Annotated in this window: 21 protein-coding genes and 1 pseudogene; 17 read left to right on the forward strand and 5 right to left on the reverse strand. The window is 39.8% G+C overall.

Annotated features, from left to right (window positions below):
• Positions 1-451: 451 nt before the first annotated feature.
• Positions 452-634 carry a hypothetical protein gene (locus HWQ37_RS19460; protein ID WP_292749818.1) on the reverse strand — a complete coding sequence of 61 codons (183 nt, stop codon included), beginning with the start codon at positions 632-634 and terminating at the stop codon, positions 452-454.
• A gap of 18 nt (positions 635-652) precedes the next feature.
• Here HWQ37_RS19460 and HWQ37_RS19465 point away from each other — a divergent pair, with 18 nt between their 5' ends.
• From HWQ37_RS19465 to HWQ37_RS19540, 16 genes and pseudogenes are all read left to right on the forward strand, one after another.
• Positions 653-4099, forward strand: a complete 3447-nt coding sequence (locus HWQ37_RS19465; protein ID WP_292749820.1) for a condensation domain-containing protein — start codon at positions 653-655, stop codon at positions 4097-4099.
• Between the two features lie 149 nt (positions 4100-4248).
• The gene (locus tag HWQ37_RS19470) at positions 4249-5163 is read left to right on the forward strand and encodes a hypothetical protein (RefSeq protein WP_292749822.1); all 915 of its coding nucleotides are present in this window, start codon (positions 4249-4251) and stop codon (positions 5161-5163) included.
• 9 nt (positions 5164-5172) lie between these two features.
• Positions 5173-6237: a TauD/TfdA family dioxygenase gene (locus HWQ37_RS19475; RefSeq protein ID WP_292749824.1), complete on the forward strand. Its 1065-nt coding sequence runs from the start codon at positions 5173-5175 to the stop codon at positions 6235-6237.
• 212 nt (positions 6238-6449) lie between these two features.
• Positions 6450-15185, forward strand: a complete 8736-nt coding sequence (locus HWQ37_RS19480) for a non-ribosomal peptide synthetase (RefSeq protein ID WP_292749826.1) — start codon at positions 6450-6452, stop codon at positions 15183-15185.
• A gap of 43 nt (positions 15186-15228) precedes the next feature.
• Positions 15229-15987 (forward strand): class I SAM-dependent DNA methyltransferase, encoded by a 759-nt coding sequence (locus HWQ37_RS19485; protein ID WP_292749828.1) that lies wholly within the window; start codon positions 15229-15231, stop codon positions 15985-15987.
• A 49-nt stretch (positions 15988-16036) separates the two neighbouring features.
• Positions 16037-19237 (forward strand): non-ribosomal peptide synthetase, encoded by a 3201-nt coding sequence (locus tag HWQ37_RS19490; RefSeq protein ID WP_292749830.1) that lies wholly within the window; start codon positions 16037-16039, stop codon positions 19235-19237.
• Positions 19238-19273: 36 nt separating this feature from the next.
• A pseudogene (locus HWQ37_RS19495) lies at positions 19274-21934 on the forward strand (type I polyketide synthase); the annotation flags it as partial.
• A 414-nt stretch (positions 21935-22348) separates the two neighbouring features.
• Complete coding sequence (locus HWQ37_RS19500; protein WP_292749832.1) at positions 22349-28903, forward strand: non-ribosomal peptide synthetase; 6555 nt, start codon at positions 22349-22351, stop codon at positions 28901-28903.
• Between the two features lie 56 nt (positions 28904-28959).
• Positions 28960-30012: a TauD/TfdA family dioxygenase gene (locus HWQ37_RS19505; RefSeq protein ID WP_292749834.1), complete on the forward strand. Its 1053-nt coding sequence runs from the start codon at positions 28960-28962 to the stop codon at positions 30010-30012.
• Positions 30013-30169: 157 nt separating this feature from the next.
• Positions 30170-34519, forward strand: a complete 4350-nt coding sequence (locus tag HWQ37_RS19510; protein WP_292749836.1) for a non-ribosomal peptide synthetase family protein — start codon at positions 30170-30172, stop codon at positions 34517-34519.
• 35 nt (positions 34520-34554) lie between these two features.
• Complete coding sequence (locus HWQ37_RS19515; protein ID WP_292749838.1) at positions 34555-36009, forward strand: aspartate aminotransferase family protein; 1455 nt, start codon at positions 34555-34557, stop codon at positions 36007-36009.
• 38 nt (positions 36010-36047) lie between these two features.
• A complete protein-coding gene (locus HWQ37_RS19520; RefSeq protein WP_292749840.1) occupies positions 36048-36275 on the forward strand; it encodes an MbtH family protein in 228 nt (75 codons plus the stop codon).
• 700 nt (positions 36276-36975) lie between these two features.
• Positions 36976-39216, forward strand: coding sequence for a family 2 encapsulin nanocompartment cargo protein terpene cyclase (locus HWQ37_RS19525; RefSeq protein WP_292749842.1), 2241 nt, complete (start codon positions 36976-36978; stop codon positions 39214-39216).
• Between the two features lie 176 nt (positions 39217-39392).
• Positions 39393-40796: a family 2B encapsulin nanocompartment shell protein gene (locus HWQ37_RS19530; RefSeq protein ID WP_292749844.1), complete on the forward strand. Its 1404-nt coding sequence runs from the start codon at positions 39393-39395 to the stop codon at positions 40794-40796.
• Between the two features lie 280 nt (positions 40797-41076).
• The gene (locus HWQ37_RS19535) at positions 41077-42483 is read left to right on the forward strand and encodes a family 2B encapsulin nanocompartment shell protein (RefSeq protein WP_292749846.1); all 1407 of its coding nucleotides are present in this window, start codon (positions 41077-41079) and stop codon (positions 42481-42483) included.
• Positions 42484-42561: 78 nt separating this feature from the next.
• Complete coding sequence (locus tag HWQ37_RS19540) at positions 42562-44115, forward strand: NAD(P)H-hydrate dehydratase (protein ID WP_292749848.1); 1554 nt, start codon at positions 42562-42564, stop codon at positions 44113-44115.
• 66 nt (positions 44116-44181) lie between these two features.
• Here the strand turns inward: HWQ37_RS19540 and HWQ37_RS19545 are convergent, their stop codons facing one another.
• The 4 genes from HWQ37_RS19545 to HWQ37_RS19560 form a co-directional block, all read right to left on the reverse strand.
• Positions 44182-44547: a hypothetical protein gene (locus HWQ37_RS19545; protein WP_292749850.1), complete on the reverse strand. Its 366-nt coding sequence runs from the start codon at positions 44545-44547 to the stop codon at positions 44182-44184.
• Positions 44522-44872, reverse strand: coding sequence for a DUF5674 family protein (locus tag HWQ37_RS19550; RefSeq protein WP_292749852.1), 351 nt, complete (start codon positions 44870-44872; stop codon positions 44522-44524). The genes HWQ37_RS19545 and HWQ37_RS19550 overlap by 26 nt, the downstream gene beginning before the upstream one ends.
• A gap of 89 nt (positions 44873-44961) precedes the next feature.
• Positions 44962-46248, reverse strand: coding sequence for a nickel pincer cofactor biosynthesis protein LarC (gene larC, locus HWQ37_RS19555; protein WP_292749857.1), 1287 nt, complete (start codon positions 46246-46248; stop codon positions 44962-44964).
• A 34-nt stretch (positions 46249-46282) separates the two neighbouring features.
• Positions 46283-46438, reverse strand: coding sequence for a hypothetical protein (locus tag HWQ37_RS19560; RefSeq protein WP_292749854.1), 156 nt, complete (start codon positions 46436-46438; stop codon positions 46283-46285).
• Here HWQ37_RS19560 and HWQ37_RS19565 point away from each other — a divergent pair.
• Positions 46415-47074, forward strand: a complete 660-nt coding sequence (locus tag HWQ37_RS19565) for an L-threonylcarbamoyladenylate synthase (RefSeq protein WP_292749856.1) — start codon at positions 46415-46417, stop codon at positions 47072-47074. The two genes, HWQ37_RS19560 and HWQ37_RS19565, sit on opposite strands and share 24 nt — an antisense overlap.
• Positions 47075-47080: the final 6 nt, after the last annotated feature.

The raw sequence follows: 47080 nt of genomic DNA on the forward strand, positions 1-47080 counted from the left end.
GATTACGACTGAGCAAGCACTTATCAAAACTTAGGAATTTTAGAAGTTTGACTAGTATTATGCGATAAGCCCTTGTAAATAAGTCTTTTTAAGGTATCGATACAGCAGTAATCAAGTTATTTTTTAACTATTATGAATTTTATCATCTATCTTTAGATAGAATTTTGATAAATTATTTTTTGAGTAAAAGGTAATAATAGTTTTTAATTAAAATTTGCTTGCTATCTTAGCTAAGTTGCTTTAAAGTCTTAAGAGTAATTGCAAATTACTAGCAATAATCTTGCTGGATTCTAAAAATGGCGTTGCTGATTGAGAGACGTGTCTCTGCATCCAGATTCATACCTTGATTCAGCAACAGCCAAAAATAACGCTGTACGCAAATAGAACACGGTTAAAGTTTGGAATGGCACTAAGAAAAGCCCAAAGGCTTGTGTCACCTCGTTCCCAGCCTCTAGGCTGGGAATGTATGCAAAGAGGCTCTACCTCTCGTCAAGAAAGAGGAGGCGGAGCCTCCCAGAATCGGTTCCCAGCCTAGAGGCTGGGAACCAGTCAGGGCAAGGGCTATATCTTTTCTTAGTGCCATTCGTTTGTCATTCTTTTGCAACGGCTTGATATCCGAAAATTCTTTGTGCATCAGGATTTTGAAAGTGCAATGACTGAATGTGTCAATGATTTAGAAGAAATGGTCTGTAAGTTTTCTACAGTTGTAGAGCTACTGCGTTATCGGTCGGTAGAGCAAGCAAACACTGAGGCTTTTACCTTTCTGCATGATGGAGAAGCACAAGCAGAGACTCTAAATTATGGAGAGTTAGATCGATATAGTAGAGCGATCGCATCTCAACTGCAAATTTTAGAATTAACTGGAGAGCGAGCGTTACTACTTTACCCACCTGGCATAGATTACTTACCGGCCTTTTTTGGGTGTCTATATGCTGGTGTGGTAGCAGTTCCAGCTTATCCACCACGCAATCAGCGCAATACTCCCAGAATCTTGGCAATTTTAAAAGATGTACAAACGGCGGTAATTCTGACAACAACGGCCATCTTGTCTCAGTTGAAGTCTTTACTTACCGATAAATTTGATATAGATAGCATTCGCTGGCTAACTACCGATAACCTCGCACCTGGAATCGAAGAGGCTTGGCAAGAGCCTTTGATTGATAGAAAAACTCTGGCATTTTTACAATACACTTCCGGTTCTACTGGTACACCCAAAGGTGTGATGCTCAATCATGGCAATCTACTACACAATGCTGCGGTGACGCGCCAGTATATGGAACATTCTGCCAGTAGTAAATTTGTAACTTGGCTACCTGTTTATCATGATATGGGACTGATTGGTGGCGTACTACAACCTTTGTATGGGGGTTTTCCTTGTATCATGATGCCGCCAGCAGCCTTTCTCCAGCGTCCTTACCGTTGGTTACAAGCAATTTCTCGTTACAAAGGAACTACTAGTGGCGCTCCCAACTTTGCTTATGAACTTTGTATTGAAAAAATTACTCCTGAACAACGCTCAACCTTAGATTTAAGCAGTTGGAGTATAGCTTTTAACGGCGCTGAACCAATTCGCCAGCAAACTTTGGAACGTTTTGCAGCGACCTTTGCTGAGTGTGGTTTTCGTCCAGAAGCTTTTTATCCTTGTTACGGCATGGCAGAGGCGACTTTGATGGTATCTGGTAGCGTCAAGTCTGCGTTAGTTAGATGCAAAAACGTAAATAAAAGCGCTTTAGAACGCAGTTATGTAATTGATGCAGTTGCTAACGACGATAATTCAATAGCATTAGTCAGTTGTGGCCGGAGTGTGCCACAACAACAGATTGTAATTGCCAATCCAGAGACTTTGACTCGCTGTCAGGATGGAGAAGTGGGGGAAATATGGGTATCTGGCCCCAGTGTTGGAAAAGGTTATTGGAATCGCCAAATAGAGACAGAGCAGAGTTTTTACGCATTTTTGCAAGATACAGATGAAGGACAATTTCTCCGCACCGGCGACTTAGGATTTTTAGATAAGGGAGAAGTCTTTATTACCGGTAGAGTCAAAGATTTAATTATTATTCGGGGTCGCAATCTTTATCCACAAGATATCGAACTCACCTGTGAAGGCTCTCACCCGGCTTTGCGTTTGGGTAGTAGTGCTGCATTTGTAGTTGAGGTAGAAAAAGAAGAAAAGTTAGTAGTAGTGCAGGAGTTGGAATTCCGCGCCAAACCAAATCTAGAGGAAGTTACTGCTGCGATTCGTCGGGCGGTTTCTCAAGAATTCGAGATGCAAGTTTATGCGGTGGTGTTAATTAAACCTGGTAGTATTCCTAAAACCTCTAGTGGGAAAATTCAACGTCGCGCTACCAAAGCAGAGTTTTTAGCAGGGACTCTCAATGTTGTTCAAAGTAGTATTTGGGATAGTTCAGATGTAAGTTTTCCTAAAGAGCAACCGACAAATATAGAAACTTACTTACAACAGTTGGTAGCTCAAGTATTATCAGTACCTTTAGAGCAGGTAAATACTCAAAAACCTTTGAGCAATTTGGGTATAGATTCCTTACAGACGTTTGATTTGAAAAATCGCATTCAGCAAGATGTGGGGATATCTATTTCGGCTGTAGATTTATTTGAAGCGAGTATTGCTGAGATAGTTAAACTGGTATTGACTACAAAAATAACCACCACGAATCACAAACTTCAACCTGTTCCCCGCGATGGTGAATTACCCTTGTGTTTAGCACAAGAGCGTTTATGGTTTCTTGACCAGTTAGAGCCGGGAAATCCTTTTTATAATGTTGCGATCGCTATTCGATTAACTGGTAAACTCAATCTAGCGATCGTCGAACAAAGTCTGAATGAAATCATCAAGCGTCATGAAAGTTTACGGACAACTTTTACTCCTATAGACGGAAGACCTATTCAGGTTATCCATGAGAGTGTAAAATTAAAATTATCAATTCTGCAAAATTCAGACTCTGATATTCAAAGTTTCATTTTGCAAGAAAGCCAAAAACCATTTGACCTCTCCCAACTACCGTTATTAAGAGCAACACTTCTACATCTCAAAGAAGATGAGCATTTGTTGCTAATTACTATCCATCACATTATCTCTGATGGTTGGTCAATTGGTCTGCTTATTCAAGAACTAGCAACAATTTATGCTGCGTTCTCTCTTGGTAAACCTTCACCTTTAGCTGAATTGAGCATCCAATATGCAGATTATGCTTATTGGCAAAGACAATGGTTACAAACAGATATTCTCCAACCTCAATTAGATTATTGGAAACAGCAGCTAAGTGGTAGCGCACCTTTACTTCAACTTCCCACCGATAGACCTAGACCAGCAATTCAAACATTCAAAGGTAAAAAAGAGTTTTTCACCATTGCAGGAGAAATCAAGGAAGCAGTAAAAAACTTAAATAAACAAGAAGGTGTAACTTTATTCATGACACTTTTAGCAGTGTTCAAAACATTGCTTTACTGTTATGATAAACAAGATAATATTTTAGTTGGTTCACCTATATTAGGTCGTAACTGGCAAGAAACGGAAAACTTAATTGGCTTCTTTATCAATACCTTAGTTTTCCGCACAGACTTTAGTGGAAATCCCAGTTTTCGAGAAGTTCTGCAACGTTTACGTGCTTGTGCATTAGATGCTTACGCCCATCAAGACTTACCTTTTGAGAAACTGGTAGAAGAGTTACAACCAGAACGCAACCTGAGTTATAACCCCTTGTTTCAGGTAATGTTTATTTTGCAAAATGCGCCGATACCTGATATAGAAATTAACAACTTAAATATCCATCCTGAAGAGGTAGATGTTGGTACTTCTAAATTTGATTTGAAGTTTAGTATTTGGGAAGGTTCAGAAGGATTTCAGGGATCTTTAGAGTACAAAACAGATTTGTTTAAATCTACAACTATTATTCGTACAATCGAACATTTTGAAATTCTTCTTAAGCTGGTTGTTGATAACCCTAATATACAAGTCAGTGAGTTAGGTAAACTACTTAACATAAACGATCAGAAGCAACAGTTAATCGAAGCGAAAGAACTAGAATCTACTTCTTTACAAAAGCTGAAGCTAACCAAGCGTAAGTCTATCCATAATCATTAGATTTCTGGCTTAAATTGCTAGATTAAAAACCGCAGAGACGCTGAGGGCGCAGAGGAAGAGGAATAATTTTGATACAAACGGATTTGATATTACTTATTTCTTGTGCGCCTCTGCATCCACTTTAAAAATATTTCATAGGAGACATAACAATGGTTTTGTTAAATGAAGTCTGGCAAAAATTACAAAAACAATTAATGGTATTCCTAAATCCTGATGATTTAACAAAAGTCTCAACTCTTTATGCCCATAATAGATGGCCTAAATTACGGTTTGCTCATCGTTATCAAAGCCATTTTGCACCATTAAGGAATAAAAAAATCAAGATTTTGGCGATTGGTATCGGCGGTTATGAAGACCACACTTTTGGTGGAGAAGCTTTAAAAACTTGGAAAAAATATTTTCCTAATAGTACGATTTATGGTCTTGATATTGTAGATAAGAGATATTTAGAAGAAGACCGAATTAAAATATTTCATGGCGATCAAAATGATAAAGCTTTCATCAAGACTGTTTTAGATGAAATTGGTGAATTAGATATCGTTATCGAAGATGGTAGTGCTGCCAATGAACACCATATAAAAGCCTTTCATACTTTCTTTCCCATACTAAAAGATGGCGGGATTTATGCCGCAGAAAATATTCACCACTCTTATTGGCCTAGTCTGACTGGTGAAAGATGGAAAGAGTTTGCTCAAGACAGTGTTTTTTTGCAAAACTGTATCAGTGTTGGGGGTAGCCTAGACTTAAACGATCCAAAAACTGTCATGAATATGTTTAAAACAATGGTGGATGGACTCAACTATGAGGAGTTTTTGCATCCAGATTACACTCCTAATTACTTTGATAAGAATATCGTCTCTATGCATTTTTACCATAACTTAGTAATTTTGTATAAAGGGCTAAATAATGAAGGTAGCAGTTTCATTGAAAACAATACTTTATCTCCAGAAATTTTAGAATTATTTGGTGTTAAAACCTTGGATGAACTAGGGCTAGAATTTCCTAAAAACAATATTGTCAAGCCTGAAGTTCAGCCACTTGAATTTTTGCAAAAATCAAATTAATTTTTATCTATGGCAGTTACCCAATCACAAAAACTCAGCCTCAACCAGTTACAGTCTGTTAAACGACAAGCTGTCAATCTTTCTCAAGCAGAATTAATTAAAGTAACACCTTTGGTGTCAAATAGTTTTTTACCTCTGCTGATTCAACCTGCGGTAGAGGGGATAAATTTAATCTCTTGGGCAGCAAATAATCGAGAGTTAATTGAAGCTTATTTGCTCAAATATGGAGGTATCTTATTTCGCAACTTTCATATTTTAGACTTAGTTGAGTTTGAGAAATTTATTCAGACAGTTTCTGGGGAACTGTTGGAATATGTCGATCGATCTTCACCTCGGAGCGCAATTCAAGGTAAAATCTACACATCGACTGACTATCCTGCTGACCAAAGCATCTTTCTCCATAGCGAGAATTCCTATGCTGCTAGCTGGCCTTTAAAAATTTTCTTTCACTGCGTCACACCAGCACAGCAAGGCGGGGAAACTCCTATTGCTGATACGCGGAGATTATTGCAACAGATTAACCCAAAAATTAGCGATCGCTTCATCGAAACAGGCGTGATCTATGTGCGTAACTTTGGCGATGGTTTTGGCTTACCTTGGCAAACAGTATTTCAAACCACCAACCCAGCCGAAGTGGAAGAATTTTGCCGTAGCAATCATATTGAGTTCGAGTGGAAGCCAGGAAACCGCTTACGAACCCGTACTCATAGACAAGCGATCGCTACACATCCTAAAACGGGTGAAACTGTTTGGTTTAATCATGCCGCTTTCTTTCATGTCACAACTTTAGATGCAAAGATTCGCACTGCATTGTTAGCAGAATTTCCAGAAGAAGATTTACCACATAATACCTATTACGGTAATGGTTCACCAATTGAACCTGAAGTTTTAGATGCAATTCGTACCATCTATCAACAAGAAACTGTAATTTTTCCCTGGCAGACGGGAGATATTTTAATGCTGGATAATATGCTGACAGCACATGGAAGACAGCCATTTATAGGGGAAAGAAAAGTGGTGGTTGGGATGTCAGAAGTATTCACCAGTCAAGAGATTTATACCAATTCTGTATGAAGATGCGCCAAACTATATGAGGAACGAACCGCAAAGGGCGCATTCGCGCAGCGTCTCGTCAGAGAAGGACACAAAGAAAGAAAGAAAGAAAGAAAGAAAGAAAGAAAATTTGGCGCAGCCTCACAAAGAAATGGTATCAGCGTCTCTGCGGTTTTTTTAATCATTCAGATGCTACCGGATTTGATATTAGTGCGAAGTACGGAGAATTAATCATGTTAGAAGAAATGCAAGGTTTTCGCCTCTCGCCTCAGCAAAAACATTTGTGGCAATTACAAGGAATTAATAGCCTTCCCTATCATTCTCAATGTGCTGTTTTAATTGAAGGCGTTATAGATATCAACATCTTGAAGCAAGCCTTAGAACAGGTTGTTAATCGTCATGAAATACTTCGGACTAACTTTCATTGTTTGCCAGGGATGTCTATCCCATTGCAAGTAATTACAAATACAAATATTACTTGGGGTGAAAACTACGACTTCAGTTGTTGCAATCATCAACAACAAGAAGAATTATTATCAAGTTTATTTGAACAATTTAACCAAGAAGTATTTGATCTGCAACATGGTTGTCTGTTGCGCTTATCTTTAGTTACTTTATCTTCCGAAAAATATATTCTACTTATCTGCTTACATGCCCTTTGTGCGGATGCGGAATCACTAAATATTTTGGTGCGAGAAATCAGCCAATGTTATGCAGCTTTTTTCAATGGAAAAGAACTAGACAATGAACCGCTACAATATGCGGATTTAGCTGAATGGCAAAATGAATTGTTAGAGGGAGAAGATACAGAAGCAGGGAGAGATTATTGGCGTAAACAAAATATTGCTGCATTGGCAACCTTAAAGCTACCTTGGGAACAACAAACTACCTTAAAATCAATATTTCAGCCGCAAATACAATCTATTACTTTTACTCCCGAATTAGTGACACAGCTAGAAATACTAGTTCAGCAGTATAATACTTCTGTCTCTAATGTTTTATTAACTTGCTGGCAGATTTTGATCTGGCGTATTACCCAGCAATCAAATGTAATTATTGGAATTGGTTCTGATGGACGTAATTATCAAGAGTTGGAAGATGCGATAGGTTTATTTTCTAAACATTTACCTATTAGTATTGAGCTATACAAAGAAAGTACATTTATCGAAATTCTATCTAAAAATAACCTGGCTGATAGCTTCAAATATCATCCTTATTTTAGTTGGGAAAATATAGCAGATTTAGCGTCGATTAATTTACGTTATTCACCTTTATGCTTTGAATTTTTAGAGCAATCACCTAAATATGTAAATGCTGATACTAAATTTTCGATTTATCAGCAATCCTCTTGTGTTGAAAAATTTAATATTAAACTGAGCTGTATTGCTAAAAACAACCAATTAATCGCAGAATTTTACTATAACTCAAACTTATTTAATTCAGACTATATTGAAATTTTAGCTGGGCAATTTAAAAGTATATTAGTTAGTGCGATCGCTCATCCAGAGTTACCAATTATTCAGTTAGAAATTATCAGCTATCTTGAAAGCAAACAGTTACTATACGACAACAACATCCAAAAGGAATATCCCAACAATCTCTTAATTCACCAAATATTTGAGGCACAAGTCAAAAAAACACCCGATCAAATTGCCGTAGTTTTTGAAGAAGAAAAACTGACATATCAACAACTGAATCAACGGGCAAATCAATTAGCTCACTATTTGCAAGAACAAGGAGTTGGGGCAGAGGTGCTGGTGGGAATTTGCCTAGAGCGTTCTATTAATATGATTGTTGGTATTTTAGGCATTCTCAAAGCTAGTGGAGCATACATACCCTTAGATTCAAAACTACCAGCCAAGAGTTTAGCATCACGTTTAAAAGATATCAAAGCCTTATTTTTAGTTACTAATACTTGTGTGGCAAATAGATTAACAGAAGTTGCTAATCAAGGACAACTGCAAGTTATTTGTTTAGATAAAAATTGGCGAACAATTTCTAATGAAACTGATATTAATCCTAACTGCCAGGTAAACAATAATCATCTAGCCTATATATTATTTACCTCTGGTTCCACAGGCAAACCCAAAGGAGTTGCCATAGAACATCAACAAATTCTTAATTATGTCTATGCCATTATTGATAGTTTAAAACTACCTAGCAATTCCGCCTACAACTTTGCATTAGTTTCAACTCTAGCCGCAGACTTAGGTAACACCGTTCTCTTCCCTGCTATTTGTACAGGAGGATGTCTACATATCATCTCCTACGATCGCGCTACCGATCCAGTTGCCTTAACAGAATATTGTCACAAATATCCTATAGATTGTCTCAAAATTGTTCCTTCTCATCTTAGTTCCCTTCTGCTATCTCCTACACCCCAATCTATCCTGCCTCGTCAACGACTAATTTTAGGTGGTGAAGCTGCTAACTGGCAGTTAATTGAGCAAATTCGCCAGTTAGCACCCAATTGCCAGATATTTAATCATTATGGGCCTACAGAAAGCACTGTTGGTGTACTCACTCATTTAATTACAGAGGTAAATTTAACAACTAAAACAGTTCCTCTTGGTAAATCAATTGCTAATACACAAGTTTATATTCTGGACAATAACTTACAGTTGACTCCTATTGGAATTAAAGGGGAAATATATATTAGTGGTGCAGGTTTAGCCCGATGCTATATGCAACATCCTGAACTAACTGCTGATAAATTCATTCCTAATGATTTTAGCCGCCAACCAGGATCAAGGCTATATAAAACAGGTGATTTAGGACGTTACTTACCAGATGGCACAATCGAATTTTTGGGACGTAAAGATAATCAAGTAAAAATTCGTGGTTTCCGTATTGAATTAGCAGAAATAGAAGCGATATTAACTCAGCTTAGGCAAGTAAGAGATGCGGTAGTAATAATGCGAGAAAAGGAAAATGGGGATAAGCAATTAATAGCTTATTTAGTTTCTAATAACTCAGAAGCTATAAATTTGAATGAGCTAAATAACTTTTTGCGGGAACACTTACCCGATTATATGTTGCCCTCTAACTTTGCTATTTTAGACGCTTTACCTTTAACTCCTAATGGTAAGGTAAATCGTCAAGCATTACCTGCACCAGAAGAATTATCACAACAAATAAAAAGTGCTATTACTGCACCACGTAACCCTGTAGAAGAAGTCTTAACGGGGATATGGGCAAAAATTCTCAGTGTTAAACAAGTGGGAATTGAAGAAAACTTTTTTGAATTAGGTGGACATTCGCTGTTAGCTACACAAGTTATGTCTCAGATACGAGAAGCTTTTCAGGTTGAATTACCCCTACGCCGTTTGTTTGAGTCGCCAACAGTAGCGGAACTGGCGCAATGTGTTGAAGCGGCACTGAGAGAAGGGCAACAACTAGCTATTTTACCTATAGAGAAAGTCACGCTAGAAAATAATTTACCATTATCCTTTGCTCAACAAAGACTGTGGTTTTTAGACCAATTACAACCCGGAAGTTGTGCTTACAATCTATCGAGGGCGGTACAACTACAAGGACAACTTAATATTGCAGCATTAGAACAAAGTTTCAACGAAATTATCCGCCGCCATGAAGCTTTACGTACTACCTTTGTAAGTGGAGATGGCGAACCACAGCAGATAATTAACCCAGAAGTTAGTATTACATTACCTGTGGTAAGTTTACAGAATTTAACACCAGAACATCGGGAATTAGAAACTAAACGCAGGGCTATAATTCAAGCGCAGTATTCTTTTGATTTAACTAGCACCCCATTATTAAATCTTGTCCTATTGCAGTTAGCAGAACAGGAATATATTTTACTGTTCACAATACACCACATAGTTGCTGATGGTTGGTCAGCAGGAATAATTATTAAAGAGCTAGCTGCCTTTTATGAATCTTTCTGCACAGGTGAATCTTGTGAATTAGCCAGTTTACCTATTCAATATGTAGATTTTGCAGTTTGGCAAAGAACATGGTTACAGAAAGAAGTTTTGGCATCTCAGATGGAATATTGGAAGCAACAATTAAGTGGTGATTTGCCAGTATTAGAACTTCCTATTTCTAAACCACGCCCCAAACAGCAAACCTTTGCTGGTAAAAAGCAGACATTTACACTTTCTCTAGCTTTGACAAACGAACTAAAAGCTTTGAGTCAAAAGCAAGGTGTAACTCTATTTATGACTTTATTAGCAGCATTTCAAACTCTGCTTTATCGCTACTCTGGACAAACAGATATTTTAGTCGGTTCGCCTATCGCTAACCGTAATCGTAGCGAAATTGAGGGATTAGTTGGCTTCTTTGTAAATACTGTAGTCTTGCGAACTCAACTAGAGGAAAATTCTAGTTTTATCAACTTGCTTAAACAAGTAAGAGAAATTACTCTCGGAGCATACACTCATCAAGATTTACCATTTGAATTATTAGTAGAAGAATTACAACCACAGCGTAGTCTCAGTCATACGCCAGTATTTCAGGTAATGTTTGCGCTGCAAAATATGCCTGGAGATGGATTGAAGCTATCAGGTTTGAATTTGGAATATTTGCCGATAGAAAATGATACGGCTAGGTTTGATTTGAGTTTGTCTTTTACTGATAATGTTGAGGGTTTAGTTGGGGAATTAGAGTATAACAGTGATTTATTTGATGCTGAGAGCATTAAATCTATGCTGAAGCATTTAACAACTTTGTTAATAGATATCGTTGAACATCCAGATAAGTCTATATCGGAATTATCTATACTTACATCAGCAGAACAGCAGCAAATTTTAAGAGAATGGAATGATACAGAAGCTGATTATCCTGATGTCTGCGTGCATGAGTTGTTTAGCGCCCAGGTAGCGAAGACACCGGATGCGATCGCTGTGGTAGCTGGTTCACAACATTTGACTTATAAAGAACTGGATAATAAAGCAAACCAGCTAGCACACTATTTAAGCAGAATAGGTGTAGGTAAAGAAGTGTTAGTGGGGATTTGTTGCGATCGCTCTTTACCCGCGATCGTTGCCCTCCTCGCCATTCTCAAAGCAGGTGGCGCATACATACCTCTAGATCCAACATTTCCTCAAGAGCGTTTGGCGTATATGCTTCAAGACTCCCAAACCTCAATCTTATTAACCCAGCAACATTTATTACCAAATCTTCCACCCCACCACGCCCAAGTTATCTGTTTAGATAGCAACTGGGAAAGCGTCGCCGCCCAAAAAATCAACACTTCCAACAGCAAAATCGAGCCGGATGATTTGATGTATACAATCTATACCTCCGGCTCCACTGGCAAACCCAAAGGTGTACAAATTACCCATAGAAATGTAGTAAATTTTCTTACTGCCATGCAGCAGGAATTACACTTAAGCCATCAAGATAGTTTGCTCTCCGTCACTACCCTATCTTTTGATATTGCAGTTTTAGAAATCTTCCTTCCTCTAACAGTGGGAGCCAAAGTAATTCTTGTTAGTCGAGAAATTGCAACCGATGGCGCACAATTATTACAACAACTGAATAATTCTGCTGCAACTGTTATGCAAGCTACCCCTGCAACTTGGCGAATATTATTAGATGTGGGCTGGGAAGGAAATTCACAACTTAAAATTCTCTGTGGTGGCGAAGCCTTACCCCAAAATTTAGCTCGCCAATTATGTCAAAAATGTTCTAAAATTTGGAATTTATACGGACCGACAGAAACAACTATTTGGTCTACAATTTATCAAATAAATGATAGTGAAAAACCAGTTACTATTGGTCGTCCTATCGCTAATACCCAAATATATATTTTAGATAAGTATTTGCAACCAGTACCCATAGGTATTGCAGGAGAAATATATATTGGTGGTTTAGGATTAGCACGGGGTTACTTTAATCAGCCAGAATTAACTCAAGAAAAATTTATTACTAATCCATTTAATCCCAAAGCATTAATCTACAAAACTGGTGATTTAGCCCGTTACTTATACAATGGAGAAATTGAATATTTAGGACGTGTTGATTATCAAGTAAAACTCCGAGGTTTCCGCATTGAGTTAGGGGAAATTGAAGCGGTCTTAGAACAACACCCCGCAGTACATCAATGTGTATTGATGGTGCGAGAAGATATATCTGAAAACCAGCGTTTAGTTGCTTATTTAGTTGCTGAAAACATCACTACTGATGAACTGCGGCAGTATTTACGGCAAAAACTGCCTGAATACATGATACCGAATGCTTTTATGTTCTTGGCAGAAATCCCATTAACACCCAATGGAAAAGTTAACCGTCGGGCTTTACCTACACCAGAAAATATTGATTTAGAGACAAGTAATTTTGTTGCTCCATGCCATCCAGTAGAAGAAGTATTAGCCGGAATTTGGACTCAAGTTTTGGGTGTAAAACAGGTAGGAATTTATGACAATTTCTTTGAACTAGGCGGACATTCTTTATTAGCAACTCAAGTTATTTCTCGCATTACGAAAGCTCTGGGAGTGAATATACCGCTTCAGTCTTTATTTGAATTTCCCACCATTGCAGAACTAGCTAAAAATATTCAAGAAGCCAGTCATCAGGGTGTTTCTGCTATTATACCTGTTCCCCGCGATGCTTGCGGCGGGCGTAGCCATCGCAATTTACCTCTATCCTTCGCCCAAGCTAGATTATGGTTACTCGAACAAATTAACCCTGATAGCGGTATTTATAATATGCCAGCAGCAGTTTATCTTGTAGGTGAGTTGAATATAGCGGTGTTAGAGAAAAGCATTAACAAAATTATTCGTCGTCACGAAGTTTTACGCACTACCTTTACTTTGGTAGATGGGGAACCATTACAGATAATTGTCCCCAACGTACAGCTAAAAATACCTGTAGTAAACTTACAGAAATTGACGGACGCTGAACGAAAAGCGGAAATTCACCGTTTGAGTGTTGAGGAATTTCAATATCCCTTTGATTTTACTAAAGCACCGTTGCTCAGATGCACACTTTTACAACTAGGCGAACAAGAATACATCTTACTGTTCACTATCCACCATATCGTTTTTGATGGCTGGTCAACGGGTGTATTCATTCGGGAGTTAGCAGCACTTTATACCGCTTTTGCTGCGGGAGAAGCCTCTCCTTTACCACAATTACCCATCCAGTATGGAGACTTTGCAGCTTGGCAACGTCAACATTTGCAAGGTGAAAGGTTAGAAGCTTTACTCACCTACTGGAAACAGCAATTAGCAAACCTACCTGTTCTGCAACTACCCACAACCCGTCCCCGTGCAGAAGTGAAAACTAATCGGGGTGCTAGTCATAGTTTTGTGATACCTGCGTCAGTTGTACAAGAAGTGCGACAGCTTGCCCAACAAGAAGGTGTAACCTTATTTATGACACTGTTAGCAAGCTTTAAAATTTTACTGCAACGCTACACCGGTCAAGATAATATTGTTGTCGGCACTGATGTTGCTAACCGCAACCAAGCAGAAATTGAACCATTAATTGGCTTTTTCATTAACTTATTAGTTTTACGCACTGACTTAAGTGCTAACCCCACTTTCCTAGAGTTATTGCAACGTGTTCGCACTCAGACACTATCAGCTTACACTCATCAAGATTTACCCTTTGACGAATTAGTTAGAGAATTACAACCTGAACGCCATTTAAGCAACATAGTTCCATTATTCCAGGTATTGTTTGTCCTACAAAATACACCGATATCAACCTTAGAATTACCAGGTATTACCTTAAAAACACTAGAATTAGAAACCAGAAATTCTAGATTCGATTTAGCCTTGTTTCTCACAGAAACTGAGCAAGGTATAGTAGGTAAATGGCAATATAATGCTGATTTATTTGCCGCAGAGACTATCACTCTATTTACAAATAGTTGGCAAACATTAATTAATAGTATTATCAGTCAACCTCAAAGCCAGATCAATACATTAGAAATGCTGACAGAAACAGAGAAGGCACAACAAACTACGCAACAACAGGAGCGTAAAGCTGCTAAAAGACAAAAATTCATGAGCATTGTTCCAAAAGCCGTTAGTTTAAAAGCAGAGCAATTAATAAAAACATCTTACCTACAATCAGGACAAAATTTTCCTCTTGTAATTCAACCAAATAGTACAGAAGTTGATTTACTATCTTGGGTAGAGAATAATCGAGAATATCTCGAAACAGAGTTATTAAAACACGGAGCGATTTTATTTAGAGATTTTAATCTAAGATCGGTTTCAGAGTTTGAAAATTTCGCTCAAACAATTTGTCCGAATTTATTTGCTGAATATGGCGACTTACCCCGCACTGGTGAAGGTGGTAAAGTTTATGGTTCCACTCCTTATCCACCTGATAAAGCAATCCTTTTTCATAATGAAAGCTCTCATTTACATCAGTGGCCTCTGAAAATTTGGTTTTTCTGCGTGCAACCAGCAGAACAAGGTGGAGAAACACCAATTATTCACTGTCGGAAAGCTTACAATATCATCAATCCCAAGCTACGAGAAAGATTAGATAAAAAACAATTAATGTATGTCCGTCACTACACTAATGGTCTAGATGTAAGCTGGCAAAATTTCTTTCGTACCAATGAAAAATCTACCGTAGAAAATTATTGTCATCATGCTAATATTGATTTTGAATGGTATGATAATAACAGTCTAATTACGCGCCAAGTTCGTCCAGCTTTAGCAGTACATCCAAAAACGAACGAGCCTGTATTTTTTAATCAAATTCAGTTACACCATATAGCGTATTTAGATGCAGAAGTTCGAGAATCTTTATTGTCTACATTTGGAGATAACAAGCTACCGCGTAATGTTTATTACGGAGACTGTACTCCTATAGAAGACTCAGCTATTGCAGAAATAAATCAAGTTTATCAGCAGTCTCGGACTAGCTTTCTTTGGCAAAAGAGCGATATTTTGATGTTAGATAATATGCTGACTGCCCACGGGAGAAACCCTTATATAGGCTATCGCAAAATTGTTGTAGCAATGGCAGAAATGACTAAATAAGTTTGAACTTATTAACCCCTATAAAATCAGGATGAGCATTATCATGTCTTTAAAAGAACGCAACACAAATCATGATGCGATCGCTTCTATGTATGACTTGAAAGGCATGGAGCGCCACGACATTGTATTGGATTGTCTAGATAGATTAATCCTCAAAAATCTTCCAGAAGGATCGCATATTTTTGATCTCGGTTGCGGTACTGGGCAAATCGCCAAACGGCTACTAAAAAGAGGTTATCAAGTAACTGGGCTTGATAGCTCTGAAGGAATGCTTAATATTGCTCGAGAGAACGCGCCAGATGCTAAATTTATTCTGGATGATGCTCGCTTTTTTAAATTACCGCCAACTTTTAATGCAGCTATTTCTACAGATGGTGTTCTGAACTATTTTCTCAAATCTGAAGAACTACAGGAGGTATTACAAAATGTTTATAATGCCTTGTTGGAAAACGGTATTTTTGTCTTTGAATTATATTTAGATGAATTTTGTGAATCAAACTGGAAAAATAGTGATTTTGGTGGAGGTGTCAAAGATGATAATGTCTGGCTTGATGTTTGGAGCTACAATATAGAAAACAAAATAGGTCGCAAAGACACTACAAGATTTCAATTGATAAATGGCAACTGGCAACGTTTAGATAAAAGCTTTTTTTTAAAAGCTTATTCAGCAAAAGAGATAAAAATTATTTTAGAAAAAGTAGGATTTACAGAAGTCAGCATCTATGATATAAACCGCGATTTGGAAGTAAATAAAGCCTGTGAAACTGCCTGTTTTATCTGTCGTAAACCGCTAAATAAGTAGCATCACTCAGGTAGATTGTATTTTATCGATCGAGAGTAATGATAAATATATGTCAAATCAAATAACTCAGGGGTTTCAGCTTTCCACTCAACAAAAGCGTCTTTGGTTATTACAGCAGTCTAGTTCAGCTTATTTAGCTCAATGTGCCTTTCTTCTAGAAGGGAATCTCAAACCAGAGATATTAAAAGCTGCTTTAGAGCAAGTTGTTATTCGACATGGAATTTTGAATACAACTTTTGATTGTTTAGCTGGAATGAAAATTCCTGTAATGGTTTTAAGAAATAGCAGCATTTTGTCGTGGCGCGAGATCGATCTAAGTCACTGGGAACCGAAAGAAATTGCAATCAAAAATGCATATTTTTGTCAGGAAGCGCGTAGTTTTAATTTTGACTTTGAGCAAGGGTCGCTTTTACATATATTTCTCCTGAAACTTGATGTACATAAGTACAGTTTAATTATCACTTTGCCTTCGCTTTGTGCCGATACTTGGACACTTAAGAATCTGGTAACTGAAATCAGCAATTCATATTCTGCTTGTTTGCAAGGTGAGAGAATATCAGAAGAAGTTATCCAATATTTGCAATTCTCAGAATGGCAGAATCAATTACTCACAGATGAAGATGCAGAAGTAGCTAAAAAATACTGGCATGAGCAAAATCTTTCTTCACTCTCTGACTTGAAGTTACCTTTTGAGAAGCAGCCATTACAGCCATCAAAGTTTGAGGTAAACTGCTGTCGATTAGATATTAACCCTGATGTGACAGCCAAGATTACCAACTTAGCTCAAAAATATGATACTTCCACTGCTGTCATATTACTAGCTTGCTGGCAAACGCTGATTTTGCGACTTACAGGACAGCCAGATATTATTATTGGTATGGCTAGCGATCGCAGAGACTATGAAGAACTATACAACTTATTAGGACTTGTTGGGACTTGGTTGCCAATTAATAGCCATTTGACACCAAATTTACGCTTTCAAGAAGTTGTAGAATTAGCTAATCAAACTATAGAAGCTGGTGCAGAATGGCAAGATTATTTTGTGCCGGAACCCTTAGAAAATCACGAGCAACTAGCTTTTACCATCGGTTTCGAGTTTGAGCAACTACCAGAAAAAATCGTTGCTGGCGACGTATCATTTTCTCTTGAGCAATATTACAGTTGTATTGAACAATTTAAAGTAAAATTCACTTGTACTCAACGCGAGGATTGTTTAACTACAGAATTCTACTACGATATCAATTACTTTGCAGCTGATAGTATTGAACGTCTAGCCAGACAATTTCAAACTTTATTAACGAGTGTAACGGTTAATCCCGAAGAGAAAATTAGCCAATTAGAAATTCTCAGCCCTAGCGATCGCCAACAATTACTAGTAGAATTTAACCAAACAAATCTTGACAATTTACAAGACAAATGCATTCACCAACTATTTGAAGCCCAAGTACAAAAAACACCTGATAAAATTGCCGTTGTTTTTGAAGATTGCCAACTAACTTATGCAGAGTTGAACCGCAAAGCCAATCAACTTGCTAATTATTTGCAGCAGCGCGGAGTTAAACCAGAAGTTTTAGTAGGACTTTGCACAGAGCGATCGCTCTTGATGATTATTGGACTTTTAGGTATCCTGAAAGCTGGTGGAGCCTATCTACCGCTAGATCCAACCTTACCCAAGGAAGGTTTTACTAGCCGATTGCAGGATATCGAAATACCAGTAATATTGACACAACGGCGATTAGTCGATAATCTGCCAACAGATGTAGCTGAAATAATTTGCTTAGATACAGATTGGGATCGGATTGGCGATCGCAAAGATGAAAATCCCATCAGTGAAGTCACAACCCAGAATTTAGTTTATGTCTTGTTCACCTCTGGCTCTACCGGTAAACCGAAGGGAGTTGCGATCGAACATCGGCAATTGCTGAATTACCTTCACGGAATTACACAGAGGTTAGATTTTTCAACCACAACTAACTTCGCCACTGTTTCTACCTTAGCTGCTGACTTGGGTAACACCGGAATCTTCGCTGCTCTTTGCACTGGCGGATGTCTGCATATATTATCTATCGAGTGTGCTACCGACTCAGCAACCTTAGCAAAATACTGCCGCACCTATCCCATCGACTGTCTCAAAATTGTCCCCTCTCACCTCGCCACTCTTCTCGCCTCTGCACCATCCGATTCCATCTTGCCTCGCCAGCAGCTAATTTTGGGTGGCGAAGCTGCAAGCTGGCAACTTATTGAGCAGATTCGGCAGCAAGAGCCATCCAGCTTAATCTTCAATCACTACGGCCCTACAGAAGCCACAGTGGGGGTTACTACCTTCGCAGTTCAAAATCAGCAAATTGCTACGCAGACAGTACCCCTTGGTCGTCCACTTGCCAATACGCAGATTTATTTACTGGATGAGCAACTGCAACCAGTACCCATTGGTGTACCGGGTGAGTTATATATCGGTGGTGCAGGGTTAGCTAGAGGTTATCTGAATCGCCCTGATTTAACAGCAGCAAAGTTTATTCCTCATCCTTTTGCAGAGATGGGTTCGCGTTTATACAAAACTGGTGATATCGCTCGTTACTTACCTGATGGCAATATTGAATTTATTGGGCGAGTTGATCGCCAGGTAAAAATTAGGGGATTCCGCATTGAACTTGGAGAAATTGAAAGCGTATTGTGTCAACATCTGCAAGTGCAACAGGCTGTAGTTTCTGTTCGGGAAGAGAATGACAACAAACTCTTAATAGCCTACGTTGTTCCTAAACAAACACTCAATGTTAGCGAACTGCAAAGATTTCTCAGAGAGAAACTACCAGAATACATGATGCCCTCAAATTTTATCATGTTGAAGGTTTTGCCACTAACATCCAATGGTAAAGTTAACTATAGTGCGCTCCCAGAATCAAATAGCGATCGCCCAGAATTGGCAGCAACTTATGAACCACCGCAAACTGAGATAGAAAGAGCGATCGCTAATATTTGGCAACAGATGCTTCATGTTGAGAAGGTGGGCATTCATGATAATTTTTTTGATATCGGTGGTCATTCATTATTGCTTGTTACAATTCACGCCAAACTACGAGAAAATTTTACCACTAATATATCTGTAATTAATTTATTTGAACATCCAACCATCAACTCATTAGCTAAATATTTAACGCAAAAGCAGACGGAAATATCTTCTTTTGAAGAAAGCACTCAACGCGCCGAGAGCCGCACCGCTTCCAGGCAGTCAAGAGCGCAATTCAGATAAAAATATTTGACCCAAAAAATAGGATTACTGAAATTAATGAAAAATGAGGACTTTAATCAGAATCAAATAAGCGATTTAGACATAGCTATTATCGGTATGTCTGGACGATTCCCCAAAGCTTGTAATTTGGATACATTTTGGCAGAATCTCAAAAATGGTTTAGAAGCAATTTCATTTTTTTCAGACCAAGAACTAGAAGCTATTGGGATAGATGCAACTACACTGAATCAACCAAATTATGTAAAAGTAAATGCTGTATTAGAAGATATAGAATTATTTGATGCCGCATTCTTTGATTACTCACCCAAAACAGCAGAAATCATAGATCCACAGCATCGCCTATTTTTAGAAACAGCTTGGGAAGCTTTAGAAAATGCTGGCTATGATTCTAAAACTTATCAAGGTCGAATTGGTGTTTATGGTAGCGCCAGTATTAGTAGTTACTTTTTATTCAATCTTTTTTCTAATCCAGAATTAATAAAATTAGTTGGTCTTGACCAAATTAGACATCATAATCGCACAGATAATCTGACTACACGAGTAGCTTATAAATTAGACTTAAAAGGGTCAGCTATCACTGTCCAAACGGGATGCTCTAGTTCCTTAGTTGCGATTCATTTAGCCAGCCAAAGCTTAATAGATCGGGAATGCGATTTAGTCTTAGCAGGTGGAGTTTCTATCACTAATATACAAAAGACTGGCTATGCTTATCAAGAGGGAGGAATTTTGTCACCCGATGGACACTGCCGCGCCTTTGATGCCAAAGCGCAAGGAACTGTTAACGGTGATGGTGTAGGTATAGTTATTTTAAAACGATTAGCAGATGCGATCGCAGATAAAGATTATATTCATGCTGTAATTAAAGGTTCAGCCATTAATAATGATGGTTCTGCCAAAATTGGCTATACCGCTCCTAGTATTGATGGTCAAGCTAAAGTGATTGCAGAGGCTCTTGCCATCAGCAGAATCGAACCCGATATGGTCAGTTATGTAGAGGCTCATGGCACCGGCACAGTGTTAGGAGATCCGATTGAAATTGCCGCGTTAACTAAATCTTTTCGCGCTAAAACTCAGAAAAAGAATTTCTGCGCCATTGGTTCGGTAAAAACGAATATCGGCCACCTAGATACTGCATCTGGTGTTGCAGGTTTAATCAAGACTGTCCTCGCGCTGAAACACAAGCAAATACCACCCAGTCTGCATTTTCAAGAGCCAAATCCTCAGATTGATTTTGCTAACAGTCCCTTTTACGTTAACAACAAGCTTTCCGAATGGAAGTCAAACGGACACCCTAGACGTGCAGGAGTCAGTTCTTTTGGTATTGGTGGCACCAACGCTCATGTAGTTCTAGAAGAAGCGCCGATATTGGAGCAAGAGAGGCAGGGGAGAAAACATCATCTGTTGGTTGTTTCTGCGAAAACGGAATCAGCGTTAGAGGCAGCTACGGCAAATTTGGCTAATCACCTCAAACAGCATCCCGATTTAAACTTAGCTGATGTTGCTTACACACTTAAAGTCGGTCGTCGAGCTTTTAATTATCGTCGGATGGTAGTTTGTCAAGATATTGATGATGCAATCAAAGTTTTAGAGACAAAAGACCCACAACGAGTTTTCACCTACTATCAAGAACCAGGTGAGTTAGAGGTTGTATTTATGTTTCCCGGACAGGGATCTCAGTATGTAAATATGGGTCGAGAGTTATACCAAACTGAGCCAATTTTCCGGGAAAAAGTTGATGATTGTTGTGAACAACTGAAACTTATTTTAGGGTTAGACTTACGTACTATTATCTATCCCAGTCAAGAACAAACTCAATGGGCGACACAGCAGTTAATACAAACTCATATTACTCAGCCGGCGTTGTTCGTAATTGAATATGCACTAGCACAATTGTGGATAGCTTGGGGAGTATGCCCTAGTGCAATGATTGGTCACAGTATAGGAGAATATGTGGCCGCTTGTTTAGCTGGGGTATTTTCTTTAGCAGATGCATTGATGCTAGTTGCTACCCGTGGGCAACTGATGCAGCAAGTACCTTCAGGTAAAATGCTGGCTGTAGCGCTCCCGGAGAAAAAAGTTATGCAGATGCTAGGTGATAAACTTTCCCTAGCGGCAATCAACGCACCAGAGCGCTGTGTAATTTCTGGCCCAACCGCAGAGATTGAAGATTTGCAAAACCGTTTAACCGAGCAAGGGATTGAGTGGCGTTTTCTGCATACCTCCCACGCCTTTCATTCTCAAATGATGGATTCTATTATTGAGCCATTTACCAAATTACTCGCAAAAGTCAATCTTAATCATCCCAAAATTCCTTTTTTATCTAATCTAACTGGCACTTGGATTACTCCAGAAGAGGCAACAGATAACAATTATTGGGCTAAACATTTGCGGTCATCAGTACGTTTTTCTGATGGCATTACTGAATTAGCCAAACAGCCAAATCGGATTTTTTTAGAAGTTGGCTCTGGTGGTAATTTAAGTACTTTAACTAGGCAACAAGTTCAAGAACAGTCGATATTTTGCTCCATACGGCATCCTCACGATCAACAATCTGATGTTGCATTTTTATTAAATACTCTGGGGCATTTATGGTTGTATGGGATACAACTTGATTGGTCAGGATTTTATGCTAATCAAAAACCTCATCGCCTTCCTTTACCGACTTACCCGTTTGAACGAAAAAAATACTGGGTTGAGTCTTATAGAGGTAATGAGCTAAATCGATTTAATGGAAAAAATACTCATAATAACCAAAGGTTTAAGAATCAACAAATTAATAGTCAACCAAATCATTTAGGAGATAAATCACAACATTTTTTTATTGAATCTCAGCAAAACAATATTCTCCGTTTGAGTAATACTAAAAAAATAATAAATCGTCAAATTTCTATTATGTTTCAGCAGTTAGAACTCTTAGAAAAAGATATGTAGTAGCGTGTCAAGCAAAAAAATTGTGCATTAGATGTAGGTTGGGTGGAGCGGAGCGCAACCCAACAAATATCAGGATGTTGGGTTACGCAAAGCCTCCACCCAACCTACAATTTTCTCTTCTTTGTCTTCCTTCGCGTCCTTGGCGGTTCGTTTAAAAAAAAATTCACTGTAAAAAATATTATGAATAAAGACTCTCAGGATAAAAAAATAGTATCAACGCTCAAATATATTGTTAGTGAGTCATTGGGAGTAAAATCATCAGAAATAGATATTCATACTCCTTTTCTGGCAATGGGTATTGACTCTCTAATTTTGTTGCAGATAAACCATGCTATTCAAAAAGACTTAGGTATTAATATTCCTTTTCGCTTATTACTTGAAAATTTATCAACAATTCATGCTTTAGCAACTCATATAACTCAAGAACTACCTCCAGAAAATACAATTTTAGAACCGGAATATCAGGAATTGACATTTAGTAAAATACTACTACAACCACATACTGAAACGATTTCATATACACCAAATTTCGAGCAAGAAGAGGAAAAATATGTAACAGCTACACTACTCGAACAGGTAATAGAACAGCAGCTTGACTTAATGTCCAAACAGCTAGACATTTTGCAAAAAGCAAGTTCATGGAAGAAGATATTACCAAAAGCAATCCCATCTATCCCTATTCAACATCAGGTAAGACAAGTTGATAATAACTCTGGTTTTCCAGAAAGTTCATCATCAATTCAGGCTGACCCGTCACAAAACGTAATTACGAATTATTTAACTCCCCGTCAACAAAAACATTTAGATGCTTTAATTGCACGTTTTGTCAAGCTTACTCCCGAATCTAAACGACTTACTCAAGCTTATCGTTCCTATCATGCCAATAGCAGAGCGATAACAGGCTTCTTACCCTCCATTAAAGAGATGTTGTATCCCATTCACGGACAGCGTGGAGAGGGAGCCAGACTCTGGGATGTTGATGGTCAAGAGTATGTAGACATTTCTATGGGGTTTGGTGCGCTTTTATTTGGTCATTCACCTTCGTTTGTCATCGAAGCTATTCAAGAACAAATAAAGCAAGGTATACTGCACGGGCCACAATCGCGTCTTGCCGGTCAGGTTGCGGAGTTAATTTGTGAGTTGACAGGCGCGGAACGGGCAGCTTTTTGTAACGATGGCACAGAAGCGGTAATGGGAGCAATCCGCCTAGCACGGGCTACCACAAGACGCTCTAAGATTGCTTTATTTACTGGTTCTTATCACGGTACTTATGATGGAGTCTTGGTGAGAGGAGTAACAACCACCGAAGAAACGCGGCGTTCCATCCCTAGAGCTATTGGTATTCCATCATACATTGCTGATGATGCGATCGCACTTGACTATGGCAAACCTGAATCCCTAGAAATTCTGAAAACTCATGCTCACGAATTGGCGGCAGTTTTGGTGGAACCGATACAAAGCAGTCGCCCAGATTTGCAACCTCAAGAGTTTCTGCTGCAACTCAGACAATTAACTCAAGCAACAGGAATTGTATTAATTTTTGACGAAGTGATTACCGGCTTTCGGATGCACCCAGGTGGAATTCAGGGGTTGTGGAATATTCAAGCAGATTTGACCACTTATGGTAAAGCCGTTGCTGCTGGGATGCCAATTGGCGTGATAGCTGGTAAGGCAGCTTTGATGGATACCCTTGACGGTGGAATGTGGAACTATGGAGATGAATCTTATCCTCAAGCGGAAACCACAGTATTCGCAGGTACTTTCTTCAAACATCCTTTAGTAATGGCTGCGGCTTGGGCTGCACTCAATCATATTAAGAACAGTGGCCCGAAATTACAGCAGGAGTTATCTGAAAAAACAACGAAATTAGCCCAGATTCTTAATAGTTACTTTGAACAAAGGCAAGTTCCAATTAAAGTAGTCCATTTTGGTTCGCTGTTTCGTTTTATAGCCTCATCACCGCTAAAATTTGGTCAGTTGTTTTTCTATCATCTGTTAGAAAAAGGTGTTTACGTCTGGGAAGGACGTACATTTTATCTGTCTACGGCGCATACTGATGCAGATATTGAACACGTAATTAAGGCAGTCAAACAAAGCATAGTAGAAATGCAACAAGGTGAATTATTACCACCTGCGCCGATTTCAACAACGATTAATATTCCTCTGACGGCAGCACAAAAAGAATTGTGGTTTTTAGCACAGATGGGAGATGAAGTTTCCCGCGCCTATAACGAATCTAGAATTATCCATCTGCGAGGAAGTGCGAATGTATTGGCAGTATGTAAGGCTGTTCAAGAGATTATCAATCGTCACGAAGCGCTGCGAACTACTTTTAGTTCAGAGGGGGATAATCAATTAATTCATTCCACTTTGACTATAGATATTCCTCTAAGTGATTTTTCAACTTTAGATAAAAGTCAACGAGAAACAGAGCTATCGCAGTTATTAACACGAGAAGCTCAACAAATTTTCGATTTAGAAAAAGGGCTATTACTTCGTTGCCATATAGTTAAGTTGCAGGAAGATCATCATCTTGTGGTTTTGACAAATCATCACATTGTTGCTGATGGTTGGTCAATTAGTATTTTGTTACGAGAACTAGCAGCAATTTATTCAGCAGAGTGTCAGGGAATTGTTAGCCAACTTCCGCAACCAATGAAATGGAGTGAGTATGCACTGTGGCAATTACAAATGCAACAGAGTCCAGAAATGGCTAAAGCTGAAGCTTATTGGCTGAGTCAATTTGCCAATTCAGTGCCTATATTGGAATTACCAATTGACCGTCCTCGACCAGCGATATTTACCTACACTGGAGCGCGAGAGCATATAATTCTTGATGCCAGCTTGTATAATTCTTTGAAAAGCTTAAGTCTACAACGTGGTTATACTTTATTTACGATTCTTTTAACAGCATTTATCACCTTATTACAACGATTGACGAATCAACAAGATATCGTTGTTGGGATTGCTTCGGCTGGACAATCTGCGATCGCAGATGAATATCTGGTTGGCCACTGTGTTAATCTATTACCCATACGCAGCCAAGTTGTTGGCAACCCAAGCTTTACAGACTATTTGAGTTCAATCCAGCAGGTATTATTAGATGCCTACGAGTATCAAATTTATCCTTTTATTAAACTAGTTGAAAATCTAAAGTTACCACGAGATCGTAGCCGTACCCCTCTTTTTAACACAGGATTTAATCTGGATAAAGCTCAATTTGAGTCTAAATCTTTAAAAGAAGAGTTTGAGGTAGCTAAAAATTCTCCCAGTGCTACGAAGCTGGATATTAATTTAAATATTCTTCAAACAGACAGCAAACTAGTAATAGAACTGGAATATAATACAGATTTATTTGATACTAAAACGATTCAGCGTTGGCTCGGAAATTACGTAACCTTGCTAGAAGGTGTTGTCACTAACCCAGAGCAACCCCTTGCAGAATTGCCTATATTGACACAAGCTCAACAGCATCAGTTGTTGGTGGAATGGAACAATACTCAAGTTGACTATCCTGGTGAGTATTGTATCCATGAGTTATTTGAGGCTCAAGTAGAGCGATCGCCTGATGCAATTGCTGTAGTCTTTGAAGATGAGCAGTTAACCTATCGAGAGCTAAATCACCGCGCAAATCAATTGGCGCATTATTTGCGATCGCTTGGAGTTAAACCAGAGGTATTGGTAGGGATTTGCGTGGAGCGATCGCTGGAAATGGCGATCGGACTATTAGGTATTCTAAAAGCTGGCGGCGCTTACTTACCATTAGAGCCAAACTGGCCTCAAGAGCGCTTAATTGATATCTTCAATAATTCTCATACCAATATTGTACTCACTCAAGAGCATCTCATCAAGATGCTTCCACTACAAACAACCAAAGTAGTTTGTTTAAATTCACATAATATTTCGCTGATTAAAAATAACCAGAAAAATCCTAATATTCAAGTTAAGGCTAACAACTTAGCTTATGTGATGTACACGTCTGGCTCTACCGGCAAACCTAAAGGGGTCAGCATCATACATCGTAATGTAGTCCGACTAGTTAAGGAAAATAACTATGCTTATTTGAATGCAGATCAAGTTTTTTTACAACTAGCTCCACTTGCTTTTGATGCCTCAATTTTTGAAATTTGGAGTAGTCTTCTTAATGGAGCTAAACTTGTCATTATGCCTTTGCAAAAGCCATCATTGCAAGAGTTAGGTCAAACAGTTAAACAACATCAAGTAACAATATTATGGTTAACTGCCAATTTATTTCATTTGATGGTAGACGAACAACTAGAAAATTTACAATCTGTGCGTCAACTCTTAGCAGGTGGCGATGTTTTATCTATTTATCATGTCAAAAAAGTACTTGCTAAACTTAAAGAATGTCAGTTAATTAATGGTTATGGCCCAACAGAAAATACCACATTTACTTGTTGTTATTCCCTGAACAAAAATAAAATTTTTGCAAGTTCCATACCCATTGGTCGCCCTATTGCTAATACACAAATATATATTCTTGATACTCATCTTCAACTAGTACCAATCGGAGTAGCTGGCGAATTATATACTAGCGGAGATGGTTTAGCTAGAGGTTATTTTAATAGTTCAGATTTGACAGCAGAAAAATTTATTCCCCATCCTTGGAGTAGCAAATCAGGTTCTCATCTTTATAAGACTGGAGACTTAGCACGCTACCTACCCGATGGTAACATTGAGTTTTTGGGACGCATCGATCATCAAGTAAAAATTCGCGGCTTCCGTATTGAATTAGGGGAAGTTGAAGCAGCAATTAATCAGCATTTAGAGGTAAAAGAAGTTAAAGTTATAGTTATAGAAGATATACCAGATAACAAACGTCTTGTAGCTTATATAGTTCCGAATTCAACAAATATTTCTACATTGGAATTACGCAATCTATTAAAAGTTAAGTTGCCAGATTACATGATACCATCTGCCTTTGTTGTCTTAGAAAAACTTCCTCTAACACTCAATGGTAAAATCGATCGGCGCGCTTTACCTAAACCCGATCCAATACAGCAGTTAGAAGAAAATATTTTCCCGGTTTTGACACCATTTCAAGAAATTCTTACTGGCATTTGGACAGAAATTTTAGGTATCAAACAAGTAGGGATTCACGACAACTTCTTTGAATTAGGCGGACATTCTTTATTAGCGACTCGTGTTATTTCTCAAATTCGCAAAGCTTTTAAAGTAGAATTACCTCTACGTTGTTTATTTGAATCACCAACAGTAGCAGAATTAGCTAAAGAAATTGAGAAAACTAAAAAAGCAGATTTAAAGGTCAAATTACCCAATATAGGGCATACTTCCAGAACAAGCAATATTCGCCTTTCATACGCTCAACAAAGGTTATGGTATCTCGACCAATTAAACCCTCATAATGCTGCATATAATATCTTTGATGCTGTGCGTATTATTGGTTCACTGGATATTCCCGCCTTAGAACAAAGTCTGAATGAAATTATTCACCGTCACGAAATTTTACGAACAAATTTCATTTTAGAAAATGGACAACCAATCCAAGTTATTGCCCCCTATCTTAATTTAGAATTGCTTGTTATAGACCTGAGTAAACTATTAGATGTTGAAAAATATCAAACAGTCCAAAATTTAGTTAATCAAGAAGCAGAAAATCCATTTAATTTAGATATAGATCGGCTATTAAGAGTTACACTTTTACGCCTATCTGAAACAGAATATGTGCTGCTTTTCACGATGCACCACATTATTGCTGATGGTTGGTCTATGGGAGTATTAATTAAAGAATTAGTAGCCCTGTATGAAGCATTTTCTCTTGATAAGCCATCTCCATTGCCAGAAATAGTGATTCAATACGCCGACTTTGCCATTTGGCAACATCAATTGTTACAGGAAGAAGTTTTAGAAAAACTGCTTACTTACTGGCAAAAACAACTTCAAAACTTACCAACTCTTAAATTAGTTACTGACTATCCTCGACCTATAAGACCAACTTATCAAGGTTTAGCACAACCTTTCATACTCTCTCTAACATTATCTCAACAAATTAAAATCCTGAGTAATCAACAAGGTGTAACTCTTTTCATGACGTTGCAAGCGGCTTTTGCAACCTTAATGCATTACTACAGTCAGCAAGATGACATTGTGATTGGTACAGATATTGCTAACCGCAGCCAAGGAGAAACTGAGGCGTTAATTGGATTTTTTGTTAATCAATTAGTATTACGTACCAAGTTTGATGGTAATCCCAGTTTTCAAGAAATGCTAGAGAGAGTTCGGGCAGTAACTTTAGATGCTTATGCACATCAAGATTTACCATTTGATAAACTTGTAGAGGCTATCAACCCACAGCGTAATTTACATATCACACCATTATTTCAAGTAAAATTAATTCTCCAAAATACTCCCACAACTGCTTTAAATATTTCGGGGTTAACTTTTCAGAGCTTGGAAACAGAAACCAAAACAGCCACCTTTGATTTACTCTTTGATATTAGAGATACAGAGCATGGCCTGATGGGATTACTGAAATATAGTACAGACTTGTTTGCAGCTAAAACTATTGCTCGTATGCTCGAACACTTTGAAACGATTTTGAGCCAGATTGTGAATGAGCCAACTATAAAAATCAATGAACTCAAAGAAATCTTAGCGCAGACAGACAAACAAGATAAACTTACTCAAGAAATAACTTATCAAAATTCTTTACAACAAAAATTGACCAATATTAGACGTAAATCTGTTAAGTAAAATATTTTAGTTAATTTGCAATATCTGAGTGACTGAACGAATATAGGATACAAGCAATGCTGACAAATCAAAATCAACAAAGTGGTTCATTAAAATTAGGCGATATCAGACGCAAAACCGTTAATGTTGGTGAGAATGAATTAATTAAAACAGAGTATCTTAACCACAGTCCTAACTTTCCTTTAGTTATCAAGCCAGCAGTTAAAGGAGTAGATTTACTCGCTTGGGCTAAAAGTAATCGAGATTTTTTACAATCCGAGTTATTAAAATACGCAGCGATTCTCTTTCGGGATTTCAAAGTTAATTCCATAGAAGAATTTGAGCAAATTATCGCAGCGATTTGTGGAGAAGCATTGGAATATCGCTATCGAGCATCACCACGAACTCAAGTAGGTGGGAGAATTTATACTTCAACTGACTACCCATCTGACCAAAGTATTTTTCCTCACAATGAACACGCTTACTCGCCTACCTTTCCATTGAAAATCTTCTTTTTTTGTATGAGTCCAGCTGCGGAGGGAGGACAAACCCCAATAGGTAGCTCTCGAAAAGTTTTTGAGCGGATTGATCCTAATATACGCGATCGCTTCATCGAAAAGCAAGTTATGTATATGCGTAACTTTGGCGATGGATTTGGTCTTCCTTGGCAAACTGTATTTCAAACAACAGACAAAACTAAGGTAGAGGAGTATTGCCAAAGCAATGGAATTGAGGTTGAATGGAAAGCAAATAATCGCTTAAGAACTAGACAAGTTGGGCCAGCTATTCTCAAACATCCTCAAACAGGTGAAATGGTCTGGTTTAATCACGCAACTTTTTTCCACGTTTCTACACTAGAACCAACAATACGCGATTTGTTATTAACAACTTTGCCAGAAGAAGACCTCCCAACTAATACATATTATGGGGATGGTTCTACAATTGAGCCATCAGTATTAGCCGAATTACGAACTGCTTATCAACAGGAAATGGTCACTTTTTCTTGGCAGAAAGGAGATGTATTGATGTTAGATAATATGTTATCAATACACGCTCGTCAGCCATTTGTCCCTCCCAGAAAAATTTTAGTAGGGATGGCTGAACCTTATACACCAATACAGTTCAGTTAAGCAATTTTTTCCTTCTCTTTCTTTTCTCTGCGTCGCGCCAGTTGCTTCTCCCAAGGGGAGACGCTGCGCGAACAAGTCGGGGAACCCGCCCAACGCACTGGCTTCTCTGCGCCTCTGCGGTTCGTAAAAATGTTATAAGTAACACCAAGGTAGAAATATGCAAATAGAAAGTATCGAGGGATTTAGACTTTCACCTCAGCAAGAGCATTTATGGTTGCTACAAAAAATTGAGCGAAGTTCGGCTTATCGTAGCGATTGTGGAATTTTGATTGAAGGAAATATTGATATTCATAATTTAGAATTGGCCTTGCAAAATGTTGTCAATCGCTATGAGATTCTCCGCACCAGTTTTATTTGTCTACCTGGAATGACCATTCCAGTACAGGTAATTACAGATAGCAAGGTCATTTTAGAAAAAAAATCCGATATTAGTAATTTGAAACCTCAAGAACAAGAGGCGGAGATTGAGCTAATTTTTCAGAAAATTAAACAACAAAATTTTCAGTTTGAGCAAGGTTTAATTTTAAATACATACTTGGTAACTATTTCACCAAATATGTATATGTTATTTATCAGTTTACCTGCTCTGTGTGCAGATAGTTTAACCCTTAATTATTTAGTCCGAGAACTGGCTATTTCTTACTTAGGGAAATTGGATGAAGAATTATCTGAAGAACCACTCCAGTATGCAGACTTTTCAGAATGGCAAAATCAAATACTAGAAGCGGAAGAAACAAAAATAGGCAGAGAATATTGGCAACAGCAAAACCTATTTAGTATTGACACTTTCCAGCTTCCTTTTGAAAGTCATATCTCCGAACAACAGAAATTTCAACCACAATTAGTAAATTCAATTATTACTCAAGAATTGGTAGGTAATATCGAAATATTGGCTCAGAAGTATAATACTTCTGCATCTAATTTTTATCTAACTTGCTGGCTGGTTCTGCTTTGGCGACTGAGTGGACAATCTGAGATAATCCTTTCAAAAGAATTTAATGGCAGAAAATATGAGGAACTTAAAGGAGCATTGGGACTATTTACTAAATATTTACCACTTCATTGTCATTTAGAAGATAATTGGAAATTTAGTCAAATTTTACAGCAAGTGCATAAGTCTGTAGAATCTATCGACAAATGGCAAGAGTGTTTTACTTGGGAACAAATATCAGAAGGAGATAATAAATTAGATATTTTGCCTTTTTTGGCTGTGGGTTTTGATTTTACAGAAGAAGATACAAAGCATTATGCAGGTAATCTCTCATTTTCTCTTTCCAAGCTTAATACCTGTAGCGAACGTTTCAAAATTAAACTTTCTTGTAGACGCAAGAATGATTTTTTGGATACAGAATTTCATTATGACTCTAATCTCTTTTCTAGAGAGGATATTGCAGGTTTAGCAGAGCAATTTCACAAGTTAGTAGAAAGTGCAAATTGTAATCCAGAAAGTTCAATCAGTGAATTAAAAATTTTAAGCGATCGCACCCTGCACCAGCTTCTCTTCGAGTTCAATCAAACTAATGCAGATTATCCCCAAAATAAGTGCATTCACGAGTTATTTATAGAACAAGTAAAAGCGACACCAAATAATATTGCTGTGGCATTTAACAACCAGCAACTAACTTATACTGAACTAAATGCGCATGCAAATCAATTAGCTCATTATCTCCAATATTTGGGGGTAGGAGCAGAAATATTAGTGGGAATTTGTGTCGAGCGATCCTTAGAAATGCTTGTTGGTATTTTGGGTATTCTCAAAGCTGGTGGTGCTTATCTTCCCCTCGATCCGCACTATCCCCAAGAGCGTTTAAGGTTCATGCTAGAAGATACTCAAGTCTCTATATTATTGACTCAGCAGCATCTCTTACAAGGCTTACCCAAGCACGATGCACAGACAATTTGCTTAGATACAGATTGGGAAGCGATGGTACAGGAGAGTCAGGAAGAACCCATTTCAACAGCAACTCCTGAAAACTTAGCTTATATAATCTACACTTCTGGTTCTACAGGTAAGCCTAAAGGAGTTGCGATCGCACATCGTAACTTAGTTCACTCCACAACTGCACGCATTACCTACTATCAGGAACCTATCAGCAACTTCTTATTACTATCATCCTTTGCTTTTGATAGTTCTATTGCAGGTATTTTCTGGACACTTTGTTGTGGTGGAACTCTACATTTACCAGAAGAAGGTGTACAACGAGAAGTAGCTAAACTTGTAGAGTTAATTGATCAAAATGGTGTTTCCCATTTATTAAGTCTTCCTTCTCTATATGCTCTAATATTGCAACAAGCAAAACCAGAAGAGTTAAATTCCCTGCGTGCTGTTATAGTTGCAGGTGAATATTGTCCGCCAGAATTGGTACAACATCACTTTCAATTACAATCAGAACCATCTCTCTTTAACGAGTACGGGCCGACAGAAGCAACTGTTTGGAGTACTGTATACCATTGTCATTCTACAGAAATCGGAACACAAATATCCATTGGTTGTCCTATAGCCAATACAAAAATATATATATTAGACTCTCATTTACATCCGGTTCCTGTTGGCATTTCTGGCGAAATTTATATTAGTGGTGAAGGTTTAGCCAGAGGTTATTTAAATCAACCAACAATTACATCTGAGAAATTCATTCCTCACCCCTTTAGCCAAAAACCAGGAATGCGTCTGTATAAAACTGGAGATTTAGCGCGATATCTTAGTAATGGCGATATTGAGTTTTTAGGACGCATTGATAACCAGGTAAAAATTCGCGGCTTCCGTATAGAATTAGGCGAGATTGAAGCATTATTAAATCAACATTCGGGAGTGCAAGAAACAGTAGTTATCGCGCGTGAAGATATACCCGGAAACAAACGCTTAGTTGCTTATGTAGTTCCCCAGTTAAAATCAGCTACTACAGTTAATGAACTCCGCAAATTTGCGAAAGATAAACTACCAGAATTCATGCTTCCATCAACTTTCGTACTACTAAAAGAATTACCTCTAAGCCCCAATGGTAAAGTAAATAGAAAGGCGTTACCCGCACCAGAGCAAGTTAGATCGGATTTAATCGGAGAATTTGTTCCTCCTCGCACCCCTGTAGAGGAAATGCTAACTCAAATCTGGGCGGAAGTTTTAAAAGTTGAGAAAGTTGGTATTTATGACAATTTTTTTGAATTGGGTGGACATTCTTTATTAACTACTCAACTACTTGCAAAAGTGAAAGAAACTTTCAACTTAGATATATCTTTACGCAGTTTGTTAGAAAAACCTACAATAGGGGGTTTAGCGGAAAATATCGATCGAGTTTGTCAAGCAGAAGTTAATTATCCAACTTTAGATATCAAAACTGAAACTGTTTTAGATCGGGCAATTTATCCTCAAACTTTTGGTAAGTTTATTCCTAAACCAAAAGCTATTTTATTGACTGGAGCCACAGGCTTTTTAGGAGCTTTTTTGCTGGCTGAACTATTGCAAGAAACCAAAGCAGATATTTATTGCTTAGTACGTCATTCAAATTTTGAAAATAGCAATAAGAAGCTGCAAAATACTTTAGAATCTTATGGAATTTGGAACGAAATTTGGAATCCTAGAATTATTCCCATTCTCGGCGATTTATCAAAACCACTTTTGGGTTTGGAAACTGAAAAGTTTCAACAGTTAGCATCTACAATTGATGTCATTTACCACAATGGTGCTTGGGTACATCATATTTATCCCTACTCTATTCTGAAACCTGCAAACGTACTGGGTACACAAGAAATCCTCAGATTAGCTAGTCAAATTAAAACCAAACCAGTACATTTTATTTCTAGTTCCGGTGTTGTATCTTCAAAAGTTGACTCGGGAGTTAAATTAGTACGAGAACAAGATAGTCTGAATGAGAACAAATTTCCTCGCAATGGATATTCTCAAACTAAATGGGTAGCTGAAAAGTTAGTACAAGCTGCGGCTGAAAGAGGAATTCCTATCTCTATTTACAGACCATCACGTATATCTGGACATAGCCAAACAGGTGTTTTTAATAGTAATGACTTTCTGTACAAATTGATCATAGGTTGTGTACAATTAGGAAGTACGCCAGATATAGATATTAGAGAGAATATAGTTCCTGTAGATTATGTCAGCAAAGCAATAGTTCATTTATCGAAACAGGAAGAATCTCTCGGTAAAACTTTCCACTTAGTTCATCCCCAAACTCTCCACTCAAATATACTTATCGACCATATTCGCTCATGGGGTTATCCAATTGAGCAGATTTATTATGAGCAATGGCGAGAGAAATTACTCAATGTTACTCAAAGTTCATTAGAGCATCCTTTATATTCATTAGTACCATTTTTCCCCGCAAGACAAGCTCAAGAAGAAAGTTCCACTTCAGGATTTTTACAGCTTGATAACCAGAATGTTATCAATGGATTAGTCGATAGTTACATTACTTGTCCTTCACTAGATAATAAATTACTCAGCATTTATTTTTCTTATTTGATTAAGGAGAGTTATTTAGAACGTAAAATTTAAAGCTAAAGACTAATTAAATTAAAAGAACAAACTTTATGAATACACAACCAGTTACATTACTTCAAAGCTCAGACAATCTAACTAAATTGCTAGCTAAAACAGGACTTACTAAGCAGCAACAAGAGTACTTACAATATTTTATCAATAGCTACTGCGATCGCACAAAAATATCCAGGCAAATTTCTCAAAATTCTCGCCTAGTTTTATCTGATGATAAAAATTTAGGAGAGTTTAATTTACTCTTTAAAGAAATGTATTATCCCATTGTTGCTAATCGCTCTTTGGGTTCTAAAATATGGGATGTAGATGGGAATGAATATGTAGATGTAATGATGGGATTGGGAATTAATCTTTTTGGTCATAATCCATCTTTTGTTAAAGAAGCTTTAATTACTCAAATGAATAAAGGAATTCAAATTGGCCCCCAATCAGAACTTGTTGGTGAAGTGGCTGAGTTAATTTCTCAACTTACCGGGATGGAACGGGTTTGTTTTAGCAATACAGGTACAGAAGCTGTAATGACTGCTATCCGCATTGCTAGAGCGGTTACAGGACGTAATAAAATAGTTATATTTTCTGGTTCTTATCATGGTCATTTTGATGGTACTTTAGTTCAAGGTAATAATGCCGCAAATAATCAATCTGCAATCCCATTAGCACCAGGAGTATTACCAAATTTTGTTAATGATGTTTTGGTGTTAGATTATGCTAACCCTGAATCATTAGAAATTATCAAAACTCATCAACAAGAATTAGCAGCAGTTTTGGTAGTTCCTGTACAAACTAGTAGACCAGCTTTACAACCAAAAGAATTTCTGTACCAGTTACGGGAATTAACACAAGCAACTGAAATTGCTTTAATTTTTGATGAAATGGTTACAGGTTTTCGCATTCATTCTGGTGGCGCACAAGCATATTTTGGTGTACAAGCAGACATTGCTACCTACGGAAAAATTGCTGGTGGGGGAATACCCATTGGGGTAATTGCTGGAAAAAGTAAATATATGGATGCAATTGATGGTGGTATATGGAACTATGGTGATGATTCCTACCCTCAAACCAAAAAAACATTTTTTGCAGGTACTTTTTGTAAACATCCCTTAGCGATGACTGCTGCAAAAACAGTACTCAAATATCTGCAAAGTGAGGGTTTATCATTACATCATAATTTGAATGAACGTACAGCACAATTTGTTACTGATTTGAATAATTATTTTATAAATGAAAAACTACCGCTAAAAATGGCAAACTTTGGTTCGCTATTTGGTTCTGCATCTGTAGAACTTTCTCAGGCAAATTCTACTACTTCAGTAGCGATGAGTTTATTAAAATATCATCTACTTGATAAAGGGGTTCACCTTTTAGGTATTAGCGGTTATTTATCTACAGCCCATACAGATGAAGATATCAACTTTATTATTCAAGCTGTTAAGGATAGCCTAGAACAACTCAGGTCTGGAGGTTTTTTATCTCCGCGTCCTTCTGTTTAAAATTTTAGTTGAGTAATATAAATTAATCGGAGATAAAAATGAGTCAAACTACTTCAGAAGATACAACAATTTATAAAGTTGTAGTTAATCATGAAGAACAGTATTCGATTTGGTTTGTTGAGAGAACAAATCCCCTCGGTTGGACAGATACAGGAAAAAGTGGACTCAAATCAGAATGTCTGGAATACATTAAAGAAGTATGGACTGATATGAGGCCTTTAAGTTTGAGGAAACAAATGGAAGAGGCTGCTAATAAAAATCAGTAGTTGACCTATTAATAGTTATGATTCAATATAGCAATCCTATCTGATTTGTGAAAATTCTCGTTGTCCAGATCCCCGACCTCTCAAAGAAGTCGGGGATCTAACTTCAAATGCTTATCTTGATGTAGTTTCAGCCAAATGCTTACAATCCTCCAATTTTAGCACCGTGATGCCTTAATGGAGATTAGTTACAAAAATTAATAATTAGTAATTATTCCTTAACAACTATCTTAAATCTTTGAAGTATCTGCTTAACTGTCTTAACTGTCCGCTAATTCTTCAATTTTTGATTTAATTATCTGCTTAACTGTCTTAACTGTCCGCTAATTCTTCAATTTTTGATTTAACTATCTGCTTAACCGCTTTAATCTACGGATTGCTTTTTATTTACAACTATGAAAAATTATGAAAGTACCACGAGCCAGTGTTAAAAATTTATCTGCCAACATCGGAAATAAGTAATGACTTAAACAGCTTTTTCAAATGCCTTATCTTGCGTTATGAAAAACTTCAAATAAAACTTACATAGCTCGTTATTTAGATTAAGAGCATCTTGTATTATCGCTTTGAGACGAACCATCACAAGCAAACAAAATGTGAGGATTTAGCTGGATGGTGAGGATACTTGTGATCTGCAACGGTGCTTAGATCGACCACGAAATAAACACAGCAAGAAGACTCCAGAGGAGGTTTAGCGCAGATCATGCAACCCTTTGAACTGCCAGAATTTTACACGCCTTGGCCCGCACGGCTAAACCCAAACCTGGAAACGGCACGAGTTCATTCCAAAGCGTGGGCTTACGAGATGGGGATACTTGGCTCAGAAGAGGAAGCAGAAAGCTCGGTTATCTGGGATGAACACACGTTTGATTCCCACGACTACGCCTTACTTTGCTCCTATACGCATCCAGATGCACCAGCAGCAGAGCTTGACCTAGTAACCGACTGGTATGTTTGGGTGTTCTTCTTCGATGATCACTTTCTGGAAATCTATAAGCGCACCCAAGACATGGTTGGGGCAAAGGAGTACCTTGACCGACTGCCGGCGTTTATGCCAGTGCATCCCACTGATACTCCTTCAGTTCCCACCAATCCAGTAGAGCGCGGCTTGGCTGACCTGTGGTCTCGCACCGCCTTTACTAAATCTGTGGATTGGCGACTTCGGTTTTTCGAGAGTACCAAGAATCTCCTAGAAGAGTCTCTGTGGGAACTCGCTAATATCAATCAGGATCGGGTCGCCAACCCCATCGAATACATCGAAATGCGCCGCAAGGTTGGCGGCGCTCCCTGGTCTGCGGATCTCGTCGAACACGCCGTTTTTATAGAGATTCTGCCCGAAATCGCCTCGACTCGGCCAATGCGTATACTCAAAGACACCTTTGCCGATGGAGTGCATCTTCGCAACGATTTATTCTCCTACCAGAGAGAAGTGGAGGATGAAGGCGAGAACGCCAACTGCGTGCTGGTCTTGGAGCGCTTTTTAAATGTCAGTACTCAGGAGGCGGCTAACCTGACCAACGACATGCTAACCTCGCGGTTACAGCAGTTTGATAACACTGCCGTCACCGAGTTGCCCCCTCTTTTTGAGGAGTACGCACTAGACCCAGTGGCTCGTGTGAACGTTCTCCTTTACATCAAAGGGCTTCAGGACTGGCAGTCGGGCGGTCATGAGTGGCATATGCGATCGAGCCGTTACATGAACAAGGGAGGAGACAATTCTCAAACATCCACGCCACTTCTGGGGGGACCCACAGGGTTAGGCACATCGGCTGCGCGCATTGAATCGCTATATGCCGCCTTGGGTTTGGGAAGGTTCAAGAGCTTTACTCACGTTCCATATCAGGCTGTCGGGCCAGTAACACTGCCGAAGTTTTATATGCCCTTCACTACAAGCTTGAATCCTCATCTGGATGCTGCGCGGAAGCATTCTAAGGAATGGGCGCGAGAAATGGGAATGCTGGACTCAATACCTGGCATTCCTGGCGCTGTCATCTGGGATGATCACAAGTTTGATGTTGCCGATGTCGCCCTCTGCGGTGCATTGATCCATCCAAATGGGTCTGGTCACGAGCTGAACCTGAGCGCGTGCTGGCTTGTGTGGGGAACCTATGCCGATGATTTCTTCCCGGCGCTCTACGGGAATAACCGCGACATGGCTGGTGCGAAAGTGTTCAACGCCCGACTGTCGGCGTTCATGCCTCTCGACGACTCCACTCCAACCGCGCTTCCAACCAATCCAGTAGAACGCGGCTTGGCAGATATTTGGTCGCGCACAGCTGGCCCGATGTCCGCAAACGCCCGCTATCAATTCCGTCGGGCGATTCAGGACATGACTGAAAGTTGGTTGTGGGAACTGGCGAACCAGATCCAAAATCGGATTCCCGACCCGATAGATTATATTGAGATGCGCCGTAAAACCTTTGGCTCGGATCTGACCATGAGCCTGTCCCGACTGGCTCAGGGCGACGAGATCCCGTCGGAAATTTACCGCACCCGACCGATGCGATCGCTCGATAATTCCGCCGCCGATTTCGCCTGTTTTACCAACGATATCTTCTCCTACCAGAAAGAAATCGAATTCGAGGGCGAAATCCATAACTGCGTGCTGGTCGTTCAAAATTTCCTCGACTGCAACATACCACAGTCCGTTGAAGTTGTCAACAACCTGATGACCGCTCGGGCGCTCCAGTTTCAACACATCGTTGCCACTGAACTGCCAGCCCTTTTCGACGATTTCAATCTAGATGAAAGTACCCGCAAGAAACTGTTCGGATACGTCGAGAAACTACAGCAGTGGATGTGTGGTGTGCTGAAGTGGCATATAACGGTAGACCGCTACAAGGAATTTGAATTGCGTAATAATTCCCCAGCAGGGCGGCGGCTACTCAACGGTCCTACAGGGCTGGGTACTTCGGCTAGGCGTATTGGATCGGTGAGGGTTTAATACCAATTCGCAATTGAGAAATTTAATTCTCTCTATTTCTTTTCCCTCTGTGTTCTCTGCGTCTCTGTGGTTCGTTTATTTGGATAATTTATTTCTTGGAAGTCCCTTAGTTCAAGGTCAGTATGCGATCGCGTCAGATCGATTTTTTTAATAACTCAAAAGTGGAGGATTAAGTTGTGACATATTCTAACGATCCCAATTTGGAAGATCAGCAGCCCCAGTTAAGCTTGAGTACAGCAGCAGCGCGGAATTTGGCAACAACGGCCAAATCTGCACCGCAGACTCAGGAAATTACATCACGGTGGTTGTTGAAGTTGTTGCCGTGGGTGCAGACCAAAGGTGGTACTTATCGAGTCAACCGTCGGTTGAGCTATTCCGTGGGTGATGGGCGGGTGACTTTCACCAACACCGGAGCAACGGTACAGGTGATTCCCCTGGAACTTACTGAGTTGCCCTTGCTGCGAGGGTTTAACAACGTTGACGTGTTGACCGGGTTGGCAAACCAGTTTGTTCAGCAAGAGTATGCTCCAGATGATGTCATCGTTGAACTTGGTCAACCTGCCGATCGCGTCATTCTGATTGCTCGTGGTAAGGTCAACAAGATTGGTGTTGGTAAGTATGGCGAGCAGATCGTATTCGATGTGCTAGCTGACGGCGACCATTTCGGCGATGAAACTGTGGTACAGTCTGAGGATACTTGGCAGTATACCCTCAAGGCGATTACTAGAACTATAGTTTTGTCACTACCCCAAGCGGCGTTTGAAAGGGCGATCGCTCAGTCCGAGGCGTTGGGAACCCATGTTGAACAGTTCCGTACCCGTCTAAACCAGCCACAGACTGCCCAAGGTGAAGCCGCCATTGAGCTAACAGCCGCTCATCCCCAAGAGGCTGATTTGCCGGGAACCTTTGCCGATTACGAACTCACACCCAGAGAATATGAGTTGAGCATTGCTCAAACGGTGTTGCGAGTAAGTACGCGGGTAGCCGATCTGTACAATGAACCGTACAACCAGACAGAAGAACAACTGCGGTTGACTATCGAGGCATTGCGGGAACGTCAAGAACACGAGTTGCTGAACAACCGCGAATTTGGGTTGCTGCACAACGCCGACCTCAAACAGCGTATCTACAGTAGTAGTGGCGCACCCACCCCCGATGACTTGGACGAGCTGTTGGCGACAGTATGGAAGGAGCCGGGATTCTTCCTGGCTCACCCCCGGACGATCGCTGCTTTCGGTCGTGAGGCTAACCGCTTGGGTCTTTATCCACAAAGCGTGGATGTGAACGGCGTTCAGGTGACATCTTGGCGCGGCGTACCGATCTTTCCTTCTAATAAGATCCCCATCACCAATAACCGTACTAGTTCTGTCCTTTTAATCCGCACTGGTGTCGAAAAACAAGGGGTGATTGGCTTACATCAAACTGGTATCCCTGATGAATATCAACCCAGCTTGTCTGTTCGATTCATGGGTATCAGCGAAAAGGCGATCATTTCTTATCTAGTCACTGCCTATTATTCCGCAGCTGTCCTTACTCCTGACGCACTTGGCATTCTTGAAGATGTTGAAATTGGGCGATGAGTGGTTGAATTTTAGATTTTAAATTTTGGATTTTGGATTGAAAGATTCAAAATTCAAAATTTCAACACGTCTGTGATTTCTACTCCAATACGCTTGGGTTAAGGCTAAAACTCTTTGTTAAAGTCAATTTTTTTAACGAACCGCAAAGGACGCGAAGGAAGATAAGAAAGAGAAGAAAGATGCTTAACTGAACCGTATTGATTTACACTCACTCCGCAACAAGCTACGTGAAACAAATCTAAAATCTAAAATCCAAAATTGTTAACTAGAGGATGGGGTGATGACGGATTTTATTGAATCAAATTTAAATGTTGAGGGTGGACAACCTCAACTGAGTTTGAGTAAAGATGCTGCGCGTACTTTGTCCACGACGACCAAATCTGCACCGCAGACAAAGGAAATTACCTCGCGGTGGTTATTGAAGATGTTGCCGTGGGTGCAGACGAAGGGTGGGACTTATCGGCTGAACCGTCGGTTGATCTATACAGTGGGTGATGGGCGGTTGAGTTTTTCTAACACCGGAGCCGAGGTGCAGGTGATTCCCCAAGAACTTGGTGAGTTGCCCTTGCTGCGAGGGTTTGAAGATACCGAGGTGCTGAGGGCGTTGGCCAGCCGGTTTGTTCAGCAGGAGTTCGCACCTGATGATATCATCGTCCAGTCAGGTCAGCCAGCCAATCAGCTTTTCTTAATCGCACATGGCAAGGTGAACAAGATTGGTGTTGGCAAGTATGATGAGCAGCCTTTATTGGATATGCTAGCTGACGGTGATTATTTTGGCGATCGCATCTTGCTAGAATCAGACAGCAGTTGGAAGTTCACGATCAAGGCTGTAACCAGATGCACAGTATTGGCGCTACCACAACAGGCATTTCGGGAACTGCTCAACCAGTCCCAGGCTTTACAGGCTCAGGTTGAGCAGTTTCGGACTCGTGGCGAACAACCACAAAACAAGTACGGAGAAGCTGCGATCGCGTTGTCAACTAGTCATAGCACAGAGACGACGTTACCGGGAACATTTGTTGACTACGAACTCTCACCCCGCGAATATCAGTTAAGCATTGCTCAAACTATGTTGCGAGTAAGTACTCGCGTTGCGGATCTCTACAATCAACCGTACAACCAGACTGAGGAACAATTGCGGCTGACGATTGAGGCATTGCGGGAACGTCAAGAATACGAGTTGATCAACAACCGCGAATTTGGATTGTTGCACAACGCCGACCTCAAACAGCGCATCTACACCCGCAACGGTCCCCCCACTCCCGATGACCTGGATGAATTAGTCACCCGTCGGCGGAAGTCGAGGTTCTTCCTGGCTCATCCCCGGACTATTGCAGCCTTCGGTCGCCAGTGCAACCGTCGAGGTATCTATCCAGACACCATCGACATGGATGGGAGCAAAATAATCACGTGGCGCAATGTACCGATTCTTCCCTGTAACAAGATCCCGATTACCAAGAATCAGACCAGTTCTATCCTTGTACTCCGCACTGGTGAGAAAGATCAAGGCGTGATTGGCTTACATCAAACTGGTATCCCGGACGAATACCAACCCAGTTTGTCCGTCCGATTCATGGGTATCAGCGAAAAGGCGATTATCTCCTACCTCGTCACAGCCTACTACTCCGCAGCTGTCCTCGTCCCCGACGCACTCGGCATTCTGGAAGACGTGGAAATCGGTTTGTAACTTTTTTTGGGTGAAATATGAGTCAATTTTGGTAAACTTTCAGTTACCCTGAAACTCATAACTCACCACTCAGGACTAATGCAAGATAGGCAAGAACAAATTTCGCAAGTGGTAGTGACTGCTGGGCAGATGCGCGATATCGAAAAGCGGATCTTTGCAGAGGGAATGCCTGTAGTTGCTTTGATGGAAAAGGTGGCGGGATTAATTGCCCGTCGCATTCCAGAAATTTCTTCAAACACCCCTTTTTTAAGGGGATCTCGTGTGGGAATTCTTGTCGGCCCCGGTCATAATGGCGGCGATGCTTTAGTCGTAGCCCGTGAATTACACTTTCGCGGGTATGAGATTTGGATTTATTCTCCTTTTTCTAAACTTAAAGAATTAACTTCGCTGCACTTGCAATATGCTCAAAGTTTGGGCATTCCAATTTATCAAACAATTGAGCAACTGCCAGATTCTAATTTGTTAATTGATGGCTTGTTTGGGCTTGGTTTAGAAAGAAATCTGACCGATCCCATTGCCTCTGCAATTAATCAGCTAAATGAATTATCTGTACCGATTTATAGTATCGATTTACCTTCAGGTTTACACACCGATACAGGTGAAGTATTGGGAACTGCTATTCGCGCTACTCACACATTTTGCTTAGGTTTATGGAAACTCGCTTTCTTCCAAGATCAAGCGTTGGAATATCTTGGTAAAGCTGAGTTAATCGATTTTGATATTCCTTTAGCTGATGTAGAAGCTGTTCTCCAAGATGCACCTAAAATTAAACTTATTACACGAACAAAAGCACTTGCTACTTTACCTTTACCCCGTCCAGCAGTTACTCACAAATATAAGGAAGGACATTTACTGCTGATTTGCGGTTCGCGGCGCTATGCAGGTGGAGCAATTTTAACTGGTTTAGGTGCAAGGGCAAGTGGTGTGGGGATGCTTTCGATCGCAGTACCCGAATCCCTGAAATCTCTTTTGGTGTCACACTTGCCAGAAGCGCTAATTGTCGGTTGTCCAGAGACGGAAACTGGAGCGATCGCTCACCTAAATTTACCAGAAAAGACCGATCTGAGTTCCTTTAATGCGATCGCTTGTGGCCCCGGTTTAACACGAGATGCGACTCCCATTGTGCAAGAAGTAATTAAAAGCGATCGCCCTCTAATTCTCGATGCCGATGGTTTAAATATCTTGGCACAAATGGGAGCGATCGCCACATTAAAAAAACGCCAAACAGTAACCATACTCACACCCCACACTGGCGAATTTGAGCGATTGTTTCCTGATGTCGCCGATGCCAAACATGACAGAGTGAAAGCAGTACAAGAAGCTGCCGCGCAAAGTGAGGCGATAGTATTGTTGAAAGGGGCGAGAACTGCGATCGCAAACCCTCAAGGTGACGTTTGGATTGTTCCTGAAAGCACACCCGCCTTAGCCCGTGGCGGTAGCGGCGACGTGTTAACTGGGTTACTGGGCGGATTGTTAGCGCAAGCAACAACTAAACAGATTCCTGTAGAAGAGATAGTGGCAACTGCTGCATGGTGGCATTCACAAGCAGGTATATTAGCCGCCCAAGAGCGTACCGAATTGGGTGTAGATGCGTTTACATTGACACAATATTTGCTAAAAACTCTAACTTAGTCAAATTCCTTGTCTGGGAACGAGGAAACTCCAGCAAGCTGCTCGACACTTTTTCTAAAATCATTGCTACAGTGTGGATTCAGACAGCAAGCCAGACATATCTAATAGTCGTCCAGACCAAACACTAGATTTTTCTGCAACTTCAGTGCGTGTTTGATCATCAGACAAAATATTATCAAAAATTAATCTCCATCGTTCTAGTTGAACTTGAATATTAACTAGTTCTTCGGCATATTCCGGTTCAATTTCTCCTGCTGTCCATTCAATGAACCACAGAGTTTCATCTGTTACACTCTCAACAGCTTCTCTATAATCGGTGTTACAAAATGTTCTAAGCCTCGCTAAATTGGAAGCTATGTGTCCTAAGCGAGTTGATGTATTGTCACTTTGAAAACGCACTTGTTTTTTATCTAAATTCTGGTTTATATCCACCAATTAACTCCTGAGTGATTTTTTTAACTTGTTCACGAATTTCTGTTTCTTGAATAATCATCGAACGATTGTTCTGACTGGGACGAATGTTAATAATAGATTCATAAGCTATCGATTGGTCAAAGGGAGTCCAATCAGCACCCCAAATATCTCGCTGTCTACTACCATCTTCGAGCAATACTGCTTCACATTCAGAGTGTCTTTCTCCTCCTCCAGCCAGAATTTGTTTTTCAATGTCTACTGCAACTTTAATGTAAATTTTTAAAGTTTGCAGCATTTGCTCAACTTGTTCCAATGTCGCTCTTGTCTTGATAATCAGTACCAAAATTTCACCCCTACCTATAACAATCTTGGTAAATTTGCCAAATTGGGATGCTCCTTTCCCAGTCTTTGATCGAGAACGAGGAATTGGGATCAGGTGTTGACTAAATACCAACGCTGTAACGCCAACCGTTGAATTTCGCGCCAGGGAATATTATGTTTTCGGGCTAAGTCTGCACAATCTTCATATTCTGGCTGCACATTTGCAATAACTTTTTCTGGCGATCGCCCTTTCCATGCTATCTTGACACGCACCTTGCCATATTCCGTTTCCACTTGTTGAATTTCTCGTTGTAAAATGGCGCGTTGCTGAGTTGTTCGCCGAATGCCTAAAGTTGTAGTTTCGCGGAATATGACGGCTTCACAACTGAGTAAATTTTCTGGATGACAAATCACAGTTAGCAAAATTCCCGAACGCGACTTTTTCATACCGATCGCTTGGGTAAAAACATCCAGCGCACCAGCTGCAAATAACGCCTCAAACGTATAGCCGATCGCTTGTGGACTTAAATCATCAATTTGGGTTTCTAATACCGAGATGGTTTCCAAATTTGAGCTAGTTTCTTCAGAATCACTGAAATTTGACTGTAAACTTGCACTTTCACCCAACCAGAGGCGTAAAATATTGGGAATGGGTAAATTTATGCTTCCTGCTCCCAGTCCTATCTGCTTGATAGCGATCGCAGGTGGCGAACCAAAATCTCTTGCCAAAGTAGTGGCGATCGCGGCTCCTGTTGGTGTTACTAATTCTCTATCAATGCCATTACTATAAACTGGACAACCCCGCATTTCCCACAGCTTTAATACGGCTGGGACTGGTACTGCCATCTGACCATGTGCAGCCCGAACAGTACCGCCACCAGTCGGAAACGCCGAGCAGTAAAGTAGGGGAAATCCTTGCTCATTGCTCTCAATTCCCAACCAATCCAACCCCAGGCAAGTACCCACAATATCTACAATCGCATCTATAGCACCTACCTCATGAAAATGAACTTTTTCAGGAGAAATGCCATGCACCGCCCCTTCCGCCACCGCTAACTGCCGGAATACCGCCAAACTCCAAGCTTCTGCCCGTGATGGCAACTGAGCTTTGAGAATCATCTGCTCTATTTCTGGCAAGTGGCGAGTGCGATCGTGACTGTGTTCGCCATCGTGGTGATGATGGTGATGGCGATCGTCTACTAAATCCACATGGACTTTAGTCGCCTGCTGGCCATTACGTTGGACAAGTTCTGCCCTTAACTGATATCCCTGTTCAATACCCAACCCATTGAGTTTTTCAATTAAATACTCCACAGGAACACCCAAACTTACCAAAGCACCCAGGCACATATCACCAGAAATTCCTGTCGGACATTGAAGATAAGCGATTTTATTCATAATAAATTTGTCATTAGTCATTAGTCATTAGTCATTAGTCATTGGGCATTGGGCATGGGGCATTGGTTATTAATTCTTCTCCCTCATCTCCCTCATCTCCCTTGTCTCCCTTGTCTCCCTTGTCTCCCTTGTCTCCCCCATCTCCCCCCTCCCCACTCACCGAGTTATGGCAAAAATTTTCCCAGTTCATCCGGATAATCCTCAAACTCGCCGAATAGAGGAAATAAAGTCGGCGCTCTCTAGTGGCGCAGTCATGCTTTACCCTACTGATACAGTTTATGCGATCGGTTGTGATTTGAATGCTAAGTCGGCGGTAGAACGAGTGCGGCAAATTAAACAGCTAGCAAACGATAAACCATTGACATTTTTATGTCCCTCGCTTTCAGATGTGGCAACTTATGCCTTCGTAAGTGACACAGCCTATCGGATTATGAAACGCCTGATTCCAGGGCCATACACGTTTTTGCTCCCAGCTACAAAATTAGTACCGCGATTGGTGCAAAGCCCCAAGCGGAAAACTACTGGAATTAGAGTACCAAACCATACTGTGTGTTTGGAGTTGCTGGCAGCCTTGGGTAATCCGATTATTTCAACTTCAGCACATCTGCCACCAGATGAAGCTGATAATGGCATAGTTCGGATAGATCCAGAAATTGTTCAGTCGCGGGTAGAGTTATTTGATCGTTTGGACAAGTTGGTAGACATAATTGTAGACACTGGCGAGGAACCTACTTATGAAGTATCTACCATCTTGGATATGACTGGAGAGGAAGCAGCAATTATACGGAGGGGTTTAGGTTGGGAAGCAGCAGCAGCATGGGTATAAAAATTC

The organism is Nostoc sp. NMS4 (assembly GCF_017115095.1).
Lineage (GTDB): Bacteria > Cyanobacteriota > Cyanobacteriia > Cyanobacteriales > Nostocaceae > Nostoc.

Bases quoted from the DNA above. Each gene is read 5' to 3' on its own strand.
- HWQ37_RS19460 (WP_292749818.1), bottom strand. From the start codon at position 634: ATGCACAAAGAATTTTCGGATATCAAGCCGTTGCAAAAGAATGACAAA.
- HWQ37_RS19465 (WP_292749820.1), top strand. From the start codon at position 653: ATGACTGAATGTGTCAATGATTTAGAAGAAATGGTCTGTAAGTTTTCT.
- HWQ37_RS19470 (WP_292749822.1), top strand. From the start codon at position 4,249: ATGGTTTTGTTAAATGAAGTCTGGCAAAAATTACAAAAACAATTAATG.
- HWQ37_RS19475 (WP_292749824.1), top strand. From the start codon at position 5,173: ATGGCAGTTACCCAATCACAAAAACTCAGCCTCAACCAGTTACAGTCT.
- HWQ37_RS19480 (WP_292749826.1), top strand. From the start codon at position 6,450: ATGTTAGAAGAAATGCAAGGTTTTCGCCTCTCGCCTCAGCAAAAACAT.
- HWQ37_RS19485 (WP_292749828.1), top strand. From the start codon at position 15,229: ATGTCTTTAAAAGAACGCAACACAAATCATGATGCGATCGCTTCTATG.
- HWQ37_RS19490 (WP_292749830.1), top strand. From the start codon at position 16,037: ATGTCAAATCAAATAACTCAGGGGTTTCAGCTTTCCACTCAACAAAAG.
- HWQ37_RS19500 (WP_292749832.1), top strand. From the start codon at position 22,349: ATGAATAAAGACTCTCAGGATAAAAAAATAGTATCAACGCTCAAATAT.
- HWQ37_RS19505 (WP_292749834.1), top strand. From the start codon at position 28,960: ATGCTGACAAATCAAAATCAACAAAGTGGTTCATTAAAATTAGGCGAT.
- HWQ37_RS19510 (WP_292749836.1), top strand. From the start codon at position 30,170: ATGCAAATAGAAAGTATCGAGGGATTTAGACTTTCACCTCAGCAAGAG.
- HWQ37_RS19515 (WP_292749838.1), top strand. From the start codon at position 34,555: ATGAATACACAACCAGTTACATTACTTCAAAGCTCAGACAATCTAACT.
- HWQ37_RS19520 (WP_292749840.1), top strand. From the start codon at position 36,048: ATGAGTCAAACTACTTCAGAAGATACAACAATTTATAAAGTTGTAGTT.
- HWQ37_RS19525 (WP_292749842.1), top strand. From the start codon at position 36,976: ATGCAACCCTTTGAACTGCCAGAATTTTACACGCCTTGGCCCGCACGG.
- HWQ37_RS19535 (WP_292749846.1), top strand. From the start codon at position 41,077: ATGACGGATTTTATTGAATCAAATTTAAATGTTGAGGGTGGACAACCT.
- HWQ37_RS19540 (WP_292749848.1), top strand. From the start codon at position 42,562: ATGCAAGATAGGCAAGAACAAATTTCGCAAGTGGTAGTGACTGCTGGG.
- larC (WP_292749857.1), bottom strand. From the start codon at position 46,248: ATGAATAAAATCGCTTATCTTCAATGTCCGACAGGAATTTCTGGTGAT.
- HWQ37_RS19565 (WP_292749856.1), top strand. From the start codon at position 46,415: ATGGCAAAAATTTTCCCAGTTCATCCGGATAATCCTCAAACTCGCCGA.
- HWQ37_RS19560 (WP_292749854.1), bottom strand. From the start codon at position 46,438: ATGAACTGGGAAAATTTTTGCCATAACTCGGTGAGTGGGGAGGGGGGA.